Source organism: Campylobacter sp. IFREMER_LSEM_CL1846 (genome assembly GCF_025772105.1).
GTDB lineage: Bacteria > Campylobacterota > Campylobacteria > Campylobacterales > Campylobacteraceae > Campylobacter_D > Campylobacter_D lari_D.
The window spans coordinates 1-54,720 of record NZ_JAKMRM010000012.1 but is presented as its reverse complement, the minus strand read 5'-3'; the positions used below and the strand labels follow the sequence as shown (position 1 = coordinate 54,720).

Sequence of the window (54,720 nt, the reverse complement as noted above, 5' to 3'; positions counted from 1 at the left end):
AGTGTGAAAGAAATTAGTGAAGATAATAAAGAATTTCATATTTTTGTAAAAGGTGGTAAGCCTAATGAAAAAATAACATGGAATATAAAAGGGTCTGGAATTTTAAATTATAAATATGAAAAATTTAATAGTAATGGTGAAGCCTCTGCAAGTGGATTTTCAAAATTAAGTTTAGATCAAGATTTTAATGCTATAGATATTGAGTGCAAAATGAATGAATATGTAAATATCAGTACAAAGATTAAAATTAAAACTTTACCGGAAAAAATAATTCTTATCGGAAATGCAACAAGGTTTTTAGGATTTTATTTTGATGAACACTTTGCTCGTTTAAATAAATTATTTTGTCCAGTTTCGTGTGGTCGTGCGGATTTCATATTTTCAGGATTTCCTACGAAAATGTTAGGAAAGAAAATTCTAGTTAAGTCAAGTAATCCAAAAATAGGATTTACGGAAAGACATTTTATTTTACATCGTTTGTCAACAGCAGGAGAAAAATATTACGATATTGAAAATAATGTTATAAATTTTGATCCAATTGGTTTTCGAGTAAATGATTATTCAATTCCAAATGGGCTATATGATTTTACTTTAAAATACAATGATCAAGAAATAAAATTTAAGATTGAAAAAAATGTTTGGATTCACGATTGAATTTAATGGTGTTACAGATTATTTAAAAAATAAATCTTTGTTTAAATTTACTTATATAGATAGAACTGGAGAAAAAGAATTTACTTCTGAGGAAATTAATATATTTCAATATACTCCAAAGCTATTTGTTTATCGTTCGATTATAAAATATTACGATACGGATTATATGACTTTGGATTATGGAAAAAAAGGATCTAAAGTTAAATGGGTAGTTTCTGGTCCTGTGAAGATTGTGCAAAAGGATGATCATTTTATTTCAGCTGAAGGAATAAGAGGCTATGCAGTATTAAAACTAAAGGGATTAATTCCAAATGGTGAAGATATTCGTGTTTATGCTGCAGCCATGGGCCATACTTATAGTACGATTATAAAATATGTTGAAAGATTGCCTCATGTAATGTTGTATCCTAAATATGAAAATTATTGTAGAGTATCAAATTCATCTTTAATTTTAAAAGATAAGGAAAGATAATGGTATCTAGAATAGGAGATTTTAATTTTGTTATTCTCAACTCATTTAAAGCAAATTATTTTTTTAGGTTTATTGGTAAAACAGTATTTTTTATTTTGAAAAGTAATAATATACCATGGATTTATTTTTTCATTTTACAATTTTATGCAATTTCTATCTCTGTTAGCTCAGCTTTCAGAGGTAGATATTAAAGCTCTTATAGAATATAAAGATTTATTATTGAAAGCATTGTCATCTTTAAATGAATCAAAAACATTTGATACAAAAGAATGTACACAACTTGTTAATATTCTTGAAGAAACTTTTTTAGATAAACTCCAAATAGGAGAAAGCAAAAAGAAAGAAATTTGCAAAAATATCAAAAATACTAAAAAATCATTGGAAAATGTTTTTTTGAAAATCAAGCTACAATGCAAAACTAATAAGAAATAATAAAACTAAAATACAATAAATATAAAATAATAATTAAATGGTGCCCGAGGTCGGACTCGAACCGACACAAGGTTGCCCTTACCAGATTTTGAGTCTAATGCGTTTTGTTATCATTTTTTATCAAAGTATTGAAAAATAGGCGTTTTATTGTTTAAGTTTATCTTAAAAATAGTATTATTTTATACCATTTTGAGAAAAAAACCGCTACCAAAACCGCTACCACTAAAATCCATTTGAGATACTATTTTTAGTATATTTTTAATTTTATATTATGTAAAAAATAATAAAATTTTCTGCGTAAATTAAAAGCAAAAAAGGAATATCTTGAAAAATCTAGTAAAAATAAAAGAATATAAGGGTATATATTTTATAGACAAAGATAAGAAATTAGAGGATATAAAAGAAATTAGTTTAGTAGAATTGCAAAGAAGATTAACTATACCATACGAATTAGCTATAAGATATTATGAAGGGAAAAAATCAAGTTATGAGATATTTCCTATTTTAAATAACACCCAGACCCTTAAAAAGAATTGTGAGTTAATTGCCTTGCAAAGAATTAATGGAAAATTTGCAAAGAAATTTAAAATTAAAGAACCTAAACTAAATGAAGTGTTTGAAGAATGGATTAGTATGCGAAAAAATACTATTTCTAAAAAACATTATGAGGTAACCATATTTTCATATAATGCACATATAAAAGATATTATAGGTAACATCAAAATAAAACAAGTCAAATTAAAAGATATGCAAAATATTGTTAATAAAATGATTGATCAAGGCAAATCTCCAAGAACAACAAAAACAATAAAAGATATACTTTCTCCAGTATTTGAATTTGCTATTAAAAATGATTATATAGAAAAAAAATATAGCAAGAGAAATAGAGATACAAAAATTTGATAACAAAAGATATTTTACTATTGATGATGAGGATAGAAATGCTCTTTATAAAGCTATTATAAATTATGAAAATTTAACGATACGAGCTATGTTTATATTTCTTTTACATGGAAGAAGAAAAAGTGAAGTTCTTACATTAAAATGGGACAATATTGACTTTGCTAATAAAATTTATTTTTTACCTTCAAGCCAAAACAAATCAAGGAAAAACTTACAATTTCCGTTAAGTTCTTTACAAATAGAAGCTTTAAAAAGCATTGGAGTAAAAAATAAAGGATATATTTTTATTAAAGAAGATGGAAACCCTTATAAAGATATAAGATGGCATTGGGATAAAATAAATCAAAAATTAAAAACTCCTATTAGATTACATGACTTAAGACATTTAATAGGATATATAGGTATTAATATGGGTATATCTTTAGAAGCTATTGGAGAAACATTAGGACATTCAAGCATAGGAGTTACAAAAAGATATGCAAATATTAAAAATGAAACTATTAATAATACTCTAAATGCTATTTTTAGTAATTTTAAAACTGAAAAACACTAATTTACAATGGTTTTTTAGGTTTTTCGGTTTTTTGGTTAAGTGTGATTAAAATTTTAAACTATTTTTAGAGCTATTAAGTTTTAAATATTCATCAAGATCATCTTTTTTAAAAACAAGTTTTTTGCCAATTTTACAAAAAGGAACTTTTCCTAAATTACAATCCTTGTAAAGTTTTGAAGTGCTTATTTTTAAATAATTTGAAGCCTGTTGTACATTTAAATTTTCATCAGTTTTATTCTTGATTAATTCATTTTCTTTTAAAATCTTTTTAAAAATATCTTCAAGATCACTAGCTTTGCAAATTACTATATTATCCATATCCATTATTTTTCCTCAAATCGAATTGTTATCAAAACGATCTTTGAGCATGCACCATTTTCCTTTTTTTGCATATTCTTGCAAAAGTTTTCTTGCCTTTTCACGACCAACATATCTTTTGCAATTTCTTAAGACCAATTTAATCAATTCACTTTGATTAATTTTGCCCATTTTTAAAATTTCCAATGTTGTCTTAATAAATTCTAATTCATAGCAACTAAGTTCTGCTTCATTAAATTCAACCTCTTCTATTATTCTTAAATTTTTAACCCTAAAAGCTCTATTTTTAAAAAGAGGGTACCGTCCCATTTTCTCATACATTAGTAAAATAGACTCTTTTTCTTCACTATAAACACATCTAATAGTATAATCAGAATAATCTATAATTTGCTGAGAGTCAGCAAAAACTCCATTTTTGTTCAAATGATGTATAAAAAGCACAGAACCTCCATTTTTTCTAATAATTTTTTCTCTTGCAAACAAATAATTAGGATCTATAAATTTTCCAATTTTTCTTGCTATAGAGTTTAAAGAATCAACAACTATAAATACCTTAAAAGTATCTTGCATACTCAAAATCTCATCGTATATTTTTTCAAGATAAATATATTTTTCATTACAACAAGTAAGATCAGCTACATAAAAACGATTTTCATACAGATCAAGCATTTCCTTAAAACCGTATTTTTTGAGATTTGTAATACCCATATCCGCATTAATATAAAATACTCTGGTATGGTTATTTTTTTCTAAAATTATTTTACACAAGTATAAAGAAATAGTTGTTTTTCCACTACCGCTAGCACCATATAAAACACCTATAGACTCGCTAGGTATAGTAGAATTTAGCAACCACTCATCCTCATTTGAACTAAAATCACTTTTTTGTATAAATATTGTATTTAATAACATCATGTCTCTTTTATAATTTATTATGATATAATATATCATATTTTATTATTAAATTTCAATTAAGTGATAAAAAGATAATTTATATCATATTAAGTAATATTATTTTACAATTATAAAAAAGGAGTTATAAAGTGTTTGGAGAAAATCTAAAAAAGATAAGAAAAGCAAGCGGTTTAACTCAATTAGAACTATCAAAAATGCTAAATACAACACAAAGAACAATTAGTCTTTGGGAAACAGGAAATTTTGAGCCACCGCTTAATACAATTTTGCTTTTATGTGATATTTTTAAAGTTACCCCAAATGATCTATTACTAGAGGGGTGCTATGATGATGATAATGAATATCTTGCACATCATATTGTAAGATTATCAAAAGAACTTAATTACAGAACTTATACAAAAAGATTATTTAATCACATTTTACGTAGACTAGAGTTAGAAAAACTTACATCACATCTGCAAAAATTTAAAGGTGATTCTTTTGCTAGAAAATTAGCTCATTCTTGGACTGGGAAAGGTGAAAGAATGCTCTTGGTTTTTTATTATTTTATTGAATATTTAGAAAAACATAATATTAACGAAAACAATATTGATAAAAATCTTTTTTTGAAACTCTTAAATGATTTTAATCTATCTAAAGATAATACAAATACCATTCATTGTTTTATTTTAAAAGAAAAAGATAAGAGAAATCTTATAGAATGGGTTGAAAAAGAAATGCAAGAATTTGAAATAAAAGTTTTAGTAGCTATGTTAAAAGATGAAATTAAGACACTGATTAAAAAAGAAATAAATATGCTGAATAAATTACTAGTGTAGTATATTTTCAGCCAATATTAAACATCCTGCTTTAATTTTAAATTATGCTTCTCAATATGGAGCAGGTAGTAATGCAGGAGAAACTTTAAAAGTACTATAAATATTAGATATTTAAATATATTAATATCTAATCCATTTTGCAATTTAACTTATTAATTTTAACTTTAAAATTAATATTAGTAAGATAAACCCTGATTTTTACTTGACAATTGTTAAAACATTTATCAAAAATTGTGTATAATAGTATTTAAAAATACCAAAGGAATAATCATGGAAAATCGTTTCGAAATAAAAAGAGAAGTGGATAATGCCTTTGATAAAGTTTTTAATGGTAACGACAGAATCAATGAAGGTTACACTGACAATCATTGCAATAAGGCTACACTTGATTATTTTGTTGGGTTGTTTGATCAAGATAAAAAATCACTAGAAAGACAAGAAAAAATATTAAAAAAAATAGAAGAAGAAGATTTTAGTGATATTGAAAAAAACATTGAGAGCATTTTAAATGGCTGATAATATTAGTAAAATTGGAGAAGTGGCGAATACTGAATACAATAGAAAAGCTATTGCTGGTATGATACTTGAATTTCATAATGTTTGTGCAAAAAAGGGTGTATCGATTCCTAGTGATTATAGGCAGCAGTGCATAGAGGAAATTATTATTTTTTATGACAAGTATTTAGAAACTCATAAACAAAAACTTTTAGATATTGATTATTATAAAATTATTTCTTGGTACGCTGTAATTGTTGCTAAAAAAATGCTTAATTTTTACAAAGAAAAAGAAATTAAAAATAATAGTTGGTTTAAGGTTATTGATTTTGCTGTTTGGAGAATGCTTGAAGAATTAGAAGATAATGAAAAACGAACAATAGATAAAGCTTATAAAAATAAAATTATTGCAATGACTGCTTGTGAATTAACAAATCAAGGGGAGTTTGGTATAGGAAAAAATGGATTATATATGCTAATGCTTATAGCTAGAATAGTCCAACCTATCAATTCATAATCTAATTAAAATTTTAAAAAAACCAAAAAAGTATTCTAAAATTCGTAAATTTATATAAATTCAATAAACTTGTACAAAATTAATCTATCGAAAACTTTCTTGATAAAAGCTAATAATTCTATTTGAATAATAAGAAAAAAATAATTGCATAGATAGATTATATAAAAAACAATAAAGGATAGATTAATTTTTATGCAAGCTGTATAATTTTTTTATATTCATCTTCAAAAATGGCTTTTCTTGTGCATTGATTAGACTTTTTCAAGAAACATTCGAAAAGATTGATAAAAAATTTATCACGAAAAAATATTGCATATTTATTATACTTTTCTGCTTCTTGTTTTTCTTTTTCACCTATTTCGTCTACTTTTTCACATGTTATTTTCGGAAGTCCTAATCCTTCTTGAATAAATCCATCTTTAATTTGAGAATCCTCAAGATACTCATCAATAATTTTCAGAATTTTTGATGATAACGAAGTGGCTTCGTGACTGTTAATAAATTGCCAAAGTAAATCTCCTATAATATATTTCAAATATAAAATCTTATCATCTGGTTGTGTTTTGGTGGCATAGTTAATTACCTCTTCAATCCATTTTTTCATTTCATCTGTATTCAATATAGGCTGATTTGTTATTGGATTTAAAAAAGAAAAAAATTTTAAAAAATAAAAGAGATTTTCTTCGTAAGCTTTTTTTGATTTGCTATCAAGTTTTTGCATATCATTATTATTTGGAAAAATCAAATCGATAAATGAGTGCGGATTTTGAAGCATATATCTTAAAGAAAATATGCAATTAAAATTTCTTAGCTGTAAAAATTTCCATTCTATGTTAAACATAATAAATAGGTTTAAATCTACTTCTTGTAATTTTTTGATTATTTCTCCATAGTAATATCTTTCTTCATCTCCATTACATTTTTTTGGATCAACTTGCAACATTGCATTAGTTATATCTTCTATGTTGATTTTTATTTTATCAAAAGAAATCCACATTGATAATGAGACTCCTAAAAATAACAAAGCCTTTTCTGGCATATTAAAAGATAATAATGTATAAAAAATTGAGGAAATTAAATCAGAATCTTGTTCAACATATATAGTAAAATTTTCCCAATAATGTTTTTGTTCATCGAGATTTTGTTCTTTTAAAATTTTTAATTTTGTATTGTCGGGTTTGCTAATTTTAAATAACTCTATTCTTTGTTGTGCTGTGATAGATTTTAGTTTAATATTGTCTTGTAAAATCTTATCAATATTATGTAAAAAGAAGCCTCTTGCGCATAATTGTTTATTTTTTGTATTAGAAACAAGCCATTTAAACATTGTAGACTCAAATTTCAAATAATTAATTTCATATATAATTTCACCAATTTTTCCACATACTATAGAACTTGATTCTCTAATTAAAATAAATATATATCTTACCCCTGCTTGCTGACATATATTTTTTATTGCTTGTAAACGCTGAGTGTGCAAGTGCTCTGAATTCTCTTTTCCATGATATTGAAAAAGATGTAGATTTTCATAAAGTGGATTGTTAAAACAAATACTTTCCACAAGCTTTTGCATTTTAGTTATACACTCACGGGATACCGGCCAATTATAATTTTTAATATTTTCAATTTGCTCAGTAATTTTCTGTTTGATTTCAAATTTCTTTTTGTTATTCGCATTTTTTAAAAAGGTTTCTAATTTATCCACAAAATCCGATTGATATTTAGTGTTAATTTTTGTTAATATGGATATGCAATAAAAACTTTTTTCAAGATTATTGGTATTTTTCAATATAAGTTGAGTTGCTGCTTCTATGTATTCTGAATATTCATTTGAAATATTTTTGGAATTAAATTCAAATCCATTGTGCCAATTACGGTGTTTAGGATATGAATGTCCTATTTGTACTTCATAGTTCGACGGCAGGATTCCACAAAGTATATTCCATATAACTTCACTATTGTTTGTATAAAAATTTTCTAGCAAAGCAATTCTTTTATTATGCGGAGTATTGGTATTATGAATCCATCCGGTAAATAAAGTTTGAAGTGTGATTAAGCATTCTTTCTTGCAAAAATCATTTTTTCCTAATTCAAATAGCACTTTTACAACTTCTGTAAAATAATTATGATCCCAAGCAATAATTTTAAGTGTGTAAAAAAGATATTGCGAATCATCAAACAAAAAAGTATCTTTTTCAAAAAACCGCTTTAATAATTCTCGCTCTTTTTTATTTTTTACCAAAAGTTTAAATTGGTTAATAATTCCTCTTGGACTAGCTTCTGCTAATAAACCTAAAACATCTTTTAAGTTAAAAATAGACTCTACTATATTATTTTTATCAATAATATCTTCTATTGTTTTATCTATTTTATGTTGATTATTTGGATTATCCACGGCAAGAATAACCAAAGTATCAGCAAGTTCTTTTCGTAAAAAACGTGAATGTGTAAAAGTAAAATTGGAAATAGACGCTTGTTTTTCTTTGAATGTTTTATCTTTTTCCAAAAAAACATTTTTTATATTTTCTAGAAATAAATCATCAATTGTGTAATTATAAAAATAATTTATGATTAATTTTTTCAAAAGAATTTTGTGATAGTGTAAACCTGCTATTTCCAAGAGATTAGTAATTTTTATATTTTCAATATGTTTTTTTAAATCTATATATTTTTTTCAGAAATTGCTTCTAAAAAATTCACATCTCCTGTGTACGAAGTATCCCAAGAACCAGCTAAAAATAAGGGAAGATATGAGTGCAAATCATTTTTTATTATTTTTTCAAGTTTAATCAGGATATTGTTATCAATGGGTTTTAATTTTGGATGTATGGCTATAAAATCGAGATTTCCAAAAGTATCTTTATTAATTTTATTTGCCTCCAATGTTGAAAATCCCATTTTTTCTAAAACTCGTGTTTTATCTTGCTTGGTAAGATATATATCATTGTGTTCTTTTGTTATTTCTTTGTTATTTCTTGAAATGCGAACTACAAGATGTTTGCTTGTGGCATATCCAATATTATTTGGCTCAAATCCCTCATAAAATAAAATCAATCCGTTATAAACTTCCACAATGTTATCCCAAACATCTTGTGATTGAATAATTAGGGTTCTATCTGTATAATCGGTATTTTTTTCTATTATACTTAAAGAAAAAATTAATCCCTCTGATTCTATAGGTGCAATAATATTTATAAGCCCATTTTTATTTTTAAGAGAATTTATAAATGCAAATTGTTCGTTTTCTCTATTACACAAAACCAACTCATCTTTTAGTTCGACTTGTGTTTGCTTTCTCCAATCTTCTAATCTTGCTGAAATAAGTTTAATGTTTTGTGGTGGCAACTTACCGATTTCTTGTGCTAAATGTAGAGCAATACTTGGATGGTCTTCTAGCCAAGCTTCATAGTCAACAGAATTTAGTGCTTTAACTTCTTTCCATTTATGTTCATCTGTATATTTTTTACAAAAAATATCTTTTTTTGTCCATGCTCTAAAAGTGCCAAATATAAAAGTAATATTTGGGTCTGAATTATGTAGCCGTTTTTTATAGTCTTTTTCTGCTTTTGAGCTAATCTTTTGATCTGTACCAAATTCCCAAATAGATTTTCCAATGGGGATTATTCTGTGGCGATCTTTGGTTTTTATAAATCCATCATAGCCAGGGTTGCTAATACTGCTTCCTTTAGGAAGATAAATTTGTTCTAATTCTACACTTGCCTTAATTAGTTTATAAGTAAGATTTGGTAGTAGTTCTTGAGCTCTTCTAGGATTTGTATTGCAAAAATTCTCCAAATCTTTAGCGGTAATATTCCATTTCAAATTTCAACCTTATTTTATTATAGATTTATGCAAAAAAATATAAATTTATAATAAGTTGTTTGTTAAAAAGCAACTTATTTCTAGTCTATTATATTTTATTATTGTTTATTGTAATAAATACTTAGATAATTATAACTTTAAATAATGTAAAGTCTTAAATATTTTATCTGTTTTTATAAAATATTTATATTATAATTAGATTATAAAATGTAATTAGAATTTTTTATACAGATTAAAGAATAAAAAGATAAGTAATCATCAATTTAAGTGGTAATATTATAGATTCTTATGAAAAAAAGTCCAAAGAAGCATACCTTACCAAATTTTAATTAAAATATTGTAATTGCTTAGTAAAATTAAATAATAGAAAAAGGAAAACACTATGGAAAAATTATCCCAAGAAGAAATACAAAAAGCTATGAGAGAATGTGTAGTAGGTTCTTATACTTATGATCCAGCTAATCCTAATGGCTATTTTCAAGATTTATTTGATGTAGAAAATGAAGTTTTTGCTAAAGATTATGAGTTTATAGAAAAATGTGGTTTAGATGATATGGTAAAACACAAAGAAAGCGGTTGTGTTTTTAAAGTTTTTTACAAACAAGATCACAAAGTTAGGCTTCTTAGAGTTAGCAATATGCAAGCAATGAATAGTTTTGAAAGCTATAGGGGTATAATGGCAAAAATAATAGGTTTTAAGCCAGAAGATCAAGAGTGATAAAAGCAAACGGTTTTTAAGAAGTTTAGTGAATTTTTAGAAGAACATCATATTTTTCCTATAAATTCTAATATAGGAAAAGAGATATCTAAAAATTTTTATCTCATCTAATGATAATATAGCAAATATAGCACTTATTACAAAAGAATCTAATAATAAAATCAATAATAAAAATCCAAGCACATATATAAAAGAGTTGCTAAATAAAAAAATACAAGATAATCAACAAGAACAATTTTTTAAAGATTTGGAAACACATTTTATAACAAAAGATATGGTTAAATATTTATTAAATGATGATTTTGAGAATTTTATTATTAGTCGAACAGCTTTAATTTATGATTATATGAAAAACATTACTTAAATTCATAGGATAACTATGTTATCCTAACTATAAAATTGTATATCAACAAGATATAGTAAAAACTTTAAATAATTTTTATTTTAAGTTTTCTAACATAAAATTCATCATAATCCAAACGCTTGAAAGTATAGTTACTGTAGTTGCTACTGCAGTGCCTAAAAGCCAATAAAGTGCTTTTTGCTTAGCGCTAGAAATTTGTTCTGAGAATTCAGTTTTAACTTCAGCTATTTTGGTGTTAATAATTCCTTCTAGTCTTGCAACTTCAGAATAAATTAAACTTTCCAATCTTTTAATCTCTGATTGAAATAAATCTTTACTTACAAGCTCTTGTCTTATTTCTTCTATAGCTTGATTTTTAAGATTTTCAAAATTCAATCTTTGAGTAGTTGCTCTATCATTAACAACTTCTTCAAAAGCTTTAATTAATTTTTGTGATTGTTCAGGATTAGAAAAAATACTTTCTAATAAAGCTTTAAAACTTTCATTAAGTATATACTCTTTTTGCTGAGCCATAATATTTCCTTGCATATTTAATCTTTTGTTATTATAACACAATTTGTGATAGGCTATTTATTCTATATATCAAGCTTTTGTATTTAACTTATATTAAGACTAGATTGTAGGCATTTCCAATGTTTTTTGCACATATTCACTATATGCAACTTCAACTATAAAAGGTTTGTTTGTATCAGTTCTATAAACTTCACAAATTGCAACCAAATCTTGAGTGTATTGCCATTGATTATTCACTAATTTTGGATAGTTTTTAATCTCACTATAAGAACGAATACCACCAAATTTTCCACTTTTATGAGCAATAGCTAAAAAGCCATCTCTACCCACTAAAGGTTCTATTTTTTCAACCCACATTTCTTTACCTTTTTTTGTAACTTTTGCCCTATGAGGAACAAAAAATACTTGGCGTAAGAAAGGATCTAGACCATATTTAGTTGCAACACTAAGGTAATAATTTTATTTCTGTTTTATTACTCCCAACTTATAGAGTGTGTTAAAAGCTAAAGACTAACTTTTTCTTTCATTAATGTATTTATCGTTAAAATAATGAGCTACTAAAACCAATGTGCCAAAAATAAGAGTGATAGCACCGATTAAAATAGCTATATTATAACCATCCATTCTCTCTCATTTTCTTTCAAAAAAAGATCATTCTTTAAGAAAGATCGATGATAGTGCAACTATCGCTCATTTGCAAACCATAAAGACTATTTACAAATAATCCTACGCCAATAGATTCCATGAATCTTAAGATTGTTTCGCAGGTATTTTTATAAATAATACTTTTTAAAATTTTTATTTATATTATTATCTAGCAATAAAAAATAAAAGCTAAAAGATATAAACATGCTTCTATTATAAAATATCAAAATCAATTATTTTTTATTATTATCGATTTTTTTATCTTTATCAAAGTCATAAAATGTCACAAATATAGCAACTGCTATTGCAAAGGCTAATACAATATATTGTCCCATTTTATTTCCTTTTTTTGTTATAAAAATTATTAAATTAATATATTATCCAATCAATTTTAAAAATACAATATTATTTTTTTTAATTATAATATTTCCAAAGATCTAGCTTTTATCAACTTTGTGTTATATCCATAGTTGCTTTGTTGATATTTTTGATATTTGCGAAATCTACAAATTTCTACTAAGAATAGTTTAAACAATATGTTTACAAAAAAAATTATTTATAAGTTATAAAGTCTATTTTTGATATATTCTTTATATTATTAGCTTAGGATTTTTAATGGGTGCAAGTGAAATTACTTTTGAAATTATCTTAGAAAAATTAAAATAAGCAAAATTAAATAATAAAACAAAAGGATAGATGTGTTTAAAAACGAAGAATATATAAAGCAGAGAAAAGCATTATGGATAAAAAGTTTTGAAGCTTTTAAAGATGATGAAGAATTTCACAAAGAACAGTTAGAACTTGCCAAAGCAGGAATAAATGATGGATTTGAGGAAGATCAATTATATAAATTAAACCAAAATTGTAAAAAAGACAAAACAAACTTACTTATAAATATTTAAATTGTTTTAGCTAAAAAAACCAATTTCAGATATTATTGATTAATCTGTATATAATCACAATATAAAAAAAGAAGCAGAGTTTTTTTAAATACCATTATATTGTTCTAATAATTTTCTAAAATAATATAGATTACTTTGAGTTAGATTATTTAGTGAATTTTTATCAATCTCACGCTGATCATTGCAAAAAACAGCGATATTACAAAAATACTTTTCAGCATTTTCTATACATCCATCTTTATTTAATATTTGAGAATATAAATCGTTAGTAGATGATTTAAAATTCTTACTATCGCTATATCCTAATTTTTTATAAAAATTTGTTTTGTTATTTTTACTATTATCTACAAAATGAAATCTAAGCCAATCTTCAAAATCATCAAGAGTAAGAAATAAATGTATATCTTTTGACTTTTTTATATGTTTTATAAGTTTTTCTAAAATTTTTAACTCATTAGTATCACTTTTTGCTCTATCTAGATCCATTACAATAATAAGTTTATCAATATAAGGTGCTTTTTCTATTTTATAAAGAATGTTTTTATATGAATTATTATTTTTTAAATTTTTTACATCTATTTTAACATTATCATAATTTAGATATTTAAAAAGGGAATTAAAATAATCTTCTTCTGTTTTACCTTCACACCAAATCTGTATACTGGGTTTTGTTTTTTTATTCATCATAAAGCCCTTTTAAATAATCAATATATGCTTTTTTCTTTTCGCTTCTAATATCATAATCGTAGTAAGTTCTTATCTTACTCTCTAGGTATTGATCTTTTTGAATTAAAAATATTTGTTGTGAATTTAAAAAACTAACATCAAATAATAAAACATTATGAGATGAAACAATTAATTGTCCATTATGGTTTTCCTCTGTATTAATAAGATTGTTAAATATAAGTATTAGCGCCAAAGTGCTTATTGAAGAATCTAATTCATCAATAAAAACAATTTTTCCTTCCTTGATAATTTGGGTTATTTTATCTGCAAAATATACTATTTTTTTAATACCTTCTGATTCTATTTGATAATTAAATTTCTTTCCATTGCGAACAAAAAAGATTTCGTATATATTCTTTCCATCTTTTTCATACTTTTTAAACTCAAAATCTTTTATAGTTTTATCTAGCAATTGAAAAATTTCCAAAATACTTTCTTTGTGTTCTAAAAAATATTTCTTTTTATTTTCTTCAAATTCAAAATTATATTTTTTTGAATAATTACTATTCATATAAACTTCAATATTGTTTATAAGATTTACAAATATTTCTTTTTGCTCTATTTCAAAATCTTTTAATAAGTAAAATATATTTTCACTAAGATTTCTTGAAAAAAATGACTCTAATAGCTTATTATCTTCTTTACTGTAAATATTAAAAATAGCCTTATCATTCTCAAATTCATATATAATTTTATTATTTTTCAAAAAAGATTCTTTTAGGATATATTTTTTATCAAACTCTATCGAATATGTAAAAATATCTTTATTGTTATTAGATAACTCAATACTTAATTTTATAGAATTTGAATTTTCATTAAAGGCATTGTCTGTTAAATGCTCTCTTAGGGTATGAGAAAAGCCATATTTAATTATATTTAGTAAAATTTTTACGCCTATAAAAAAGTTAGTTTTTCCGCTAGTATTCTTTCCAAAAAAAACTGCTGATTTCATAGGTTTCCCAGCTTGTGATAAATTAAAATTATACTCATATTTTGTATTTTTTAACTTACTTTTTGGCTTTGCTGTAAAATCAACAATTTGTGTTTCTATTCCAAAAGAATATAGACCAGATATTTCTATTTTTCTTAACATAATGTTTTCCTTTTGTATTATTATAAAGCATTGATAGTTAATATAAACATAAAATATGTTTATATTTAAAAATATATAGTTTTAAAGTCTGTTTTGATATTTTTTATAATATTCACTAAAGAATTAAAGCTATAAAAATGAATTAATAAAAATACATTCTTAATCAAGGTAAAAAATAAACAACTTAGCAAATTTCAATATTGCACTTCATAGGCATATAAAATATTCGTATAAAACTAAATCCACAAAAATATATTTGCTCTTAATGATTTAAATGAAACATTCAATAAATATATTTTGAAATATTGTTAAGAATAAAATAAGTTATTATGAAGCCCTTTGAAATTAATATAATAATTATGGCTTCAAAGAAAACTAAAGCATAAAACTGTATAAGAAGATATCTCTATAAAGAAAACACTACTGATCTAATAAGTTTTCTAGTAGGTATAATATCCATTTATAATTACACAAAATAAAAATACAAAACTTTTATATTTATAAGTTACAAAGTTAATTTTTGATATATTCTTTATATTATTAGCTTAGGAGTTTTAATGAGTGCAAACGAAACTACTTTTGAAATCATCTTAGAAAAATTAAAAAAAGCAAATTTAAACACTAGATCGAAGGGATCTATGTTTGAAAAACTTTCAAAACATCTTTTAAAAGAAAAAGATACAGCAAATTTTTATAAAAATATTTATCTTTGGGATGAATGGGATAAAAAAGATGGACAAGATTGTGGTATAGATTTGATCATTCAAACAAACGATGATGACTATATAGCCGTGCAATGCAAATTTTATGAAAGCTCAAAAGTAGATTTAAAAGACTTAAGCACTTATTTTACTAAATTACAAAGTGGAGTGGGAGAAATTAAATTTAGCAAAGGCATCATCATAAGCATTAGCGATCTCACTCAAAACGCTAAAAAAGAAATAGAGCAAATTTCAAAAAACATACCTGTAGAATTGATAACTTTAGAAGATTTTTTAAACTCAAATATCAGTTGGGATAAATTTGATCCAAATAATTCTTTAGAATTACCAATTATTGCAAAGAAAAAACCAAGAGAACACCAAATACAAGCTATAAATAATACAAAAGAATATTTTGCAAACAAAAACAACACAAGAGGCAAGCTCATCATGGCTTGTGGCACTGGAAAAACATTTACTTCTTTAAAAATTATAGAAGAAATTACCCATAAAAATTCAATCGTTTTGTTTTTAGCACCTAGCATAGCCTTAGTCGGACAAACATTTAGAGAATATTGTAAAGAAAAAACAGATGATTTTATCGCATCTATTGTATGTTCAGATAGCAAATCAGGCAAAAACATTGAAGATGATATAGATATATTAGAATTACCTATTCCTGCTTCTACTGATACACAAAGCATTAAAAAAGCTTACGATATAGCTAAAAAAGACAACAAAAGATTTATCATCTTTTCTACTTATCAAAGTGTTGAAAAAATCATGCAAGCTCAAAAACAAAACGATCTTGATGAGATTAATCTAATCATTTGCGATGAAGCTCACAGAAGTGTAGGAAATTTATATTCAGGTAAGGAAAAAGATAAACTAAATACTTTTACTCTATGCCATAGTGATGAAAACATCAAAGCCAAAAAAAGAATTTACATGAGTGCTACTCCAAAGATTTATTCTAGTTCTCAAAAAAGCAAAGCTTTGGAAAGTGATAATGAAGTATTTTCTATGGATGATGAAGAAATTTTTGGAGATGAAATTTATAGTATTAATTTTAGAGAAGCAGTTGAAAAAGGCTTACTTACCGATTATAAAGTTATTATTTTAGCTATCAAACAAGAAGGTATTGCAAACATAGCAAATACAGCCATAGCAAAATTAAAAGATGAAAAAAATGTAGATGAAAAATATGTAGATATAGACTTTGTATCTAAAATCATAGGTACGCATAAAGGTTTAGCAAGAAATGATTTAGTTGCTCTTGATGAAAATAACCAAATAGATAATGACTTTTTAGAAGAAATGGATAGTAATATTTCAAGAAGAGTTATAAATTTTTGCAAAAGCATAAGAGATTCTAAAAATATAACCAATTCTTTTAAAATTATTATGCAATGCTATGATGAAGCATTAAAAAAAGATTCTTTTAAAAATCTTGATATAAACATAGATCATGTTGATGGAACTATGAACTCCAATATAAGATTAAACAAACTAAATAATCTCAACTCTCCAAAAGAAAATACTTGTAATATACTAAGCAATGCAAGATGTTTAAGTGAAGGTGTGGATGTACCTGCTTTAGATAGTGTAGTATTTTTTGATGGAAGAAATTCTATGGTAGATATAATCCAATCAGTAGGTAGAGTAATGAGAAAAGCTCCAAATAAAAAAACAGGTTATATCATACTGCCTTTAGCATTAAGCGAGAATGAGCTTTCAAATTTAGATGAGGCTATAAAAAATACCAATTTTTTAAATATATGGAATATTTTAAAAGCTCTAAGAAGTCACGATGATACCTTAGTAGATGAGGCTGTATTTAAAGAAAAGATCAAAATAGCTGTGGCTGATTATGTGGCAGATGAAAGCTCAAATAATACAGATAAAAACTATGAGCCAAGCTTGTTTGATAGCTTTACCTTAAGCGAACTTGCAAACACGATGTATAATGCCATACCAACTAAGCTTGGCGATAAAGGTTACTGGCAAAGCTTTAGTGCAAAAACAGCTAAAATAGTAGAAAAATTAAATATAAGATTAAATGCTATCTTTAAAGATCATCCTGAAATTTTAGAAGAATTTTTAACTTCCTTAAAAGAAAATATTCACCCAAACATCAAAGAAGATGAAGCCATAGATATGATATGTTCTCACATTATAACTAAACCTATATTTGATGTTTTATTTGATAAAAATATGGATGATAATCCTATAGGAAAAGCTCTTGATGAAGTAAATCAAAAGTTAAATACCTTTGGTTTAGATGATGAAGAAACAAGATCTTTAAAAGCCTTTTATAAAAACGTAGAAGAAAATGTAAAATTAGCAAAAAGTCAAAAAAGCAAACAAGAACTCATTAAAAACTTATACGATACCTTCTTTAGATCGGCTTTTAAAAAACAAGCTGAAAAATTAGGCATAGTTTATACTCCTATACAAGTGGTTGATTTTATACTTCATTCTGTTAATGAGCTTTTAAAAAGACATTTTAATACAGATTTTAACGATGAAAATGTAAAAATCTTTGATCCATTCACTGGAACTGGAAGTTTTATCACAAGATTGTTAAGTAAAGAAAATGACTTAATTAGCGATGAAAATTTCAAAAACAAATACGAAAAAGCAATTTTTGCTCAAGATATAATCTTGCTTGCTTATTATATAGCGCTTATTAACATTACTCAAACTGGTAGTGAAAGGATAAATACTTTAGATAAATTTAAAAATATAGCCTTAGCTGATAGTCTTGATTATCTAGATAAAAAAACACAAGATAATGGCTTATTTGCTTTAGAATTTAAAGATTTAGAAGAAAATAAAAAGATCAAAGATTTAATAGCCAATGAAAAAATAAAAGTTATCATAGGTAATCCTCCTTATTCAGCTGGAGCAAGTAGTGCAAATGATAATAATGCAAACATTTCTCACCCAAATTTAGAAAAACGCGTCAAAGACACTTATGGCAAAGAATCAAGTGCAAATTTAGCTAAAAATACTAGAGATACACTAATCCAAGCTTTGCGTATGGCAAGCGATAAAATAAAAGATAATGGCATTATAGGCTTTGTAGTAAATGGAGGCTTTATAGATGCAACAAGCGCTGATGGCTTTAGAAAATGCGTAGCTAAAGAATTTAGTGATATTTATATTTTAAATTTAAGAGGAAATCAAAGAACTTCAGGTGAAACTTCAAGAAAAGAAGGTGGAAAAATATTTGATAGTGGCTCAAGAGCAAGTGTAGCCATAGTATTTTTTATAAAAGATACAAATGCTAAAACAAATAAAATTCACTATTATGATATAGGAGATTATCTAGATAGACAAACTAAGCTTGATAAGCTAGAAAATTTTAAAAGTGTATCAAATGTGCCTTTTATAAATATAATCCCAAATGAAAAAGGCGATTGGATCAATCAAAGAGGAGAGGACTTTGATAATTTAATGCCTTTAAAAAGCGATAAAAATGAATATGGAATTTTTGCTATAAATGCCACAGGTATAGCAACAAATCGTGATAGCTGGGCTTATAATTTTTCTAAAGAAAAGCTTGGATATTCTATGCAAAAATGCATAGCTACTTATAATGAAGACTTAGCTAAATTTGATCACCAAGCATTTTTAGAAAAAAATAAAAATATTAAAAAATCAGAACTTTATAAAGAGTTAAGTGATAAAGATATAACCATAGATGAAACTAAAATTTCTTGGACTGCCGGATTAAAACAAAATTTTATAAATAATGAAAAAATTAAAGAATTCAATCAAGAAAATATAAGAATTAGTTTTTATCGTCCCTTTACTAAAGAATATCTTTACTGGGAAAAAACTTGGAATGAAAGACAATCTCAATTTTCAAAATTATTCCCTAAAAATACAGATGAGAATTTGTTGATTTTAACAAGCTTAATGGCGACTAAAGATTTTTCATCTTTTATAGTAAATTCCATAGCAGATTTACAAACTTTAGCTAATACTCAAGCTTTTCCGCTTTATTTTTATCAAGAAAATGGAAGTAAAGAATACGCTATAAGTGATTTTGCTTTAGATGAATTTAAAAAACAATTACAAGATGAAACTATAAATAAAGAAGATATATTTTATTATATTTATGCGATTTTAAATCACAAAGGCTATTTAGAAAAATACAAATTTGAACTTTCAAAAGAAGCCCCAAGAGTACCTATAAGTAAAGATTTTAAAAGCTTAAGCATTTTGGGTAAAAAGCTAGCCGCTTTACATTTAAACTATGAAAATAATGAAATGTTTAAAGAAGTAGAATTTAAAGATGGAGTTTTGGCTGATACAGACAATGATGAGTTTTATAAAGTCACTAAGATGAAAAAACTAGGAAATGATATTTTTTATAATCACAATATCACTATAAAAAATATACCAAATATTGCTTATGAGTATAAAATCAATGGCAAAAGTGCGATTGATTGGATTATCGATCGCTATCAAATAAGCATAGATAAAAAAAGTTTGATAGAAAATAATCCAAATGATTATCAAGGTAGTAAATATATCTATGAACTTCTTTTAAAAATCATTAATTTATCTATAAAAAGCGTTGATTTAATAAATGAGATTAGTAAAATGGAGTGTGAGTGAAAATATATGAGTAACAATGGTATTGATTTTGCAGATTTTATTTTTATAAATAGAAATGAATGCAAGAAAAAAATAGAAGAAATTTTTAAAGAAAATAAGGATAAGCCTATCGCTATTGCAATCAATGGAAAATGGGGTGTGGGAAAGAGCTATTTTTGGAAAAACGAAATGACTCCGTTTTTAAAGAAAGAACTAGACATAACTCCTATATATACCTCAGTTTTTGGAAAAAAAGATGAAAATGAAATCATTAAAGACTTAGTGTCTCAATTTTTAACAATAGAAAATAAAAATGCAGATAATATAAGAGATTTTATAGAAGGAACATTTAAATTTTTTGGTAAAAACATAGATATGGATTCGTTGTTTAAATTTTTTAAAAAAGAACATATGAAAAATACCATTGTTTGCATAGACGATTTTGAAAGATTATCAGATAAAATTCCAGTGCAGGATATTTTAGGATTGATTTCTGAACTTAAGGAGAATAAAGAGTGTTCCGTAGTTGTTATCTATAATGAAGATGAATTATTTAAAAACGATAATTTTAATCAAGAAAATAATAAAGATAAATCTAAAATAACAAAAGAAAAAATGATATTTGAAAAATACAAAGAAAAAGTATTTGATTTTCAAATCAAATTTGCTCCATCATCAATAGAGCAATTTTCCATTTTTATGTCAGAAAAATTAGAAAAAAATTTTGATGCTTATAAATATTTTCCTGATATTATAAACATAGATAAACTTTTACAAACTCATAATTTTACAAATTTAAGAGAATTAAATAGAGTAAATTGTACTTATCAAACTCTTTTAAAAGATTTTTCTTTAGAAAAATATCCATCAAAAGAATTTAAAAATATATATAATTATATACTTTATCCAATAGCTTATGCTTATCATTTTGGACTTAAACCTGAATATTTTGAAAAAAACATTATAAAAGGAACTACAAATTTAAGTTTCCCGCACACTTCAACATATAGTAATTTATTAAAAGAGCTATTATCTTATTTAAAAGATGGTTTTGAAATCATGCAAAAAACTAGTTTTTTATATATTCCGCAATTATTTCCTAATCCAAATGGATATACGCCTATACAAGAATGTAAAATTTTTTTATTAAATTTTGTTAAAAAAATTATCGATGATACTAATTTTCACATGGAATATATCAAAGAATTAAACGATAAAACATCACTCGAAGAAGCTTCAATTTGTTTTTTCTTAAAACATAAAAATGATATCAAAAGCATTCCATATATGTTTGGATATAGAATATTAAATTATGCTTTTAATGATGAAGATAGTATTGAACTTAAAAGAACAAAAAGTTTTGCTTTAGAATTAGTAATAAAAAAACATGAAAAAGAAGTATTGGATTTATTTAATCAATGGTGTAATAAAGCTCATGAAGTAATAATTAATAATAAAAACGAACAAGAATATTTTTGGATTAATAAATTTACTTTTTATCTTCCATTAGAAAGTTTATCTAAAAAATTAAATATTCCAATACCTCAAAATAAGTTAGTAGAATTGTTTATTAAAAACTGATTTTACTAAGCAATTATAATTTTTATTCTTAAGATAATATATTATCAAAAAAGCAATATAATCTTTTATTCAATGATTAATTATTGTGAAATATTACTGAAAATTACTAACTAGTTATGATATTTAAAAAAGCATATAAAGAAAAGAGATAATTTTGATCTATATTTACAACTAATACAAAAAAGATTTACTAAACAAAATCTACAATCTTTCATAATCTAACAAAACAAGCTTATAAATCGATTTTAATTATTTAATGCTAGGTTGATATTACTTTATAGTAGATTTTTGATTTTAGGCTTGTTTTTGTTTGTTTTTAGCGGTATTTAATTGCAATAAAATCTTTATAATATTTTCAAAGTCTTTAACATCTTCATTTAATAAAGCATATTTATTGCTTAATATGGCGTATTTATAAGCATTGATAATATCTAAATCAGGATATTTTTCTTGTAAGCTTTTTATTTTACTTGATTGCTTTACTCTAGCAAGTTTTGATTTATAGAGATTTTTATATTTATCATAAAGTGAAGAACTAATGCCAATTAAAGCACCTTCATTTTTGGTTTCTTTAAAGACTCTTAAGACAAATTTGATACAGCCATTTTTTCTGTTAATGCGTCTTGTATCATAAGGATTTTTTAAAGAATATTTAGTGCAATTTACTACCCAAGTGTGAATTATTTTTTCTAATCTATCGCTTTTGTTTTGCGTAGGAGTTTCATCTAGTTTTATCTCATCTTTAGGATTATCAGCAGATACAGTTTTTTTTGAAAAATATATTTTTAAACACAGAATAACTTGCCTTTTTTAACAAAAATTTATAATATTTTATCATACAAAAATTACAAAATCATAACATTTTTATTTTTTAAAAAAAACACAGCAAATCTCAAAAAAATACTAAAGGTAACGAAAACATATAATCTAATACTTACGAAGTAATGTATTGTAAAAACGATTATTTTTGACAAAAATGACAAATTTTATAAAAACCCACAGAAGATACGCTAAAAACTTACAAAAATATACGAAATATATACTTTTTTACATTAAAGGTAACGAAAACGACATATCTGCTTAGCACGGAGTAGTGATTATTTTAAAAATTAGAGTATTTTATACGAAATATATACTTTTTTACATTAAAGGTAACGAAAACGACATATCTGCTTAGCACGGAGTAGTGATTGTTTTAAAATGGGCTATTTTTTGATAAATTTTAACCTATAAAACTCCAAAAAGAAAGCTTTAAAATACAGCTTAAAATTTCCATTTTACTAAACTTTTTATCAAAACAAAAAAGGTAAGATTTTTTGAAAAAATTAACTTGTATTTTTTGGATATTTTTTTCATAACTCTTTAAAAAAATGAAGATATATTTTAAGAAAAAAATGAGAGTATTTTTAAGCTAGTGATCCAACTAAAATAAATTTCATTTTTATAAAAAATAAAAAAGATAAAATCAGATTAATTTTTATTTTAATATCAATTATGATCACCTTCTTATAAATTAATAAAATATAAAAAGGATCATAGCTTAAGCTAATCGCTAGCTTAAAAATACTAAGTGATATAATTTTATAATAATTTTAAATTAAAATAATTTTTTTATATTTTTGATAAAAAGATTAAGATGTATATAAAATAATATTTGCTTAATCCTAAAAGCAAAAAACCGAAAAAGCTGAGAAACCATTATTTTACCAATACTAATAATTATAAAATTTCATATGTTTTAATGGTTTAACTAATTTTAAGCCTTATGAATAAAACTAAATACATTAATGTATTTAGTTTTATACTGTCTTCTTTTAATAAAAAAAGAAATAGAAAATGAATTAGCAATTGAATATAAAAAAGGTAAAATGTATTTTTTATTTTATTCTTTTTTTAAATATTTTTATAAAAGTCAATTTCTTTTTTAGATTATAATGGTAAATTATATTATTTTATATGGAGTGTTAAAAATTAATTTTTGAGAAAAAAACCGCTACCAAAACCGCTCCCTGAGTTTTTTAAAAATTTTAGAAAACACTTTGAAAAGTAATGGTGCCCAAGGTCGGACTCGAACCGACACAAGGTTGCCCTTACCAGATTTTGAGTCTGGCGCGTCTACCAGTTTCACCACTCGGGCTTTTTGAAAGTTTTAAAATAATTAAATAGAATATGGGATTATACTAAAAAAAAATTAAAACAATATAAAATATTTTATATAAAAAATTTAAATATCATTAAAATTTGGAACTTTTTTTGCTTGTAAATAATTAAAAAAATTTATTTGCGGAGCAAAATAATGAGAATTAGCAATCAGTATAATTACTACACTTCTATACAAAACTACACAGATGGTCAGTCTTTGCTTAATAAATATAATTTGCAATTGCAAACAGGTCAGCTTATTCAGCATTCTTGGGAAAATGCAAATGTTTATATTAATGGCTCAAGATTAGAATATGAGATGGCAAACATAGGTCAAATAGTTCAAGGAACTCAATCTGCTATGGAGCTAGCAAAAAACACAGATACTGCCTTGAAAAATATCACAGAACTTTTAGAAAAATTTAAAACATTACTCACAAAAGCTGCAAGTGATGGTAATTCTCAAGAATCAAGAGAGGCTATAGCAAAAGAACTCAAACTTGTAAGAGATTCTATTGTAAATATTGCTAATACTAGTATCAATGGGCAATATCTCTTTGCAGGATCAAATAGTGCAAATAAACCTTTTGATAATTATGGAAATTATACTGGGAATAAAGATAATATTTTTGTAGTAAGTGGTGCTGGCACCCAAATTCCTTATAATATACCTGGATGGGATTTATTTTTTAAGCCTGATTCAAATATCAATAAAATTATTTCAACAAATGTTTCTTTTACTGATGCTCGTTATCCGGACAAAAAAGAATTTTTAACCGGAGAATCTAAGTTTTCACATTTAATAGGCCAAAACTATGTTCAAAATGGAGAACTTAAGCCCGATGAGCATTTTGGTGATAGCTATGATGAAAAACTCTCTTTCCCGCATTCGACTATGTATATTCAAGGTGTTAGACCTGATGGAACAAGTTTTAAAGCTACTTTAGATATAGATCCTGATGCAAAAATTGAAGATGTATTAAAAAATATTGGAAGATTATATGGAAATACAGAGGGAAATGAGGTTGTTAAAGTAGCATTAAATGATAGCGGGCAGATAGAAATAAAGAGTTTAAAAGAAGGAAGTAGTTCTTTAGATTTTCATGCTGTTGCTATGACTCCACAACTTTTAGATCCGACTCAAATTAAAGATTTAAGTGATGCTGCTAAAGCCGAAGGTATTACAATGGCTCAAGTTACAGAGCGTATTATGAATGCAGCAATTAAAGATGGTAATTTAAACAATGCTCAAAGTCCAATACAAGTAACAGTAGGTGATAAGCAGTTTAACATAGACTTACACAAAACAGATTTTATTAAAAGTAACATCAATGGTGATAAAACTAATGGGGTTAATTATGATGTGCCTTTTGAAAAAGATGGAAATACTGTTTTTGGCAATGTTTCTCAAGTGATTAAAGGTACAAGTGAATATGCTACTGATAGTACAAAGTTAAGTGAAGTTGTAGCAAATGCCAATGGAAGCATGCAAGGTCAACAACTCCAAATGGAAATCACTTCTAGAAGTGGTCAAAAATATAATGTAACTATTGATTTAGAAAATTCTACTGTAAGTTATCCTGATCCAAATAATCCGGGTCAAACTATAAGTTTTCCTATTACTCACTCTCAATATAATGAAAATACAGGTAATGCAGTGGGTATGCAAACAAGACCTGAAGATATTACTTATGGCCAGTTAAATGATATTATCGGTATGTTTGCAAGTGATAATGTTCCCACAGCAACTATAAATGCAAATGCAAATGGTACTATCAACAATGGAGATTTTCAAACCATTCAACAAAATATAAATGATTCTAAAGGTTTTGTTGAAGTTAGTATGGACTATAAAGGTCGTATAAGTATTACTGATAAATTTTCAAGTAACACTAATATAGGTCTTACTATTAAAGATTCAAATTCAAATAGCGGTTTTCCTCCAGCAGGAGAAATACGCGATGGATCAGGTTTTGTATTTAGTGCAAACAATTCTTTAACTATTGATGATCCAAATGTGGATTTGATTAAAGACTTAGATGAGATGATAGATGCTGTTTTAAATGGCAGTATGAGGGCTGATTCAGAAGGAAGTGATCCTAGAAATACAGGTTTACAAGGGGCTTTAGAAAGAATAGATCATTTGCAAGATCATGTTAGAAAAATGCAAACAACCATAGGAGCTTACACTAATAATATAGAAGAGACAAATAAAAGAATGACTTTTTTAAATATCAATGTAGCTTCTATTAAAAGCGGTGTAACTGATGCTGATTATGGGCAAACTTATATGCAGTTTATGCAAACTATGGTATCTTATCAAGCTATGCTTTCGGCTACTTCTAAAATTTCTCAAATTAGTTTATTAAACTACTTATAATTTTTTGATATAATAGCTTTTTTCTTTATAAAGGATATATTATAAAAAAAGAAGCTATTTTTGTTATTTCTAATATTTTTATTTTTTATTTTTGCTTAAGTGCTTTGATACCCGATCAAGCTTTAGTAAGTATTATAGGGTATTCCTTGGCAAAACTTAGTTATTTTTTATTTGGATCATTGACTAAATTTTACCCTTTTGTCTTTTTTTGGTTTAATTATCTTTTGTATAAAAATAACTATAATTTTGAACTTATAGAGCGTAGATTTAGTGTGGCTGTTTTTGCTTGTATTTTTGCTTCACTTATTTTTGCTTCAGCGTTCTTGCAAGATAAAGGCTATATAGCCTCTGCTATGTTTGTAATCTTAGATGGACTTTTTGGAAAAATAGGAAGTTTGATCTTGGTGATTTTGCTTTTAGCTTTTGCTTTTAGTATTTCTTTTCCGCAAATTATCAAAGAGGTATTTAAAATAGAGCTTGATTTTGATTTTTATTTAAAACTTGAAACTTTAATTAAAAATAAAATTTTTGGCTTTTTTGGTGGCGATAAATATGAAAATGAAACCAAAGAAGAACAAGAAAAGCTCAAACAAGAGCTTTTAATTAAAGATAAAACAGAAGAACTTATCAAGGAAAAAGAGCTACCAAAAAAAGAAATCCAAGAGAATAAAAAATTTAATCTTGAAGATTTAAAAAATCAAGAATTAGAAGAGGTTGTGATTAGTGAAGAGGATAAAAAGCTAGGTTCAAGTTATATTCATGAGCTTTCAGAACCTATTGCAAGTTTTGCTCAAAAAGCTAGTCAAATAAATATAAAGGAAGATGAAATGACCCCTGAAGAGTATTTATTAAAATACAAAAATAAAAGTGAAGATATTTATACTCAAACTTTAAAAAGTAAAAATTTAGATGAACCAAGCTATAAAAGACGCAATATAGATTTAAACGAAAACAAAGAAGAGGTGATAGAAGAAAATTCTTTGTTTGCTAAAGAGCTTAAAGAGCGTGAGCAAATGCTACAAAAAGCTAAATTGCTAGAAGAATATAAAGCCTTGCAAAAAGAAAAAATCTTAGAAGAGCTTAATGAGGATTTTAAAAAAATTGAAGAATTAAATGCTATAGAAGCACAAAAAGAAGCTGAGTTTAAAAAAAATCAAAATAAAACTAGCTTTTTAGGGGTAAAAGAATTTAAAGATGAAGATTTTATTCCACAAAATGAAGTAAAAGAACTTGATTTTAGTGAAGATGATTTTGCCAAGCCTATTAGTATAGAAGAGCTAAGAAGTAAAAGAAACTATGAAAGTCCTTTTGTAGTAGAAGAAGCACAAAATGAAGTTAAAGAAGAAAAAATTCCATTTGAGATTACTCAAGAGCCTATAATAGAAGTAATAGAAAATAAAACACACCATTCTATCACTAATGAAGTGAGTGAAAACAAAGCCTTGTTGAAAGATCTTGATTTTGGAAATTTTGAAAAACCAAAAGATTTTTCTTTACCACCTTTAGATTTTTTAACTATGCCAAAAGAAGGCAAAAGCGAGATAAATGAAGAAGAAATAGATAGAAAAATTTATGATTTATTGGAAAAATTAAGACGCTTTAAAATAGGTGGAGATGTAGTTAGAACTTACACAGGTCCTGTTGTAACTACTTTTGAATTTCGCCCAGCAGCAGATGTTAAAGTAAGTAAAATTTTATCATTACAAGATGATTTAGCTATGGCTTTAAAAGCTCAAACTATAAGAATTCAAGCTCCAATTCCAGGTAAAGATGTAGTGGGAATTGAAGTTCCAAATGAAAAAATCGATACGATTTACTTAAGAGAAATTTTAGAAAGTGAGGTATTTAAAAATTCTAGCTCACCTTTAACTATAGCTTTAGGTAAAGATATAGTAGGCGATCCTTTCATCACAGATCTTAAAAAGCTTCCTCATCTTTTAATAGCAGGAACTACAGGAAGTGGTAAAAGTGTGGGTATAAATTCTATGCTTTTATCTTTGCTTTATAGAAATTCGCCAAAAACCTTAAGACTTATGATGATAGATCCTAAAATGCTTGAATTTAGTATTTATAATGATATTCCACATTTACTTACACCGGTAATTACTGATCCTAAAAAGGCGGTAAATGCTTTATCAAATATGGTGGCTGAAATGGAACGCAGATATCGTTTGATGGCTGAAGCAAAAACTAAAAATATAGAAAATTACAATGAAAAGATCAAAGAACAAGGTGGAGAAATTTTACCATTTATTGTAGTGATTATTGATGAGTTGGCTGATTTAATGATGACAGCAGGTAAGGATGTAGAGTTTTATATAGGTCGTTTAGCACAAATGGCAAGAGCAAGTGGAATTCACTTGATCGTAGCCACGCAACGCCCTTCAGTAGATGTTGTTACTGGTGTTGTAAAAGCAAATTTACCAAGTAGAATTTCTTATAAAGTAGGGCAAAAGATAGATTCTAAGGTTATTTTAGATTCTATGGGGGCTGAAAGTTTGTTAGGGCGCGGGGATTGTTTATTTACCCCTCCTGGTATGAGTGGTTTAGTGCGTTTGCACGCACCTTTTGCAAGTGAAAATGAAATCGAAAATATTGTAGAGTTTTTAAAAGCTCAACAAGTAGTAGAATATGATGAGAGCTTTTTAAAAGATGATAGTCAAGATGGAACTTATAAAAGAAGTGAATTTGATGATGGAGATTTAGATGAACTTTATGAAGAAGCAAAGGCTGTAATCTTAGAAGATAGAAAAACTAGTATTTCTTATTTGCAAAGACGCTTAAAAATAGGCTATAACCGCGCAGCAAATATTATAGAACAACTTTCACAAACAGGTGTTTTAAGCGAACCTGATGCAAAAGGCCAAAGAGAAATTTTATAATCAATTTCTTATTGCCTTATTATGATCTTTTAAAGTAGAGGTAAAAATATGCTTATTGGTTTTTTTATCTCTTACAAAGTATAAATATTCTGTTTTAGCAGGAAAAATAGCCGCCTTAATAGCTTCAAATGAAACATTACATACAGCTTCTTTTGGTATGCCATTAAATTTATAAGTATTGTAAGAACTATTATCTGATCTTATTCTTTGTGGAGTGATTTTTTCATGAGAGTATTTTCCATAATTTAATGTCCCATCCATTTGAAGCTTCATGCCTTTTCTTAAGCGATTTCTAATCACAGATGAAACTATAGGCATTTCTTCATTACTTGCTGCTTCTTTTTGTATAATGGAAGCAATGATGATATATTCATGCCATTTTTTTTCATTGTATTCTCTAAAAATTTTATAAGAAAGTTTTTTAAATTCACTTGCAGAGTAAGCCAAAAGATATTTTACTAAAAGCTCTTCTGTAATGCCTTTTGGAATTTTATAAGTTTCGGGAAAAAGCATACCTTCTTTAAAAGGGCTTTGTTTGTAAAATTCTTGCATTAAGGTTTTGGCATTTAAATTTAACTTTGGTGCTAATTCTTCAAAGAAAATTTCAGTCGTTTCCCCAGGAATTAAAGTAATAGTTTCAAGTGCTGCCTTAGCGACGGTAAGCTTATGTAAAAATTCAGCTCTATTTAGTTCTTTTGTACCTATATTTATCCAGCCAGATTGTGGATGGCCTAAAAAATATAAAGTATATTTATCAATATTGCTCATTTTATAGTTATTTTTATCTAATTGCGTTATAATCTTACTAACAGAACCTTGTGGTATAAAAACTACAGAGTTTGTTTTTATAGGTAAAAGTAGATAGTAAAAAATGGATAAAAGAAAAATTAAAATCAAATCACAACATATTAAAAAAATTCTTAAATTTTTAGCATTACCTATGATACTTTTCATTGTTTTGTTTATTTACCTCAAAAATGGAATTTACATAGAAAAATTAGAAATTTCTTCTATTAATTTGGAGAAATTATATATTAAATTAGATAAAAAACTCATTTTAAATGCAAAAAAAGTTATAGTAAATTCTCAAAATCAAAACACTCAAAATGAAACTAGTGCGAGTAAAGCTGTACAGCTTATCAAAGATGTAAAATATATTTATTGGTTTTTTCAAGAAATCAATATAGATGAAATTTTTGTTAATAACTATCCCGTGGAATTAATTTATAAAAATAATCTATTTTTTGTAAACAGTAAAAATCTTTTAGTAAAAGTCAATTTAAAAATTAGTGATAAAAATATACAAGCTAATATTGATAATTTTCTTTTAAAAGATCATAACCTTAGTGTAGTTGGCTCTTTACTTATCAATCCTAAGACAAAATTTTATACTTTTAAAGGAGAAATTGATAGTGATTTTTTAAAAAGTGATGTCAAATTCTCACTTAAAAGAGAAGAGATTGCTTATGAATTAGAAAATATAAGCTCAAATAATATTTCAAAAATTTTTGATATTTTAGTGGAAAATGGAGTGCATTTGCCTTCTAATCTTGCTCTTTGGGTGGGCGGTAAGGTAAAGGCTGATTTTTATTTTATAGAGAAATTAAATGGCTTTGCAGATTTTGGAAAACATAGATATTATTTGAATGATATTAGTGCTAAAGGTTATGTAAATAACTTGAAGGTGGTTTTAGATAAAGGTATAGATCCTATCATTAGTCCTTTTGTAAGGCTTGAATTTAATAAACAAAAACTAGAATTTATCTATGATAAATTATATTTTAACAATTACAATCTCAATCAAAGTCAAATTTATATAGACAATATGCTAAATGAAAAAGCAGGAATTTATATACGCATAAAAAGTGACAATGCTAGAGCTGATTATAGAGTGAATAAAATTTTGCGTTTGTATGATATAAAATTACCATTTTTACAAAACAATGGTATTACAAAGACTGATTTAGTTTTGAAAATTCCTTTTGAACATCCTGAAAGAATTTCATATAAAGGAAATTTTGATATTGTAAATTCTAATATAAATATAAGTGACTTTAAAATCATACAAGCAAATATTGATTTACAAAAAGATAAATTAGAGATTAAAAATGCAAGCGTACAAAGTGAATTAATCAGCGGTGATTTTAATGCAAGTATTGATTTAAAGCAAAAAAAAGGTGATTTTAAGACCTTTATAACAAATTTAAAATTACCACAAGATAGCTTAAAAATGGAAAATAAATTTCTTGATTTAGATCTTAACTATGATAAAAATATCAGTTTATATAATAAAGAGCTTACTACGACTCTAAATTTTGATCAAGGTATGTCTGTTTATGTTGCTAAGCTTGCAAAGTATAAGACTTATTCTAAATTAATGCAAAAAAATAATGTGCATGATGGAGAGTTGTCATTAGACACTTTAAATTTTAAAGATTTTGATGTAGATATAAATAATACCACTTTTGAATCATTTTTACTCTATAAGGATAATAATCCTTATGAGTATGATAGTTTTAGTATAAAAATAAAGGGAGAAGATTTTAATTTAACTAGCGCAAGTGGTAGTGTTTTTGCACAAAAAGACAATGATGATATTAACATTACTTTAAATAATGTTAATTTATTATTTTCAGAACAAGATACAGAAAATACACTAGATAATCTTGAAAATTCAAATTACAATATCAGTGCTAAAAATATAGATTTGATCTTAAAAGATTTTAACAAAACTTTAGATTTTGATCAATTTAATGCTAAAATCAAAAAAGACTATATAAAAGCTTGGGCTAATAGAAATGAGTCTAAATTTGAGCTTTTGCTTAAAGAAAATCAAATGCAAATTAGAGCTTTAAAAATGGATGATGATTTTCTGAATACTTTTATGCGTCAAAATGTTTTTGAAAAAGGCGAGTTTAATCTTTATGTAGATGGTAATAGTACTGATTTTTTTAAAGGCAAATTTTTATTTAAAGATACTTATTTAAAAGATTTAAAATTTCATCAGCAACTCTTAAGTTTTATTGATACAATACCTAGTTTGATTTTATTTAAAGCCCCAACTTTTAATGAAAAAGGTTTTAGTGTAGAAAATGCTGGTATAAGTTTTAATCGCAAAAAAGATCTTTTTGAAATAGATGCGCTAAATTTTAATGGTGATAGTGCAGATATTTTAGGTCAAGCTAAAATCAATTTAAGAAGTAGTCAAGTGGATGGTTTATTAGAGCTTAGAACGCTAAAATCAGCTAGTTCGGTTATTTCTAAAGTTCCAATTATCAATCAAATTATATTAGGCAAAGACAGGCAAATTAGCACACAAATTAAACTAGGTGGAACAATTGATAATCCCGAGTTTAAAACTCAACTTATCGCACAAAGTTTGCAACTTCCTTATCATTTGATAAAAAATATTTTTGAATTACCGACAAATTTAGTTAAATAATACCACAAAGGAGCTAAGATGAAAATTACCATCATAGGAGCAGGAAATGTCGGTGCAAGCATTGCTTATGCTTTAATTTTAAGAGAATTAATAGATGAGATTATATTGATTGATATTAATAAAGACTTGCTTTTTGCTAGAGAATTAGAACTAAGTCAAAGCATAGCTGCTTTTAATTTTGATATTAAAATAACTTGTACGGATGATTATACATACTCAAAAGATTCTCAAGTGGTTATTTTTAGTGCAGGTGTAGCTAGAAAAGAAGGTCAAAGTAGAGATGAGCTTTTTGCTATTAATTCTAAAATTATGCTTGAGTGTGCAAAAAATATTAAAAAATTTAACAACGATCCTTTGTTTATCATAGTAAGCAATCCTGTAGATTTTTTACTCAACGCTCTTTATGAAAGTAAATTATTTTCATTAAAAAAAATCATTGCTATGGCAGGTGTTTTAGATAATGCTAGATTTAAATACGAAGTGAGCAAAAAATTAGATATAAAAACTTCTTATATAGATACTAAGCTTATAGGTTTTCACAATGATAGTATGGTTTTGGTAAAATCTCAAAGTAAAGTGCAAAATAAAGCTTTAAGTGAAGTCTTAAATAAGCAAGATATTGTTCAAATTGAACAAGAGGTTAAAACCGGTGGTGCTAAAATTATAAAATATTTAAAAACTTCAGCCTATTTAGCTCCTGCTAGTGCTTGCGTGAGAATGATAGAGGCTTTAAAAAGTGGAGAATTTTTACCAGTATGTGTGATTTTAGATGGAGAATATAGCATAAGAAAAAAAGCTTTTGGAGTTATGGCAAGGATTAGTCTTGATGGGGTGCTTGAAACTTTAGAATTAAAATTAGACAATCAAGAACAAATTGCATTAGAAAATTCTTTTATTCAGTATAATTATAAATAATTTTTTAGGAGTTTTTTACTCCTAATGTTACTTTGTGTTATAAAATCTTATTAGTTTTATTTTATCTTTTAAATAATATTTAATCATGCTATAAATTCGCTATAATAAAAAGTTTGTTTTAAAAATAATTTTTAATAAAAAATCATTAGAAAATTACAAAAAACTAGAAAGGAATATTAATGATTGCTCCAGAGAATACACCAGTTTGGGTTGATGAAGCAAGATGTAAGGCTTGTAATATCTGTGTTAGCTATTGTCCAGCCGGAGTTTTAGCAATGAGAGATGAAATCAGTGCAGTTTTAGGACAGATGATAGAAGTGGTTCATCCTGATTCTTGTATAGGCTGTAGTGAATGTGAAAGTCACTGTCCTGATTTTGCGATTTTTGTTGCCAAAAGAGATGAATTTAAATTTGCAAAGCTTACGCCAGAAGCTAAAGAAAGAGCACAAGCTGTCAAAGAAAATAAATACAAAAAACTAAATGCATAGGAAAATAAAATGAGAGAAGTTATATCAACAGGTAATGTTTTAGTAGCCAAAGCTGCGATTGATTGTGGCTGTAAATTTTTTGGTGGTTATCCAATTACCCCAAGTTCTGAAATAGCACATGAACTAAGCCATATGTTGCCAAAAAATGATGGTACTTTTATACAGATGGAAGATGAAATTTCGGGTATTAGCGTGGCCTTAGGTGCTTCTATGAGTGGAGTAAAATCCATGACAGCAAGCAGCGGGCCGGGAATTTCTTTAAAAGCTGAACAAATTGGTTTGGGTTTTATAGCTGAAATTCCACTAGTAATTGTAAATGTTATGAGAGGTGGTCCTTCAACCGGTCTTCCAACAAGGGTTGCGCAAGGTGATTTATTTCAAGCAAAAGCTCCAACACATGGAGATTATGCAAGTATAGCTTTAGCTCCTGCTTCATTAGAGGAAGCTTACACTGAAACTATTAGAGCTTTTAATTTAGCTGAAAAATACATGACTCCAGTATTTTTGCTTTTAGATGAAACCATAGGACACATGAATGGTAAGGCAAAATTACCTGATTTAGAAGAATTAGAAATTATCAACCGCAAAAAATTTACGGGCGATAAAAAAGATTACAAACCTTATGCAGCAGGTGAAAATGAAGCTGCCACATTAAATCCTTTCTTTGAAGGTTATCGTTATCATATCACAGGACTTCATCATGGAGACATAGGCTTTCCAACAGAAGATGGAGCAATAGTAGATAAAAATATCAAAAGATTATTTGGTAAGATTAAAAATAATACCGATGAAATTTGTACTTATGAAGAGTTTATGTGTGATGATGCGCAGTTTTTAATCATCGCCTATGGTAGCGTTGCAAGATCTGCTAAAGAAGCTATTTTAAGACTTAGAGAAGAGGGTTTAAAAGTAGGGCTTTTTAGACCTATTACCCTTTATCCAGTTGCTGAGAAAAAAATAGCTCAAGTAGTATCTAAATTTGAAAAAGTTATGGTAAGTGAGCTTAATATGGGGCAATATTTAGAAGAAATTCAAAGAGTAAGTAAAAGAGATGATTTTATTAGCTTGCACCGTGCAAATGGTCGCCCTATAACCCCAAGTGAAATTATTGCTAAAGTAAAGGAGAATATGTAAAATGGCTTTTAATTATGATGAATATTTAAGAGTAGATAAACTTCCAACACAATGGTGCTGGGGTTGTGGGGATGGTGTTGTTTTAAAAGCTATTATTAGAGCTATTCAAAAACTTGGCTGGAATATGGATGATGTTTGCTTAGTTTCTGGTATAGGTTGTAGTGGTAGAATGAGTTCTTATGTAAATTGCAATACAGTCCATACGACTCATGGTCGAGCTATTGCTTATGCAACAGGGATTAAACTGGCAAACCCTAAAAAACATGTAATCGTAGTAAGTGGAGATGGCGATACTTTAGCAATTGGTGGAAATCATACCATCCATGGATGTAGAAGAAATATAGATTTAACTCATATTTTAATCAATAATTTTATTTATGGTCTTACAAATTCACAAACTTCACCAACTACCCCACAAGGCTTTTACACTGTTACAGCTCAAGCAGGTAATATAGACCCAAATTTTGATGCTTGTGAGCTTACTAAAGCCGCTGGGGCTTCTTTTGTAGCAAGAACAAATGTTATAGAGGCAAATAAGCTTGAAAATATCATTTTTAAAGCTTTATCTCACAAAGGTTATAGTTTTGTAGATGTATTTTCAAACTGCCATATTAATCTAGGTAGAAAAAACAAAATGGGCGAAGCTGTAAGCATGCTTGATTGGATTAAAAATCGTTGTATTGAAAAGTCTAAATTTGAACAATTAGACTATGAACAAAGAGCGGATAAATTCCCTACAGGAATTTTACACCAAGATGAAAGTAAAACAGAATATTGTGAAGCTTATGAGGAAGTTAGAAGAGCCTTGAAAGAAAAAAGAATGGTTGATTTGGGAGTATTAAAATGAAATATCAATTAAGATTTTGTGGTGAAGGTGGACAAGGGGTTATCACTGCAGGTGAAATTCTAGCTAAAGCCGCCATTAAAGAAGGGCGTAATGCTTTTAAAGCTTCTACTTATACTTCTCAAGTTAGAGGTGGGCCAACTAAGGTTGATATTATCATTGATGAAAATGAAATCTTTTTTCCTTATGCAGTAGAAGGTGAAGTTAGTTTTATGCTTTCAACTGCTGATAAAGGTTATCATAGTTTCAAAGATGGTGTTTGTGATGGTGGTGTTATAGTTATAGAGCCAAATTTAGTTCATCCAAGTAAAGAAGATTATGCAAGATGGAAAATTTTTGAAATTCCTATTATTACTATAGCTAAAGAAGAAGTAGGGAATGTAGCTACTCAATCAGTCGTTGCTTTAGCTATAGCTGCTTATATGAGTAAATGTATTGATATTGATGCATTAAAACAAACTATGCTTGATATGGTACCTGCAAAAACTAAAGAGGCAAATGCAAAAGCTTTTGATTTAGGTATAGAATACGCTAAAAAAGCACAAGTAGTTTCTTGATTTGCAAGAAACTCTTTCTTGTGAAATAATATTTATTAAATTATCGTTATAATATTTTCCATTTTAAGCAAAAAGGTAAAATAATGAAAGAGCTAAATGGCTCGCAAATGATTTGTGAAGCATTAAAAGAAGAAAATGTTAAAGTAGTTTTTGGTTATCCTGGTGGTGCGGCTTTAAATATTTATGATGAAATTTATAAGCAAACTCATTTTAAACACATTTTAGTCAGACACGAGCAAGCGGCCTTACATAGTGCTGATGCTTATGCTAGAATGAGTGGTAAAGTTGGTGTGGCAGTAGTTACAAGTGGACCTGGTTTTACTAATACAGTTACAGGTTTAGCTACTGTTTATAGTGATTCTATACCTTTGGTTTTAATTTCAGCTCAAGTTGCAAATTCTTTAATAGGAACAGATGCTTTTCAAGAAATCGATGCTATAGGTATTTCAAGACCTTGTGTAAAGCATAATTATTTAGTAAAAAATATCGAAGAATTACCTAAAATTTTAAAAGAAGCTTTTTATATTGCTACAACAGGTAGAAAAGGGCCTGTGCATATTGATATACCTAAAGATGTTACTGCTGCTATGGGTGTATGGCATTATCCTAAAGAAATTTCTATGAAAACTTACAAGCCAACCTATAAAGGAAATATCAAGCAAATTAAAAAATTAGTAAGTTTGATTAAAAATGCCCAAAAACCTTTATTTTACCTAGGTGGAGGTTGTATAGCTTCTAATGCTAGTGACGAATTAAGAGATTTGATTCATTTTTGCCAAATTCCTGCAGTTGAAACTTTGATGGCTCTAGGGATTTTAAGAAGTGATGATGAGCTTAATTTAAAAATGGCAGGTATGCATGGAAGTTATTGTGCAAATATCGCTTTAAGTGAGTGTGATTTGCTCATTGCTGTGGGTGCTAGGTTTGATGATAGGATTACTGGTAAAACAAGTGAGTTTGCTAAGGGTGCAAAAATCGTTCATATTGATATAGATCCAAGCTCTATTTCTAAAATCATCGAAGCGCATTTTCCTATAGTTGGGGATATTAAAAGTGTTATTTTAGATACCTTAGAAGAATTAAAAAAAGAAAGTTTTGACAACACAAAATACCAAGAATGGTTTAAAACTTTACAAAACTATCAACAATTATATCCTTTAATCTATGAAGATAGCGATGAAGTTTTAAAACCTCAATGGGTTATAGAAGAATGTGCTAGATTAGCTCCTGATGCAAGGATAATTACTGATGTGGGGCAACATCAAATGTGGGTAGCGCAATTTTATCCTTTTAATTATGCTAGACAACTTGCAACAAGCGGTGGGCAAGGAACTATGGGGTATTCTTTACCGGCCGCACTTGGGGCTAAATTAGCTGTAGATGAAGAAGTTGTAATAAATTTTGTAGGCGATGGTTCTTTTTTAATGAATATACAAGAGCTAATGACAGCAAGTGCTTATGGAATTAAAGTGATTAATATCATTTTAAATAATTCTTTTTTAGGTATGGTAAGACAATGGCAAAGTATGTTTTATAAAGAAAGATTTTCTAATACAGATCTAACAAGTCAACCTGATTTTGTTACTATTGCTAAAGGTTTTCATTGTGAGGGTTATAATGTTTTTAATAAAGAAGAATTTCAAAAAACTTTTAAAGCAGCCTTAGAATCTAAAAAAACTTGTGTTTTAAATGTAGCTATAGATCGTTATGAAGATGTATTACCTATGGTTCCTGCGGGCGGAGCTATTTATAATATGATTTTACCTAGCTATAAAAACAAGGATAAAAAATGAAAAGAAGAGTAATTTCTGTCATTGTATTAAATGAGCATGGGGTATTATCACGCGTTGTCGGGCTTTTTTCAGGACGCGGTTATAATATAGAATCTCTTACGGTTGCTCCACTTGATGATAAAGAATTCTCAAGGATAAATATCGTTACTTTAGGCGATGAAAAAGTTTTTGAGCAAATCATAAAACAACTTCATAAACTCATACCTACTTATAAGGTAATTGATTCTAGTGATTTTATAGAAAAAGAAACAGCTTTGGTAAAGATTGCTTTAAATGAAAATTTTGCAGGTTTAGATGCCATATTAAAAGCTTATAATGGCAGTGTGACTTATAGTGATGATGAGTTTATTATAGTAATGGCAAGTGATGATGCAAAAAATATCGATAACTTTTTAAAAACTATGAAAAAGTATAATCCTATTAGTGTAGTTAGAAGTGGTTCTATTTTAATGGAGGTAAAATGAAAATTAGTGAAATTGCTAAATTTTTAGGCATAGAATATTGCGGAGATGATATAGAAATTACAGCTTTAAATTCATTAAATAATGCAAGTTTTACTGAACTTAGTTATTGCGATGGAGAAAAAAACTCTAAAAAAATTACAAGTAGTGGAGCTGGGGCTATATTAGTCTCAAAAGAATTTGAAAATTTAGTTTCAAAAGATTGTGTTAAATTAGTTGTTGATAATCCACATTTATCTTTTGCGCTTTTAAGTAAGCTTTTTGCTAAACCTTTAATTTCTAGTGAAAAGAAAAATTCTAAAATCGCTAAAAGTGCCAAGATTATGCCAAATGTTTATATTGGAGAAAATGTCCAAATAGCTGATCATGTAGTGATAATGGCAGGAGCTTATATAGGCGATAATGTAAGTATAGGTGAATATACTACAATCCATCCAAATGTTGTGATTTATAATGACACTAAAATAGGTAAAAAATGTCATTTACTGGCAAATTGTGTTATAGGTAGTGATGGTTTTGGCTATGCGCATACAAAAAATGGCGAGCATTATAAGATTTATCATAATGGAAATGTTATTCTAGAAGATTTTGTAGAAGTTGGAGCTTGCACGACTATTGATAGAGCAGTTTTTGAAAGCACTATCATAAAGCAAGGCACAAAGATTGATAATCTTGTTCAAGTAGGGCATAATTGTGAAGTAGGGGAGAATTGTCTTATAGTAGCTCAAAGTGGAATTTCAGGTTCAAGTATTTTGGGTAAAAATGTTACTATGGGTGGGCAAAGTGCTACAAGTGGGCATTTAGAAATAGGGGATTTTGCTACCATAGCCGCAAGAGGTGGGGTCACTAAAAATTTAGAAGGTGCTAGGGTTTATGGTGGTTTTCCTATCATGCTTCAAAAAGATTGGTTAAAATTTCAAGCAAAAATTATCACAGCTTTTAGGGATAAACATGAGTAAAAAAATATTTAAAACTATAGAATTACATGGCAGTAAAAGTGGAGAAATAAGCCTTTGTAATCTTTCTAATCCTTATGGTATAGGAAGTAATGATGTCTTAAGTATAGGTGTGGCTTTGAAAAAAGAAAATGGAATAGATTGGAAAGTTCATATTCCTTATGAAAATTTAAAAGATCTTATCCATGCACTTCAAGAAATAGAAAAAAGCAAAGCCTAGTTTAAAAACTAGGCGTATTTAAATCCCTTTTTCTTCCTGCGCTAATAATTAAAATAAAATTAAGTACAATCAAAACATACACAAAAGTTGGTATAGGAAAAGCATCACCATTTGCATAAGAATGAAGCCCAGAAAGATAAAAATTCACTCCAAAATAAGTCATTAATATGCTATAAAAGGCTAAAACACTAGCACTTGCAAAAACAAAAATAAAATAAGTTTTAAAAATAAATCTTAAGTGCAATACTATAGTATAAACTACAATAGAAATCAAAGCCCAAGTTTCTTTTGGATCCCAACCCCAATATCTTCCCCAGCTTTCATTAGCCCAAACTCCGCCTAAAAAATTTCCTATTGTAAGCATTGCAAGTCCTATTATCATAGACATTTCATTAACGCAGTGTAATTTAATGATGTTTAAATCTATATTTTTATTTTTATCCCTTAAAGCAAAAAGAATTAAACTCAAAATCCCTATAATAAAACAAAGTGCTAAAAATCCATAACTTGCTGTTATAATAGAAACATGAATATTAAGCCAATATGATTTTAAAACAGGTACTAAATTTCCAATTTGAGGATCCATAAAGCCAAGATGAGCTACAAAAAGCGAAATGCCTGCTAAAAAACTCGCACCACATAAAGCTAAGAGTGATTTTTTAAAAAATATCACAGCACTTATCGCACAAGCAAAAGCTATGTAAATCATGCTTTCATAAGCATTACTCCAAGGAGCATGCCCACCTACATACCAACGAATGCTTAAAGCTAGTGCATGTATGATTACACATATACTTAAAATGATGTAAAAAAATCTATATACAAAGGCAGATAAAGAAATATTTTTTAATATAGTATAAAAACTTAAAAAGAAAAACACTAACGCAAAGCTAATATAAACAAAAGTTAGATTATCAAAGATATTGTAATGATTAAGCAGTATTTCAAGATCTAATCTTTCTTTTGGTGGTAAAACACTGCTTCCATAGTGATTTTGAAAATCTTTTAAAGATTGTAAAATTTCATTCGCATCTTGCCATTGATTATTTTCAACACCATTGCGAACTTGTAAAAAATAGCTAACTAAAAGCATTTGTAAACGCTCTACATCTTCTTTTGCAAAAGGTAAAATTTGCACCGGAGAATACCACTTTAAACTTTGTTCATTAATATCAGGAAAAATAGTTAAAGCTTGACCGCTATAAATATAATATGCATGATTTATTTTTTCATCTAAGGCTAGTAAATCTTTATCGAAGTTAGTTCTTAGTGAGGGCTTTTTGCGGTTAGCTTCCTCAACATAATTACTAAGTTTATATACCTCATTATCAAACACATCATCAAATGCTATGTATTTTTCATTTATATCTGTGCCTATTAATTCTCTTAGCTTGCTTGTTTTTGTAGCTATCATTTTGATTTTTCTAAATTCTTTAGGATAAATCATCATTGCTAGAAAAATTTGATCATAGTGAAGATTTAAAAATTTTTCTTTTTGAGTGATTTTATAAACAAACTCCATTGCCAAAGTATCTAAAGGCTTGATTCTACCATTATGATCTTGCACAAGTAATCTTGCAAAATTTAAAGAATGTTCATAGGAATTTTTTTGCAAATTCGAGATTAAATTTAAAATTTCATTTTTATCTTCTTGTGCAAAAAGTGGAGTTTGTAAATTTGCAAAAAGCAAAATAAACAATACAAAACTTTGACCTTTTTTTAAATAAATGCTTAAACGATGAAATCTTGAGTTTTTATCAAATAAAACCCATAAAAATCCCAAAATCAATAAAGTATAACCTATATAAGTAGGGATTTTACCAGGATCTTTATTAACTGAAAGTATAGTGCCTTGCTCATCTTGATCATAAGAGCTTTGAAAAAATCTATATCCACCATAATCAAGAACATTATTCATAAAAATATCATAATCTAGATTAATATTATTTTGCTTATCTATGATTTGAATTTTTGAAGTATAAGAAGATGGACTCATAGAGCCTAAATAACGCTCTAGTATAAAATCTTTTAAGTGTAATGCAAAAGGAAGCTTAATTTCTCTTGGTCCCCAATTGATAGTAAAATTTTTTCCCTGTAAGTTAAAATGCACTGCTTGTTTGTTTGTAAAATTTGGATTTAAGATTATTTGTGTATTTGCTTTTTGATAATTAATATTTAATTTTAAGCTAGCAGGTGTGATAGAGTCTTTTTGTGGAGTGTATTTGATAGAGCTTATGATTAATTTTTCGCCATTTAAGTCAATAGTTTTTTTAAAATGCTTTTGAGTTAGCGGGGTAAAGCTAATAGGAAATTCAAAACTGGCATTAGTATCAAAATCAGTAATTTTTATAAATTCTTCTCTAGTAACTATGGTACTCGAGCTTTGATTTTCTCTTATATGCATTCCACCTTCTAAGCCAAAATATCTAGTAAGTCCAGCACCGATTAAAATCACTATAAAAGATAAATGTAAAAGCAAGATAGAGTATTTTTTCTTTTGAAAAAGCTTGTTACAAAATATCACTCCGATTAAATTTAAACCTAGTAATAAATGCAACATATCAAACCAAGCATTATTATAAATTAAAGCTTTAGCTGCACTAATACCAAAATCATTTTCTATAAAGGTTGCCACAGCACAAGCTATGGCATATATGCTCATTAGCAAAAAACTCATTGCAAAAGAAAAAAAATACTGCATTTTTAACCTTTAAATATTATTTTCTTTATAAAAATGTATGAGTTTTTGTGCTATGGTTGCTTCGTCTAAATTTTGATTTTCTTTTTGATTTAAAAACTCCATTGTAGCGCTTAGTCTTTTTGCGCTAATAAAACCAGGATAATTTAGCAAAGTTTGGCTATTTTTGTTTAAAATTACAATAGTAGGGGTGGCTACTATATCATAAATACTAGAAAGTTCAGCTGTACTTAAGTCACTTTTATGGTTTTTATAAAATGTATGAATTTTTTTATAGCTTATATTTATATAATATGAGCTGTATTTGTCTTTTATAAGTTCTTGTATTTTTTTATCATTTTTAATTTCTTCTTTTAATTTATCACAATAAAGGCAGTGATTTGCGCTGAAAATGATTAAAATGTTTTTATCATCACTTTTTATATTTGCATTATCTTTAAATAAATGAGCTATTTCTTCATAAGATTTTTTATCTAAATCATTTGCTTTTTGTAAATTTTCTTTAGAAAATTGTGTACCGCTTGAGATTAAATTAGAATCAAGTTTTTCTTCATTAGAACAAGCTATAAAAAAAATACTTAAAAAACTAAGTGAGAGTATTGTTTTAAACATTTAAAATCCTTGAAAAAATTAGAAAAAGTCCTTATTCGCTATTATAGCGAATAAGGTTATAAGATAGTGTTAAAGAAAGTATAAAGCATTAAAAATAAAAATACCAAACCAGTGATTAGCATTGCAAATCCTGCAAGTTTAGCTAGCCATTGATATGCTTTGAAGTTACTTTTATTTTCATATAAAGTGCTTAATTTTCCACTTTCTTTTAAGCGTTTATACCATACATTTCTTTCTTGTTTAATCTCTTCTTCGCTAATACTTCCTGAAAAAATCACCATATCCATAGGGAAGCGATCTGCTCTAAAATGCGTATTAAAGAAGTGAATTGCAAAAATAAATCCTGTAGCAAGTAAAGCTTCATCAGAGTGAAGTAGGGTTGCTAAGTTGATTGCTTCACCTGGTAAAAATTTACCAAAGAAAGCAGGAAACCATAAAATAAGCCCTGAAATACCAATGATAAACATACCCCAAAATACTGCTAGATAGTCAAATTTTTCCCAATAAGTCCAGCGGTCAAATTGCGGTCTTGGTCCAAAACCAAAGAACCATTTAAAATGATCTTTCATATCTTTAAAATCTTGCCAATTTGGCATTAAAGAATCAGGTCCAAAAGTAGCTTTTAAAACTTTCATAAAGCTTATTTTGCCAGTTATTGGATCCCTTGCTACATCACGGCGTTTCCAATTTACGATGATGATTTCTCCAATGTGAGAGAAAAATACTGCAAACATTACTATGGCTGAAATATGATGTATGGTTGCAGCGTTAATGATATCTCCACCCATTAAATCAATCATAGGTTTAGCCCATGCTGAATCATAGAATTTTTGCGGTAAGCCTGAGAATGCAAGACCCAAAAAGCTAACTGCCATAAAAAAATGCTGAATTCTATGAAAAGTGCTAAATCTTCTTACTCTTACTTTATCTTCATGTGCTGCTTTTCTTGCTTCTTTCCATTCTTTAGGATATTTTATACGCATAGCAATTAAACGCAAGCACCAAAGTATAGTATGGGCTCCAAAGAAAACAAATACAGAAATGACCAAAATAGTCATGAATATATAAGCACCATGTAATCCAGGATATTTTTCACCATCACTATGATCAGCATGTGCCATCCAATTTGCGAAATTTTCATTTGCATTTGGGTGGCATGATTTGCAAGTTTGAACACGGTTAATTGGCGAGAGGGTTGAGCTTCTTTCACTTGATTTTAAAATATTGTGTTTGCCATGACAATCAGAACAAGTAGCAACACTTGGAGTTTCACCCGGTGTACTTAATATCATGCCTTTACCATGGAAAGTCATATGAAAAGTTGCACTTTTTTGTTTATGGCATTGTGCACATTTTTGATCGACTAATTGTTTTTGTGAATAAATTCCTGAATGTTTTGGGGTAATATGAATAGAGTGACAAGTCGCACAAGATGGTTTTTCTTTTTTCTTTTGCATATCTTGAGCAGGTAAGAACTTTTCTACTCCATGAGCGCTTTTTGCTAAAGCATTGCTTGCTTTTTCATGGCAAGTTGCACATTTTTGATTGATTAAGTTTTTACTTGCTGCAATATCAGCTCTAATGCCTTTACCTTTTTGAGCATGACAATCACGACAAGATGGGGTATTGCTAAATTTAAATCTTGAGTGAATAGTATCTTTAAACTCGATAATTTCTTTAGCTTTTTCCCATTTAACTGTGTCTATTTTTTCAACTTTTCTACCTGAAGTTACCCATGATTCTATACCATCAAGCATTACAACAGAGTTTTTATAGCCAAGTTCTATAGCAACTGCAGCAGCTTGAGAAGCTTCAAATCTAAAACGATTTAAACCATAAAATACTAAATTTGCATTTTTATCATTAGGTAGTAAATTTTGCCAATTTTCCACATAGGTTGATATGGAATTAGGTATATAGCCATTAGCTTGTCTATCTTGCTCTGAATTGACATCAAAAAAATAAGTATTGTTTTGATCTAGCATTTCTTGAGCTTGTGCTAAGCTAATGCTTTTTACACCTTCTATTGAGCCTATTTCTCCATTAGCCTCAGCAAAAATAAATCCTGATGGCATAAAAAGAGTAAAAAGCACAATAAAAAGTCGAGTAATTAAATTTTTCAAGACTAGCTCCTTATTTTAAGGAAGAATTTTTCATTCTTCCTTTGTTTTTATTTACCATTTAGGATATTTTGTGCTTCTTGGATATAAATTAAAGCTTCTTCTATGATTTTCTTAGAATAAGCAGGTCCATGAACACCCCAAGAACCATCTTTTTCTAGTCTATCAGCTATGGCTTGAGCTTGATTTGTTAGGCTTAATACTTTTGATTTTTGCTCTATTGAAAGTTTATTTTTTTCAGCAAAAGTTTTATCAATATTTGCTATACCTTTTCTAATTTTCTCATATCCTTCTTTAACAGGGTTTTGCCACTGCATTACTTTATCATAAATCATTTCTTGATTGCTAAAGTGAAGTTTTTCAGGTAAGGTTGATTGTACAGGACTATGACAACCACTTGCACCAGGACCCATTAGGTTAATATCACTAAAACTAGTTCTACCACAACTCCACATTAAATCAAGGAAGAATCTACCTTCATCATCTCTAGCTATGGTCCAACCACCAACTTTAGGCGATCTTTCTTTACCTTCTGGTGGATTAAGTGTTTTTGCGGTTTTATCTACTTTGATATTCCAAATATGTGAAGCTCTAACATTATCAAATCCACCTTTATCAGGGTTTTGAACTGCTCCAAAGTTTTCACAACTCATCATATTTGGCATGTGACAAGCTGTACAGTTATCTTTTGCGTGAATTCCACCTTTTTTGAAAAAGCTTGCTTGAGTTTCATGACAATCTTTGCAAGTTTTTTTAAGTTTTGTTTTAGTATAACCGCTTTTCCAATCATTAAAAGTTACTTCATGCGGATCATGACAAGTATTACATCTCATACCCTTATCGTAGTGTGCTGAAGAATACATTTGAGCACCTTCTGTTCCACACGCAGGACAACTTGATTTAAAATACGCATTGAAAGGTTTTCTAGGATTGATTTTAGCATCGGTTTCATTGTATGAAAATCTTTGATGACATCTTTCACAATTTGATGGCATACCCGCACCTCTTGCTCCATAAAGATGTGCTCCAGCCCCATGGCATTCCTCGCAAGTAATGCCTTTTGAGATGGTATGTTTTTGAAGTTCTTTTGGATTACCCAGTGCTTTGTAAAATTCTTCCTTGCTTTTAAAGTCAAATTTAAAAGTATGACAGGTTTCACAATACGCAGTAGCAGGTTGGAAAACCGCTTTTTCTTTATAGGTTGCAGCATAAGAGTTTGTTCCCCATACTTGAGAGCCATTTCCTCCAAAATCTTCCATTTTAGTAGGAAAACCAGGTGCAAATGCAGCTATTTTTTGTGCCATTTCAGGGGTTAAAAACTCACTCCAAAGTCTTGAAAATTGATTACCTCCAGCGGTTAATTTACCACTTAAATCACTCAAATTTCCATCTTCAACATGGTAAGTTCCACGCACAAGCCATCTATCTATAAAACCATATTTTGTTCTTGGCGTTCCAATGAGAGCATAAACATCATTTGGATAAATTCCATCGGGTAAAATAGTAGCTTGAGAATTATACATAGGTTTTTTCAAACCTTCAGCTCCACCAACTTCTTCCATTTCATGTGGAAAACGCACGGTTTTTGCATGACGAGAGCGCTCCCAAGAAGCATATTGAGCAGGATGGCATTCGCCACATTTTTTTGGACCCACAAATTTGTTTGGAAAATCCAAAAAAGATTCATAAGGCAAGCGATAAGTAATAGAAGCTTGTTTTAAATCATGCTCGGCAGCAAATTTAGCTCCATTTTGATTTACAACCCAATTTTCAGTTCTATCACTATGGGTAAATTTACCCACCAAACGCCCTTCTTTTTCATATTTAAAAATAGGGTGATTTTTATAAAGATAATCAAAAAATGCATCTTCTTGAGCCACATAACCATCAAGGGTTCTAGGCTCTGAAGAAGCAAAAGCTTGTGTAGTCAAACTAATGCCCAATGCTAAACAAGCATAAGTGGCGACTTTAGCTAGTTTATGTTTCATAACTTCCCTTTCATGTAGTTTTGTTAAAAGATAAAAACACTCTTATTTATTATCTATTAACTTTTAAAACATAATTTTGACTATTTTTTAATAAAAATTAACTTAAAAATATAATTTATTAACTTTTTATTAATTTAAATAATAAAAATTATCATATAGAAAAAGAACTTATTTGCTAAATATTAAATTCTACTAATAGTCCCTACTACCTTACCTACAATTAAAAAGTCTCCATTTTGATAATGAACATCCGCATAACTTAGGTTAAAAGAGTGTAAATAAACTCCGCCTTTATTGCTTTTAAAAATTTGTTTGATAAATAAACCATCTCTGGTATTTACTGCAAAAACTCCACCTTCTTTAAAGCTTTTGCTTTTATCTACTAAACACAAAGAATCATCTTTGATTTCAGGCTCCATGCTATCGCCTATACATGGGATGATATCACAATCTTTAGAGTCAAAAAAATCACTTAGCTTTTCATCTATAATCACTTCTGAAAAACTTACATTATCATTTAAAGCTCCACCTCCCATAGAAGCATTAACATCATAATATTTTAAAACATTATAGTTTAGATCATGCGTTAGAGTATTACTCTCAAGGGAATCTTCATAAAAAAACGCATTGATATTAATATTTCTCTCATTTAAAAAATGAAGTATTTGTTTATAAGGTATGGAATTTCTAAATTTCATACTATAAAAGGTATCAGGATTGATATTTAGCATCTTAGCTACATCAGAATCTTTGGCGTTTTTTATTCCTTCTTTTTGGAGTATAAATTTTAATTTATCAGTAATTTCATTCATTTGCATAAAAATCCTTTTAAATAAAAAGTATTTTAGCAAATTTACTTTTATTTTGCAAGAATTCTTTTAAATTAAAAGATATTTAGCTTCCAAATTTATGGAAGCTAAAAATTATTTATTAGTCAGACTTTTGATGTATTGATCTACCATGTATAAGCCATTGCCATTATCGCTTATGAGTTTGATTTTATCTACTATACCTCTAAAAAGCGCTTCCTCTTCGTGTTGTTCGCTTACATACCATTGTAGAAAATTAAAAGTAGAATAATCTTTACTTGAAAGCATAAAATCTACAAGATTATTAATAGAAGCAGTGATACTTTGCTCATGCTCAAAAGTTTTTTCAAATACATCAAGCAATGATTTAAAATCACTATCAGGTTTTTTAACTTCTTTTAATTCTACTTTAGAATCAGTTTCATTCAAATAAGTGATGAGTTTTCTAGCATGATCGCTTTCTTCTCTTGCATGCTCGAACAAAAACGCCCCTGCACCATCAAAACTATGCTCATAGCACCATGAACTCATACTCAAATACAAATTTGCTGCATACATTTCTTTATTAATTTGCTCATTTAATAAAGCTACTACTTCTTTTGAAAGCATTTTCTCTCCTTTAAGTGTTATTGCTTTATTATATTAATATAGTTTTATTAAAAAGATATTAATAATAAAAAAATTATTTTGTATTTTTTATACTAAAAGAAAAAACACTGCCTTTTTGTGGGTTAGATTGAATTTTTAAAGAACTTTTGTGTAAAGTGAGTATTTTTTTAACTAAAAACAATCCTAGTCCAAAAGAATTGTTTTGGCTAGTATTGATTTTATAAAATTTTTTTGTGATTAGTTTTAAATATTTTTCCTCTATGCCTATGCCTTGATCTTGTATAGTAAATTCTTGGTTTTTAACTTCAATAAAAATATCTTTTTGACTATATTTTAGTGCATTGCTAATGAGATTAATAATAACTTGCTCAATGAGAAAAGAATCTGCTTTTATGAAAGTTTGCTCTCCTTGAATTTTAATCCTGCTTTCATTAAAATTTTCAACAATATTTTTACTTAAAGCATATAAATCAAAATTTTCTTCATTTAAAGATGTGATATTTAAATTAAAAACAAAATTTAGTTTGTGTGTTAGTTGGTTGATTTTTATGCTTTGCTTGTGAATTTTTTCAAGCATAATTTTTCTCATAGTTTCATCATTATGTTCTTTTTCTAAAGATTGCAAACTTAAATTTATAACACTTAAAGGATTTTTTAACTCATGTGAAATAGCACTGATTAAATTTGAAAGTTGAGTGTTTTTCATTTTAATTTTTTTGGCTTGTTTTTTATTTTGTAATTCTTTCTCATAAAATAACTTTTTTATTTTTAATAATCTTAAATTTAAAGAATTTAAATCATAAAAAAAGTTCTTTGTAAAATGAAATTCTGATTGACTCTTTATATTTTTAATAAACAAAAGTAATTCTTGAAAGTATTTTTTAAAAAAGTTAAATATAAAAATATATATTGCAGTTAATACTGCTAAAAAAAGTAAAAAAATCAAAATATTTTTTATCCAAAAATCTTGTATTTTTGCATTTATTTTTGGATAAACAATGATGATGTATTTATATCCTTCATATTGATAAGCTTTATAATAAATTTCTTTATTATTAAAAAATTCATGTGTAAAATCTGCGTTAAATTGATTTTTAAAGAAATCAAAATCATCTAAAGATGAGATGGTTTTTCCATCTTTTTTGATGATAAAATCTGCTCTTGTTTGTTGAGAAAATTCTTGAATGTTGTTTGTATTGAGTGTTTTTATAATGCTAAATTTTAATGTATCATTCAAGGTTTTTAATTTTTGCTCATAAGTGCTTTTTATAGTGTTATTTATATATTGCTCATTAACAAAATAAAACAATCCTATAAAAAATATACAAAAACATATAAAAAATAAAGCAAAAAAATTTCTGATTTTTAACACAATTTATAACCCACCGAGCGCACTGAAATGATATTTTCTTTAATTTGTGGAATTTTTTGTTTTAATCTTAAAATAGCCGTATTGATTGTCTTATCGCTTGTTGTGTCATTTTTCCATACCTGCTCACTTAAAAATTGACGGCTTAGAAGTTGATTTTTGTGATTAAAAAAACACTTGAGTAATTCTACATCTAGGGTTGATAAATTGTCAAATGTATTTGTTTGATGAATTAATTTTCTCTCTTCTATATATAAAGTAAAATCTTGATAAGAAATTTGTTCTTTTGGAGTTTTATTTCTTTTAGTTACGGCTTTGATTCTAAATAAAAGTTCATTAAAATCAAAAGGTTTGCATATATAATCATCACAGCCTTGCTCAAAACCTTCTAAAATATCTTTTTGTAAAGTCTTTGCACTAAGAAAAATCACAGGCTCCATATAACCTTTTTTTCTTAATTGTTTTATCATCTCTACACTATCGCCACTTGGTAAATTTCTATCCATGATGATTAAGTCTATTTCATTTGTATCTAGAAAGGTTTCTAAGTCAAAAAAATCAAAATAATTATAAATTTTTATATTTTCTTGACCAAGTCTTAAACTAATTAACTCATTTAAATCTTTATCATCTTCTATCAAAATAACATTTAGCATATAAAATTATATCAAAAAATACATGTATCCAAAATGTTTCCAAGTTTTTTTAAATTTTCATTACTTTTTTAAAACAAGGAGAAAAAATGAAAAAACTTTTGGCTTTAAGTGTGGCTACCTTTGTTAGTTTAAACGCAGCAGAATTAAAAATAGCAGGTTCATCTACTGTCTATCCTTTTACTTCTTTTGTTGCTGAAGAGTATGCTTCTATAAAAAATACAAAAACACCTATAGTTGAAAGTCTTGGCACAGGCGGTGGTTTTAAAGTGTTTTGCGAGGGAATTACTGATATTTCTAATGCTTCAAGAGCAATCAAGCCAAGTGAATTTGAAACTTGTAAAAAATCAGGTGTGAGTGATATAGTCGGGATTATGATAGGCTATGATGGCATAGTTTTAGCTCAAAATAAAATCAATGCTCCATTAAATATAAGCTTACATGAGTTATTTTTAGCTTTGGCCAAAGAAATTCCACAAGATGGAAAATTAGTCCCAAATCCTTATACAAATTGGCAACAAATCAATAAAAATCTACCAAATAGAAAAATTACAATCTATGGTCCTCCATCAAGTTCAGGAACAAGAGATAGTATAGAAGAGCTTGTAATGGTAGATATTTCTAAAAAAATTCCTGAATATAAAGGTGCATATAAAACTATACGCCAAGATGGAGCATTTATACCAAGCGGAGAAAACGATAATTTAATTGTTTCAAAACTTTCTGTTGATAAAGAAGCTTTTGGGCTTTTTGGATACGGATTTTTAGCTAGTAATGATGATAAGATTAATGCAGTTGATATTGATGGTGTAAAAGCTGATGAGAAGAATATTTCCGAAGGAAAATATAAACTAGCTCGTTCTTTGTTTATATATATGAATGCTAAGAAAAATCCAGAAGTATTTGAATTTGCAAAAATTTATATGAGTGATGATTTAGCTAAAAGCGGAGCAGAATTAGAAAAAATAGGATTAGTTCCTTTGGATGAAAAAACTTTAAAACAAACCCAAAAACATATAGAAGAAAAAGGTTTATTAACTGATGAGCTTGTTAAAGCAGGGAAAGTTTTTTAATTTTTAGGATGAAAAATTGATAAAAGAAAAAATAATAAAATTAACGCTTTTTCTTTGTGCTTTTGTTAGCGTAGTAGTAAGCTTTGCTATTATGCTAACTATTTTAATAGAGGCATTAAAATTTTTTCAAAAAGAAAGCGTATTTACTTTTTTATTCTCAAGTCAGTGGGCAGCAGATGCTGCATTTGTAGGTGCTGATGGAAGTAGCAAGCATGGGGTTTTTGGTGCTTTGAGTTTATTTTGGGGAACTTTTTATATTTCATTAATAGCAATGCTAACAGCCTTACCTTTAGGTGTAATGTGTGCTATTTATCTTGGAGTATTTGCAGGTAAAAAATCTAAAAACTATTTAAAACCTATTTTAGAAATCATAGCAGGAATTCCTACTGTAGTTTTTGGATTTTTCGCAGCCATAGTTGTAGCTCCTTTTATAGTGTGGTTTTTTTCTCTTTTTGGTATAGAAGCTAGTTTTCAAAGTGCCCTAGGTGCAGGTTTTATCATGGGTATTATGATAGTTCCTATAGTGGCTTCACTCTCACAAGATTGCATTGAAGCTGTAAGTTTAAAAAGGATAAATGGAGCTTATGCTTTAGGTATGACTAAAAAAGAAGTCGTTTTTGCAGTAATTTTACCAGAAGCAATGCCAGGTATAGTTGCAGCTTGTCTTTTAGGACTTTCAAGAGCTTTAGGTGAAACAATGATTGTTGTTATGGCTGCTTCATTGCGTCCAAATTTAACAATGAATTTTTTAGAAGATATGACAACAGTGACTGTAAAAATAGTAGAAGCATTAAGCGGTGATCAAGCTTTTGATAGTTCTTTAGCTTTAAGTGCATTTTCTTTAGGGCTTGTGCTTTTTATTATTACATTAATCATTAATATTTTTAGCGTTTATTTGATAAATCGCTTCCATAAAAGGAAAAATTTATGAAAAAACTTTTTAAACAAAGAAAAAAAGCTTCAAAAAATTTCAAAAGATTCTGTAAAATGGGGCTTTATATAAACCTTATTTTTCTTTGTATTTTTTTATCAAGCGTAGGGTATCTTGGGATAGGAGCTTTTAAGCAAACTTACATTTATGCCCAGGCTGATAGAAATAGCCCTTCATATGAGCTTTTATCGCGTGCTGAACAAAGGAAAATAAGAACAGGTCAAATCAAAGAAAAATCTTGGCTTTTAGCAAATTCTGAAGTTGATCAATATATGAAAAAAAACTACAATAAACTAAGCGATGAACAAAAAACTTTAGTTGATGAATTAGTTCAAAAGCAAGAAATAAAACTAAGTTTTAACACAAATTTTTTCCTTAATGGAGATTCTAAATCACCTGAAAATTCAGGAATCTTTGCTTCTGTGGTTGGAACTTTACTTGTGATGATAGTTTGTATGGTTGTAAGTATCCCAATAGGAGTTGGAGCAGCTATTTATTTAGAAGAATTTGCTCCGCAAAATGTATTTACGCATTTTATAGAAGTGTGTATTAATAACCTTGCAAGTATTCCTAGTATTTTATTTGGACTTTTAGGACTTGGGGTGTTTATTAATCTTTTTGGGATGCCTCGTTCTAGTGCTTTAGTTGGAGGATTAACTTTGGCTATTATGAGCTTACCTATTATTATTGTTTCAACTAAAGCTGCCTTAAAAAGTGTGGATATTAATATGAAAAATGCAGCATATGCTTTAGGCATGACTAAAATTCAAATGATAAAAGGCATTATGCTACCTTTGGCAATGCCTATGATTTTAACAGGTTCTATTTTAACTTTAGCTCAAGCTATTGGCGAAACCGCACCTTTGATGATTATAGGTATGATAGCTTTTATACCTGATGTGGCAAATAGTGTTTTTGCACCAACAAGTGTTTTACCTGCTCAAATTTTTTCATGGTCAGCTATGCCAGAGCGTGCATTTTTAGAAAGAACAGCAGCAGGGATTATAGTGCTTTTATCTCTTTTAGTGATTTTAAATTTAGCAGCAATACTTTTAAGAAGATATTTTCAAGGAAAATTAAAATGATAGCAAAAACAACAAATCTAAATTTATTTTATGGTAAAAAACAAGCTTTATTTGATATTAATATGGAAATTCAAAAAAATAAAATCACAGCTTTAATAGGTGCTTCAGGATGTGGAAAATCCACATTTTTGCGTTGTTTTAATAGGATGAATGACAAAATAGCAAAAATCGATGGTCTTGTTGAGATTGATGGAAAAGATGTTAAAAATCAAGATTTAGTCGTGCTTAGAAAAAAAGTTGGAATGGTATTTCAACAACCTAATGTTTTTGTAAAAAGCATTTATGATAATATTTCTTATGCTCCAAAACTCCATGGGATGATCAAAAACAAAGATGAAGAAGATGCTTTGGTGGAAGATTGTCTTAAAAAAGTAGGGCTTTTTGAGGAGGTAAAGGATAAACTAAAACAAAATGCTCTAGCACTTTCAGGTGGTCAGCAACAACGCCTTTGTATTGCAAGAGCTTTGGCCATAAAGCCAAAATTATTACTTTTAGATGAACCAACTTCTGCACTTGATCCTATATCTTCAAGCGTTATAGAAGAGCTTATTAAAGAATTAAGTCATAATCTTTCTATGATCATGGTAACGCATAACATGCAACAAGGTAAGCGCGTGGCTGATTATACTGCATTTTTTCATCTAGGTGAACTTGTAGAATTTGGTGAAAGTAAAGAATTTTTTGAAAATCCAAAACAAGAAAAAACAAAAGCATACTTAAATGGAGCTTTTGGATAATTTTTATTTATTTAGAAATTTTGATGATATAATTAATCAAAATTTCTAAAAGGCTTAACATGCTTAAAAATG

Annotated in this window: 44 protein-coding genes, 1 tRNA gene and 2 pseudogenes; 29 read left to right on the top strand and 18 right to left on the bottom strand. The window is 27.5% G+C overall.

The features are described from left to right. The 5 genes from L8W40_RS06495 to L8W40_RS06475 form a co-directional block, all read left to right on the top strand. On the top strand, window positions 1-654 hold a 654-nt coding region (locus L8W40_RS06495; protein WP_263664983.1), incomplete at its 5' end, for a hypothetical protein. Next, a complete protein-coding gene (locus L8W40_RS06490) occupies window positions 635-1,126 on the top strand; it encodes a hypothetical protein (protein WP_263664981.1) in 492 nt (163 codons plus the stop codon). The genes L8W40_RS06495 and L8W40_RS06490, both read left to right, overlap by 20 nt. A gap of 144 nt (window positions 1,127-1,270) precedes the next feature. Beyond that, entirely contained in the window at window positions 1,271-1,558 is a 288-nt protein-coding gene (locus L8W40_RS06485; RefSeq protein WP_263664979.1) for a hypothetical protein, read from the top strand. A gap of 324 nt (window positions 1,559-1,882) precedes the next feature. Beyond that, window positions 1,883-2,461 carry an N-terminal phage integrase SAM-like domain-containing protein gene (locus tag L8W40_RS06480; RefSeq protein ID WP_263664978.1) on the top strand — a complete coding sequence of 193 codons (579 nt, stop codon included), beginning with the start codon at window positions 1,883-1,885 and terminating at the stop codon, window positions 2,459-2,461. Continuing rightward, window positions 2,430-3,014 (top strand): site-specific integrase, encoded by a 585-nt coding sequence (locus L8W40_RS06475; protein ID WP_318529486.1) that lies wholly within the window; start codon window positions 2,430-2,432, stop codon window positions 3,012-3,014. Before L8W40_RS06480 ends, L8W40_RS06475 begins: the two co-directional genes overlap by 32 nt. Before the next feature lie 45 nt (window positions 3,015-3,059). On the opposite strand, the gene L8W40_RS06470 is transcribed toward L8W40_RS06475, so the two are convergent. Further along, window positions 3,060-3,338 carry a helix-turn-helix domain-containing protein gene (locus tag L8W40_RS06470; RefSeq protein WP_167333027.1) on the bottom strand — a complete coding sequence of 93 codons (279 nt, stop codon included), beginning with the start codon at window positions 3,336-3,338 and terminating at the stop codon, window positions 3,060-3,062. A gap of 9 nt (window positions 3,339-3,347) precedes the next feature. Beyond that, window positions 3,348-4,244, bottom strand: coding sequence for an AAA family ATPase (locus L8W40_RS06465; protein WP_263664976.1), 897 nt, complete (start codon window positions 4,242-4,244; stop codon window positions 3,348-3,350). A gap of 131 nt (window positions 4,245-4,375) precedes the next feature. Here L8W40_RS06465 and L8W40_RS06460 point away from each other — a divergent pair, with 131 nt between their 5' ends. The 3 genes from L8W40_RS06460 to L8W40_RS06450 all read left to right on the top strand — a co-directional run bounded on the left by L8W40_RS06460 (window position 4,376) and on the right by L8W40_RS06450 (window position 6,077). Next, window positions 4,376-5,065: a helix-turn-helix domain-containing protein gene (locus L8W40_RS06460; protein ID WP_263664975.1), complete on the top strand. Its 690-nt coding sequence runs from the start codon at window positions 4,376-4,378 to the stop codon at window positions 5,063-5,065. A 270-nt stretch (window positions 5,066-5,335) separates the two neighbouring features. Further along, window positions 5,336-5,581 (top strand): hypothetical protein, encoded by a 246-nt coding sequence (locus L8W40_RS06455; RefSeq protein ID WP_263664973.1) that lies wholly within the window; start codon window positions 5,336-5,338, stop codon window positions 5,579-5,581. Beyond that, complete coding sequence (locus L8W40_RS06450) at window positions 5,574-6,077, top strand: hypothetical protein (protein ID WP_263664972.1); 504 nt, start codon at window positions 5,574-5,576, stop codon at window positions 6,075-6,077. The genes L8W40_RS06455 and L8W40_RS06450 overlap by 8 nt, the downstream gene beginning before the upstream one ends. A gap of 190 nt (window positions 6,078-6,267) precedes the next feature. Here L8W40_RS06450 and L8W40_RS06445 read toward each other — a convergent pair whose 3' ends face one another. Further along, window positions 6,268-8,661, bottom strand: coding sequence for a hypothetical protein (locus tag L8W40_RS06445; RefSeq protein ID WP_263664971.1), 2,394 nt, complete (start codon window positions 8,659-8,661; stop codon window positions 6,268-6,270). 77 nt (window positions 8,662-8,738) lie between these two features. Next, complete coding sequence (locus L8W40_RS06440; protein WP_263664970.1) at window positions 8,739-9,899, bottom strand: hypothetical protein; 1,161 nt, start codon at window positions 9,897-9,899, stop codon at window positions 8,739-8,741. Between the two features lie 382 nt (window positions 9,900-10,281). Between L8W40_RS06440 and L8W40_RS06435 the strand changes: the two genes are divergently transcribed. After that, window positions 10,282-10,617 (top strand): hypothetical protein, encoded by a 336-nt coding sequence (locus tag L8W40_RS06435; protein ID WP_263664968.1) that lies wholly within the window; start codon window positions 10,282-10,284, stop codon window positions 10,615-10,617. 196 nt (window positions 10,618-10,813) lie between these two features. Continuing rightward, a complete protein-coding gene (locus tag L8W40_RS06430) occupies window positions 10,814-10,981 on the top strand; it encodes a hypothetical protein (RefSeq protein WP_158336971.1) in 168 nt (55 codons plus the stop codon). 75 nt (window positions 10,982-11,056) lie between these two features. On the opposite strand, the gene L8W40_RS06425 is transcribed toward L8W40_RS06430, so the two are convergent. Then, window positions 11,057-11,494 carry a hypothetical protein gene (locus L8W40_RS06425; RefSeq protein ID WP_263664964.1) on the bottom strand — a complete coding sequence of 146 codons (438 nt, stop codon included), beginning with the start codon at window positions 11,492-11,494 and terminating at the stop codon, window positions 11,057-11,059. 99 nt (window positions 11,495-11,593) lie between these two features. Next, window positions 11,594-11,932 (bottom strand): annotated as a pseudogene (locus L8W40_RS06420) (recombinase RecT); the annotation flags it as partial. Between the two features lie 905 nt (window positions 11,933-12,837). Here L8W40_RS06420 and L8W40_RS06415 point away from each other — a divergent pair. Next, the gene (locus tag L8W40_RS06415; protein WP_263664963.1) at window positions 12,838-13,041 is read left to right on the top strand and encodes a hypothetical protein; all 204 of its coding nucleotides are present in this window, start codon (window positions 12,838-12,840) and stop codon (window positions 13,039-13,041) included. Window positions 13,042-13,125: 84 nt separating this feature from the next. Here L8W40_RS06415 and L8W40_RS06410 read toward each other — a convergent pair whose 3' ends face one another. Both L8W40_RS06410 and L8W40_RS06405 read right to left on the bottom strand, forming a co-directional pair. Next, on the bottom strand, window positions 13,126-13,725 hold the full coding sequence (locus L8W40_RS06410) for an RloB domain-containing protein (RefSeq protein ID WP_263664961.1): 600 nt from the start codon (window positions 13,723-13,725) through the stop codon (window positions 13,126-13,128). Then, window positions 13,718-14,860: an AAA family ATPase gene (locus L8W40_RS06405; RefSeq protein WP_220523503.1), complete on the bottom strand. Its 1,143-nt coding sequence runs from the start codon at window positions 14,858-14,860 to the stop codon at window positions 13,718-13,720. Before L8W40_RS06405 ends, L8W40_RS06410 begins: the two co-directional genes overlap by 8 nt. A gap of 557 nt (window positions 14,861-15,417) precedes the next feature. Between L8W40_RS06405 and L8W40_RS06400 the strand changes: the two genes are divergently transcribed. Then, entirely contained in the window at window positions 15,418-20,190 is a 4,773-nt protein-coding gene (locus L8W40_RS06400) for a type ISP restriction/modification enzyme (RefSeq protein ID WP_263664959.1), read from the top strand. A gap of 6 nt (window positions 20,191-20,196) precedes the next feature. Continuing rightward, window positions 20,197-21,750, top strand: coding sequence for a KAP family NTPase (locus tag L8W40_RS06395; protein WP_263664958.1), 1,554 nt, complete (start codon window positions 20,197-20,199; stop codon window positions 21,748-21,750). 2,050 nt (window positions 21,751-23,800) lie between these two features. On the opposite strand, the gene L8W40_RS06390 is transcribed toward L8W40_RS06395, so the two are convergent. After that, a tRNA-Leu gene (locus tag L8W40_RS06390) sits at window positions 23,801-23,887 on the bottom strand. Window positions 23,888-24,046: 159 nt separating this feature from the next. Between L8W40_RS06390 and flgL the strand changes: the two genes are divergently transcribed. Further along, window positions 24,047-26,272 (top strand): flagellar hook-associated protein FlgL, encoded by a 2,226-nt coding sequence (flgL, locus tag L8W40_RS06385; protein ID WP_263664957.1) that lies wholly within the window; start codon window positions 24,047-24,049, stop codon window positions 26,270-26,272. Between the two features lie 953 nt (window positions 26,273-27,225). Then, window positions 27,226-29,154, top strand: a pseudogene (locus L8W40_RS06380) (DNA translocase FtsK); the annotation flags it as partial. On the opposite strand, the gene mltG reads toward L8W40_RS06380, so the two are convergent. Next, on the bottom strand, window positions 29,155-30,108 hold the full coding sequence (gene mltG, locus L8W40_RS06375; RefSeq protein ID WP_133318850.1) for an endolytic transglycosylase MltG: 954 nt from the start codon (window positions 30,106-30,108) through the stop codon (window positions 29,155-29,157). It abuts the pseudogene before it with no gap. Here mltG and L8W40_RS06370 point away from each other — a divergent pair. The 10 genes from L8W40_RS06370 to L8W40_RS06325 all read left to right on the top strand — a co-directional run bounded on the left by L8W40_RS06370 (window position 30,095) and on the right by L8W40_RS06325 (window position 39,964). After that, the gene (locus L8W40_RS06370; RefSeq protein WP_263664956.1) at window positions 30,095-32,596 is read left to right on the top strand and encodes an AsmA-like C-terminal domain-containing protein; all 2,502 of its coding nucleotides are present in this window, start codon (window positions 30,095-30,097) and stop codon (window positions 32,594-32,596) included. The two genes, mltG and L8W40_RS06370, sit on opposite strands and share 14 nt — an antisense overlap. 18 nt (window positions 32,597-32,614) lie before the next feature. Then, a complete protein-coding gene (locus L8W40_RS06365; RefSeq protein WP_263664955.1) occupies window positions 32,615-33,511 on the top strand; it encodes a malate dehydrogenase in 897 nt (298 codons plus the stop codon). Between the two features lie 173 nt (window positions 33,512-33,684). Beyond that, a complete protein-coding gene (locus L8W40_RS06360; RefSeq protein WP_133318853.1) occupies window positions 33,685-33,999 on the top strand; it encodes a 4Fe-4S binding protein in 315 nt (104 codons plus the stop codon). A 9-nt stretch (window positions 34,000-34,008) separates the two neighbouring features. Continuing rightward, on the top strand, window positions 34,009-35,133 hold the full coding sequence (locus L8W40_RS06355; RefSeq protein ID WP_039628358.1) for a 2-oxoglutarate synthase subunit alpha: 1,125 nt from the start codon (window positions 34,009-34,011) through the stop codon (window positions 35,131-35,133). A 1-nt stretch (window position 35,134) separates the two neighbouring features. Next, window positions 35,135-35,980 (top strand): 2-oxoglutarate ferredoxin oxidoreductase subunit beta, encoded by an 846-nt coding sequence (locus tag L8W40_RS06350; RefSeq protein WP_220566397.1) that lies wholly within the window; start codon window positions 35,135-35,137, stop codon window positions 35,978-35,980. Next, window positions 35,977-36,534 (top strand): 2-oxoacid:acceptor oxidoreductase family protein, encoded by a 558-nt coding sequence (locus L8W40_RS06345; RefSeq protein ID WP_214118920.1) that lies wholly within the window; start codon window positions 35,977-35,979, stop codon window positions 36,532-36,534. The genes L8W40_RS06350 and L8W40_RS06345 overlap by 4 nt, the downstream gene beginning before the upstream one ends. Window positions 36,535-36,617: 83 nt before the next feature. Beyond that, window positions 36,618-38,327 carry an acetolactate synthase large subunit gene (locus L8W40_RS06340; RefSeq protein ID WP_263664954.1) on the top strand — a complete coding sequence of 570 codons (1,710 nt, stop codon included), beginning with the start codon at window positions 36,618-36,620 and terminating at the stop codon, window positions 38,325-38,327. Beyond that, entirely contained in the window at window positions 38,324-38,791 is a 468-nt protein-coding gene (gene ilvN / locus L8W40_RS06335; RefSeq protein WP_039626144.1) for an acetolactate synthase small subunit, read from the top strand. Before L8W40_RS06340 ends, ilvN begins: the two co-directional genes overlap by 4 nt. Next, window positions 38,788-39,747, top strand: coding sequence for a UDP-3-O-(3-hydroxymyristoyl)glucosamine N-acyltransferase (gene lpxD / locus L8W40_RS06330; RefSeq protein ID WP_263664953.1), 960 nt, complete (start codon window positions 38,788-38,790; stop codon window positions 39,745-39,747). Before ilvN ends, lpxD begins: the two co-directional genes overlap by 4 nt. Beyond that, entirely contained in the window at window positions 39,740-39,964 is a 225-nt protein-coding gene (locus tag L8W40_RS06325; protein WP_133318859.1) for a hypothetical protein, read from the top strand. The genes lpxD and L8W40_RS06325 overlap by 8 nt, the downstream gene beginning before the upstream one ends. A gap of 1 nt (window position 39,965) precedes the next feature. Here L8W40_RS06325 and ccsA read toward each other — a convergent pair whose 3' ends face one another. The 8 genes from ccsA to L8W40_RS06285 all read right to left on the bottom strand — a co-directional run bounded on the left by ccsA (window position 39,966) and on the right by L8W40_RS06285 (window position 50,825). Further along, window positions 39,966-42,665, bottom strand: coding sequence for a cytochrome c biogenesis protein (ccsA, locus tag L8W40_RS06320; protein ID WP_263664952.1), 2,700 nt, complete (start codon window positions 42,663-42,665; stop codon window positions 39,966-39,968). Window positions 42,666-42,674: 9 nt separating this feature from the next. Next, a complete protein-coding gene (locus L8W40_RS06315; RefSeq protein ID WP_263660777.1) occupies window positions 42,675-43,274 on the bottom strand; it encodes a SoxW family protein in 600 nt (199 codons plus the stop codon). A gap of 56 nt (window positions 43,275-43,330) precedes the next feature. Continuing rightward, complete coding sequence (locus tag L8W40_RS06310; protein WP_412175458.1) at window positions 43,331-45,349, bottom strand: rhodanese-like domain-containing protein; 2,019 nt, start codon at window positions 45,347-45,349, stop codon at window positions 43,331-43,333. Window positions 45,350-45,444: 95 nt separating this feature from the next. Beyond that, the gene (locus tag L8W40_RS06305) at window positions 45,445-47,382 is read right to left on the bottom strand and encodes a multiheme c-type cytochrome (RefSeq protein WP_133318862.1); all 1,938 of its coding nucleotides are present in this window, start codon (window positions 47,380-47,382) and stop codon (window positions 45,445-45,447) included. Between the two features lie 182 nt (window positions 47,383-47,564). Then, a complete protein-coding gene (locus tag L8W40_RS06300; protein WP_263664950.1) occupies window positions 47,565-48,200 on the bottom strand; it encodes a helix-turn-helix transcriptional regulator in 636 nt (211 codons plus the stop codon). Window positions 48,201-48,305: 105 nt separating this feature from the next. Beyond that, window positions 48,306-48,800 carry a non-heme ferritin gene (ftnA, locus tag L8W40_RS06295; protein ID WP_220566403.1) on the bottom strand — a complete coding sequence of 165 codons (495 nt, stop codon included), beginning with the start codon at window positions 48,798-48,800 and terminating at the stop codon, window positions 48,306-48,308. Between the two features lie 73 nt (window positions 48,801-48,873). Then, on the bottom strand, window positions 48,874-50,037 hold the full coding sequence (locus L8W40_RS06290) for a sensor histidine kinase (RefSeq protein WP_263664949.1): 1,164 nt from the start codon (window positions 50,035-50,037) through the stop codon (window positions 48,874-48,876). Between the two features lie 128 nt (window positions 50,038-50,165). Continuing rightward, the gene (locus L8W40_RS06285) at window positions 50,166-50,825 is read right to left on the bottom strand and encodes a response regulator transcription factor (protein ID WP_263664948.1); all 660 of its coding nucleotides are present in this window, start codon (window positions 50,823-50,825) and stop codon (window positions 50,166-50,168) included. A gap of 86 nt (window positions 50,826-50,911) precedes the next feature. Between L8W40_RS06285 and L8W40_RS06280 the strand changes: the two genes are divergently transcribed. From L8W40_RS06280 to pstB, 4 genes are read left to right on the top strand one after another with little or no spacing between them, the layout of a single operon-like run. Beyond that, on the top strand, window positions 50,912-51,895 hold the full coding sequence (locus L8W40_RS06280) for a substrate-binding domain-containing protein (protein WP_257928718.1): 984 nt from the start codon (window positions 50,912-50,914) through the stop codon (window positions 51,893-51,895). 16 nt (window positions 51,896-51,911) lie between these two features. Continuing rightward, window positions 51,912-52,826, top strand: a complete 915-nt coding sequence (gene pstC, locus L8W40_RS06275) for a phosphate ABC transporter permease subunit PstC (RefSeq protein ID WP_047208303.1) — start codon at window positions 51,912-51,914, stop codon at window positions 52,824-52,826. After that, on the top strand, window positions 52,823-53,911 hold the full coding sequence (gene pstA / locus L8W40_RS06270) for a phosphate ABC transporter permease PstA (RefSeq protein ID WP_133318866.1): 1,089 nt from the start codon (window positions 52,823-52,825) through the stop codon (window positions 53,909-53,911). The genes pstC and pstA overlap by 4 nt, the downstream gene beginning before the upstream one ends. Further along, window positions 53,908-54,648, top strand: coding sequence for a phosphate ABC transporter ATP-binding protein PstB (gene pstB / locus L8W40_RS06265; protein WP_133318867.1), 741 nt, complete (start codon window positions 53,908-53,910; stop codon window positions 54,646-54,648). Before pstA ends, pstB begins: the two co-directional genes overlap by 4 nt. The last annotated feature ends 72 nt before the right edge of the window (window positions 54,649-54,720 follow it).

What these genes read in the sequence shown, in the direction of transcription:
- L8W40_RS06490 (WP_263664981.1), top strand. Translation starts at nt 635, where the DNA reads ATGTTTGGATTCACGATTGAATTTAATGGTGTTACAGATTATTTAAAA.
- L8W40_RS06485 (WP_263664979.1), top strand. Translation starts at nt 1,271, where the DNA reads ATGCAATTTCTATCTCTGTTAGCTCAGCTTTCAGAGGTAGATATTAAA.
- L8W40_RS06470 (WP_167333027.1), bottom strand. Translation starts at nt 3,338, where the DNA reads ATGGATATGGATAATATAGTAATTTGCAAAGCTAGTGATCTTGAAGAT.
- L8W40_RS06465 (WP_263664976.1), bottom strand. Translation starts at nt 4,244, where the DNA reads ATGTTATTAAATACAATATTTATACAAAAAAGTGATTTTAGTTCAAAT.
- L8W40_RS06455 (WP_263664973.1), top strand. Translation starts at nt 5,336, where the DNA reads ATGGAAAATCGTTTCGAAATAAAAAGAGAAGTGGATAATGCCTTTGAT.
- L8W40_RS06450 (WP_263664972.1), top strand. Translation starts at nt 5,574, where the DNA reads ATGGCTGATAATATTAGTAAAATTGGAGAAGTGGCGAATACTGAATAC.
- L8W40_RS06435 (WP_263664968.1), top strand. Translation starts at nt 10,282, where the DNA reads ATGGAAAAATTATCCCAAGAAGAAATACAAAAAGCTATGAGAGAATGT.
- L8W40_RS06425 (WP_263664964.1), bottom strand. Translation starts at nt 11,494, where the DNA reads ATGGCTCAGCAAAAAGAGTATATACTTAATGAAAGTTTTAAAGCTTTA.
- L8W40_RS06410 (WP_263664961.1), bottom strand. Translation starts at nt 13,725, where the DNA reads ATGAATAAAAAAACAAAACCCAGTATACAGATTTGGTGTGAAGGTAAA.
- L8W40_RS06405 (WP_220523503.1), bottom strand. Translation starts at nt 14,860, where the DNA reads ATGTTAAGAAAAATAGAAATATCTGGTCTATATTCTTTTGGAATAGAA.
- L8W40_RS06400 (WP_263664959.1), top strand. Translation starts at nt 15,418, where the DNA reads ATGAGTGCAAACGAAACTACTTTTGAAATCATCTTAGAAAAATTAAAA.
- L8W40_RS06395 (WP_263664958.1), top strand. Translation starts at nt 20,197, where the DNA reads ATGAGTAACAATGGTATTGATTTTGCAGATTTTATTTTTATAAATAGA.
- flgL (WP_263664957.1), top strand. Translation starts at nt 24,047, where the DNA reads ATGAGAATTAGCAATCAGTATAATTACTACACTTCTATACAAAACTAC.
- L8W40_RS06370 (WP_263664956.1), top strand. Translation starts at nt 30,095, where the DNA reads ATGATACTTTTCATTGTTTTGTTTATTTACCTCAAAAATGGAATTTAC.
- mltG (WP_133318850.1), bottom strand. Translation starts at nt 30,108, where the DNA reads ATGAAAAGTATCATAGGTAATGCTAAAAATTTAAGAATTTTTTTAATA.
- L8W40_RS06365 (WP_263664955.1), top strand. Translation starts at nt 32,615, where the DNA reads ATGAAAATTACCATCATAGGAGCAGGAAATGTCGGTGCAAGCATTGCT.
- L8W40_RS06355 (WP_039628358.1), top strand. Translation starts at nt 34,009, where the DNA reads ATGAGAGAAGTTATATCAACAGGTAATGTTTTAGTAGCCAAAGCTGCG.
- L8W40_RS06350 (WP_220566397.1), top strand. Translation starts at nt 35,135, where the DNA reads ATGGCTTTTAATTATGATGAATATTTAAGAGTAGATAAACTTCCAACA.
- L8W40_RS06345 (WP_214118920.1), top strand. Translation starts at nt 35,977, where the DNA reads ATGAAATATCAATTAAGATTTTGTGGTGAAGGTGGACAAGGGGTTATC.
- L8W40_RS06340 (WP_263664954.1), top strand. Translation starts at nt 36,618, where the DNA reads ATGAAAGAGCTAAATGGCTCGCAAATGATTTGTGAAGCATTAAAAGAA.
- ilvN (WP_039626144.1), top strand. Translation starts at nt 38,324, where the DNA reads ATGAAAAGAAGAGTAATTTCTGTCATTGTATTAAATGAGCATGGGGTA.
- lpxD (WP_263664953.1), top strand. Translation starts at nt 38,788, where the DNA reads ATGAAAATTAGTGAAATTGCTAAATTTTTAGGCATAGAATATTGCGGA.
- L8W40_RS06325 (WP_133318859.1), top strand. Translation starts at nt 39,740, where the DNA reads ATGAGTAAAAAAATATTTAAAACTATAGAATTACATGGCAGTAAAAGT.
- ccsA (WP_263664952.1), bottom strand. Translation starts at nt 42,665, where the DNA reads ATGCAGTATTTTTTTTCTTTTGCAATGAGTTTTTTGCTAATGAGCATA.
- L8W40_RS06315 (WP_263660777.1), bottom strand. Translation starts at nt 43,274, where the DNA reads ATGTTTAAAACAATACTCTCACTTAGTTTTTTAAGTATTTTTTTTATA.
- L8W40_RS06310 (WP_412175458.1), bottom strand. Translation starts at nt 45,349, where the DNA reads ATGCCATCAGGATTTATTTTTGCTGAGGCTAATGGAGAAATAGGCTCA.
- L8W40_RS06305 (WP_133318862.1), bottom strand. Translation starts at nt 47,382, where the DNA reads ATGAAACATAAACTAGCTAAAGTCGCCACTTATGCTTGTTTAGCATTG.
- L8W40_RS06300 (WP_263664950.1), bottom strand. Translation starts at nt 48,200, where the DNA reads ATGCAAATGAATGAAATTACTGATAAATTAAAATTTATACTCCAAAAA.
- ftnA (WP_220566403.1), bottom strand. Translation starts at nt 48,800, where the DNA reads ATGCTTTCAAAAGAAGTAGTAGCTTTATTAAATGAGCAAATTAATAAA.
- L8W40_RS06285 (WP_263664948.1), bottom strand. Translation starts at nt 50,825, where the DNA reads ATGCTAAATGTTATTTTGATAGAAGATGATAAAGATTTAAATGAGTTA.
- L8W40_RS06280 (WP_257928718.1), top strand. Translation starts at nt 50,912, where the DNA reads ATGAAAAAACTTTTGGCTTTAAGTGTGGCTACCTTTGTTAGTTTAAAC.
- pstA (WP_133318866.1), top strand. Translation starts at nt 52,823, where the DNA reads ATGAAAAAACTTTTTAAACAAAGAAAAAAAGCTTCAAAAAATTTCAAA.
- pstB (WP_133318867.1), top strand. Translation starts at nt 53,908, where the DNA reads ATGATAGCAAAAACAACAAATCTAAATTTATTTTATGGTAAAAAACAA.